This window comes from Rhizobium sp. KNZ2-6A, assembly GCF_056755475.1.
In genome coordinates this window covers 1-50,599 of the sequence record NZ_JBNDIC010000049.1, presented here as the reverse complement: position 1 = coordinate 50,599, position 50,599 = coordinate 1, and the positions used below count along the sequence as shown (strand labels likewise).

Here is a 50,599-nt window from a genome sequence, read left to right as displayed (position 1 = left end):
CGGTCAGAATGGTGAATCTGATTTGCTCACAAAAGGGAATCCCAATTCCGATTCCGCCTAAATTCATCCCGCTCTAAGCGCTGGATCAATGGCCTCCGCCGCCGCCACTGCCGCCTGTCGGGCTCGGCTTGCTCAACATGAGGACGCCGAGGATCATCGCCAGGAACAATATGGTCAGCATCAGGAAGATGTCCCCGAAGGACATGACGACCGCCTGCCGCGTCGCCATATTGACCATCTGCTTCAACGCGGCCTGCTCGCCATCGAGGCCAGCTGCGTTGAAATTGGCGGCCATATTGTTCAATTGGGTGACGGCGGCGTGGCTGCCCCAATGAATATGGTCGCGCAGGCTGAAATAATGCTGGTCCTGCCGGTTCGTCAGCAGGGTGTTGATAATGGCAAGACCCACGGCACCGCCCAGATTACGGGTCAGGTTGAACAGGCCGGATGCGCCGCGCATGCGCGCGGGCGGCATGGTTCCGAGCGCTATATTATTGATCGGCACCATGCAGAGCATCAAACCGAAGCCGCGCAGGATCTGTGGGATCATCAACTCCCAGAAATCCCAGTCCACGGTGAGGTGCATCATGATATAGGTACCGGCCGAGAAACTGGTGAAGCCGATGATCATCAGGATGCGAAGATCGACCTTGCCCGCAAGGAAGCCGGCCAGCGGCGCCGTGAAGAACATGGCAAGGCCGGACACGAACATCGTCTCGCCGATCTGCAGGGAGTCGTAGCCGCGGATACGCGCCAGGAAAACCGGATAGATATAGGTCAAGCCATAAAGCCCAATGCCCATCACGAAGGAGAACATCGAGCCGAACGCGAAATTCTTATTGGTAAAGGCTCTTAGATCGACAACCGGGAATTCGACTGTGAAGGCGCGGTAGAAGAAGATCACCGCTCCGATCGCCGAGGCTATTGCACCTGCGACGATGAGGTTGTCGTTGAACCAGTCGTTGGTATTGCCCTCTTCGAGAACATATTCCAGCGCGCCCAGAAAAACGCCCATGGAAAAAAGGCCCCACCAGTCGAATTTCTTCATCAGCGACAGTTCGGGCTTGTCGAAATCGATGAAATTCCAAGTCACGATGGTAACGATGATGCCCGGGGGGATGTTGACCAGGAACAGCCAGTGCCAGGAAAAGGCGTTGGAAAGATAGCCGCCGACGGTGGGGCCGATGGTGGGCGCAAGCGTCGCGATCAGACCGATGATCGGCGAGACGACATTGCGCTTGGATGGCGGGAAGATGGTGAACGCCGCTGCGAACACGGAAGGGATCATGCCGCCGCCAATGAATCCCTGCAGGGCGCGGTAGATGATCATCTGGTCGATATTCGTCGCGGTCGCGGCGAGCGCGCTCGCCGCTGTAAAGCCGGCCGCCGAGATCGCGAACAGATAGCGCGTCGAGATGATGCGCGCCAGCGTTCCCGACAGCGGGATCATGATGACTTCGGCGATCAGATAGGCCGTCTGCACCCAGCCGATCTCGTCCGAACCGGCGCTAAGGCCCGCCTGGATTTCGCTGAGCGAGGCGGAGACGATCTGAATATCGAGGATCGACATGAACATGCCGAGCACCATCGCCAGAAAGGCGATGAGTTTTTTCGTATCGATGTGATCCGCCGGTGGCGCGGCGGGTCCGGCCGCGCGCGGAGGCGACCCGGCTGTAGTGCTGGCGGACGACATGCTGCGTCTCTCCCGAGCTTGATCGCTTACTTGTCCGGTGCCGTGCGAGTGTCGACGTCGACGACGACGCTGAGGCCCGCGCGCAGACGGCCGGTATTGAGCGCATCCTGCGGCAATGCGATGCGGACAGGCATGCGCTGGATGATCTTGGTGAAATTACCAGTCGCATTCTCCGGCGGCAGCAGCGAGAAGACCGAGCCGGAAGCCGGCGAGATCGACTCGACGGTGCCGACGATCGGATGGTCGCTGTAGGCATCGACGTGAATATTGACCTTGGAACCGGGCACCAGGTGCTGGATCTGCGTTTCCTTGAAATTCGCGTCGATATAGAGCTGGCGGATCGGCACGATCGCCATCAGCTTCTGGCCGGGAGAGACAAGGTCGCCCTCCTGCACCGAGCGATTGCCGACGATGCCGTCATAGGGCGCCTTCAGCACGGTGAACGACAGGTCGCGGGAGGCCTTGTCACGCGCGGCCTCCAGCCCCTTGATCGTGCTCTCGGCCTGACGGCGTTGGGCCTGCAGCAGGTTGATGTTTGCCTGCGCCGAGGCAATCGCGGCATCGCCGCCGACCAGGTTGGCCTTGGCTTGGTCGAGCGCGATATTGGCGCTATCCAAGGCGGCCGTGGTGCCGACCGACTTCGACTGCAGTTCGGCAGCGCGCGTCTGGGTGATCTGCGCGCCACGGACTGTGGCTTGCAGAGCAACCTTCTGTGCCTGCGACTGCGCAAGAGCGGCCTGGCCGGCTGCGATCTGTGCATCGATGGTATGGAGCGAAAGCTGCTCGGTATCGAGCGAGGCCTGAGCCTGCTCCAGCGCCAGCTTGTAGTCGCCGTCATCGAGCGTGGCGAGCACGTCGCCAGCCTTGACCTGCTGGTTGGCAACGACGTTCACCTTGGCGACGTAGCCGGTAACCTTCGGCTGGATGGTCGCGATGTCGCCGCCGATATAGGCGTCGTCGGTCGAAACCATGAAGCGGCCGTTCGTCCACCAGTCGTAGCCGTACCAACCGCCGGCGGCGAGAGCGACGACGAGGATAATCGGAAAAGCCAGGCTGCGCCGCTTCTTCTCCGGCGGCGGTGGGGCCGCAGGGACCGGAGCAGTGGGCGCAGCCTGGGCGGGGGCAGGTTTGCTACGCGTTTCAGCCGCGGGAGCCTCAGCAGACACGCCGGCTTCGCGGGCTTCCACCTCAGCATCTGCAGGCTCGTCCACGATGCGTGCTACATTGTTTCCATGACTTGACGACATTGCCCTACCACCGAAATTCTGGCTAAATTAATCGAACCGAACGGTTCAGTTCAATTGACATAGAGCCTTTTTCATTCCATATCAAGAGATATCGAACTGAGCGGTTCGATTTATTTGGCGAATCTGTTTAAGATTCAGGAAAAATGATCGAGTATCGAGTAAAGGAGACAGTGAAAGAGCCGATGAAAGACGAATCCCAAAATGCCGCTGTGTTGAACACGCCTCCGCCGGGCTCCGGTGGACGCTGGGCAGCCGGCGAGGACCCTGCCAAGCGTCATCAGATTCTCGAAGGCGCCAAGCGTGTCTTTATGAAAATGGGCTTCGATGCGGCAAGCATGAACGATGTCACCCGCGAGGCGGGCGTTTCCAAGGGCACTCTCTACGTCTATTTCGCCAACAAGGAAGATTTGTTCGCGGCCATGATGGAGAGCGAGCGCACCCATTTCGTCAATCTCGTGCGCAACGCGCTTTCAGACGAAGCGGATGTTACGGCCTCGCTTTATGATTTCGGTATCGTCTTCGTCACGCACGTCACCTCGGATAAGACCATCAGCGCCATGCGTACGGTCATCGGCGTGCGCGAGCGCATGCCTTCGCTCTGTCAACGCTTCTTCACCGGCCCGGAAAATCTGCGCACAGTGCTGCGTGGCTTCCTCGAGCGGCAGGTTGCCGCCGGTCATCTCAAGATCGAGGACTTCGACATGGCTGCCCGGCACTTCCTCGAAATGGCCAGTGGCGGCTATTTCAAGCTGCGGCTCTTTGGCGACATGGAAGAGCCGCCCTCGAAGGAAGAGATCGATTATGTCGTGCGCGGCGCCGTGCGAGTTTTCCTGGCGGGCTACGGTCCGGACCGCAAGGATTAGGATAAACAGGCCCTCCCTATCGTCCGCGAGCGTGTAGTAATCCAACTCCGCAATGGCGATCAAGCATCGCTTCTGCCGGCAGCCTATGAGTGGTCCGGCAACCAGGGGAGTTGAAAATGAGCGCGATCGGCAGAGCGATATGGTTTATCGAAAGCCATTTTAAATCCGACATCTCGCTCGATGAGATCGCCGAGACAGCCGGGCTGTCGCGTTATCATCTCTCTCGCGTCTTCGGCATGATGACGGGCCACTCAATCAGCAGCTACATCAGGGGCCGCCGTCTCAGCGAGGCGGCTCTCGCCCTGACGGACGGCTCTTTCTCCATTCTCCAGGTTGCCCTCGATGCCGGCTACGGCTCGCACGAGGCCTTCACCCGTGCCTTCCGCGAGCAATTCGGCATGACGCCGGAAAGCCTGCGCAAGCAAGGGCACGTTCGCAACCTCGCTCTACAGGAGCCGATCAGAATGGACGACACCCGCCTTCCCAAGCTCGAAGCACCGCGCTTCGAAAGCCATCCCGCAATGCTGCTTGCCGGTCTTGCGGAAACCTACGCCTATGAGGCCACGCAGGCGATCCCCTCGCTCTGGCAGAAATTCAACCAGCATTTCGGCCATATTCCCGGCCAGATCGGTAATGTCGCCTATGGCGTCTGCACCCAGGCGGAAGAAGGCAGCGAAGGCTTTCGCTACATGTCAGCAGCCGAAGTTTCCGCCGCGGACGGCCTGCCCGAAGGTTTCGTAACAACGAAACTGCCGCAGCAGCGCTATGCGATCTTCAAGCATCGCGGCCACATCTCCGGCATTTCCGCCACCGTGCATCAGATCTTCGGAGACTGGCTGCCGCAATCGGGTGAGCAGCACGGCGATACCCCCGACATGATGGAACGCTACGACGAGCGCTTCGACCCGCGCACGGGCACAGGCGTGACGGAAATATGGATCCCCCTGAAAGCCTAGAGCCGGATGTCGCCCGAAAACCGCTCACACTTTTCGGCATCCCGCTCTAGAAACCAAGCCTGGACACAACGCCTGCAAACAAGGCCGCCGCCACGAAATTGGCGGTGGCGCTTGTACGGACGACGTCGCTCCTTACATTACGGCCATTCTGGAAAGGCCGGAGCTGGGGGTCAGCATCGGCGAATGCTGACAAAAGGGGAAATCGTTTATGGATATCGTTGGGCTGCTACAGGATCCCGCAGCGTGGGTCGCGCTTATCACGCTCGTGGTCATGGAGGTCGTCCTCGGCATCGACAACCTCATCTTCATCTCGATCCTGACCAACAAGCTGCCAGCCGAACATCGTGACCGCGCCCGCAAGATCGGTATCGGCCTTGCCCTTGTCATGCGCCTTGCCCTGCTTGGCACTGTCGCCTGGATCGTGCAGCTCACACAGCCCGTCTTCGAAATCTTCGGCCAGGGCTTCTCCTGGAAGGACATGATCCTGATCGGCGGCGGCCTTTTCCTCGTCTGGAAGGCGACGAAGGAGATCCATCACAATGTCGACCCTCAGGAACAGGGTGAGGATTTCATCGCCAAGTCGACGACCTCGACCTTCGCCTCGGCCATCGGCCAGATCCTGCTGCTCGATCTGGTCTTCTCGATCGACAGCATCATCACCGCCGTCGGCATGACGCCGCATCTGCCGATCATGTTCGTCGCCGTGATCGCCGCCGTCACCGTGATGCTGGTGGCCGCAAACCCGCTCGCCAACTTCATCGAGAAGAACCCGAGCATCGTCATGCTCGCGCTCGCCTTCCTGCTGATGATCGGCACGACGCTGATCGCCGAAGGCATGGGCGTACATGTGCCCAAGGGCTACATCTACGCCGCAATGGCCTTCTCCGCCCTGGTGGAAGTGCTCAACATGCTGGCGCGCAACCGCCGGAAAAAGGCATCCGGCAGCCATTGATCGCGAAAGCCGCACCTCGAAACGGGTGCGGCTTTCATGACACCTGATCAGTCCTGGACCGTGATGTCGACCCACTGGCCGATATCGCCGTGTCCGTAGATATCGACCTTGATCCAGACATTGCCGCGAACGATGAGGTTCCCGGCGTCGTTGGCGATATTGCCGTCTGCCAGCATGGCTTCCAGATTCTGGCGATTGGACGCCTGCGAAAAGAAACTGTCGCCCTGGTCGCCACGGTCGCGGCGGCGATAGGCATGATAGTTCGCGCGGTCCTGGCGGATGATTTGCCAGGGCGCCGTCAGGCGCTCCCCCTTGGAATTGTAGAGATCGTCGCTGCCGATATAGGCGCGGTAGGATTCGATCAGGCGCGCCGAACCGTCGCGCTTGATTGTCGATTGTGCCGCGGCTGCATCGAACATGGCGACCGTCAATAAAAAGCTCAAAATCAATTTCTTCATTGTATCCCCACGGTGAACGATTGAAGACCTATTTCGCTACTGCCGCGAAAATTGCAAATCAAATTGGGCAAGCGTAAGGCTTTTATCCCGAAGCCCTTACGAAGGGTAAAGACGCTTCGTGAATTCGCGAGGCCGGCTCTTTTCGATGCAGCATGACGTCCTTGGCATCTCGACCCGCTGTCGCGGCGCAGTTTCCCTTGACGTCACCCGTTGAATATGGCCTAAGGCCAACCATACGGAAAACGCTGACAGAAGCGGCAAGACGCCCTTTTCGCGCCGGTTTCCTGATCCAGATAGACATTTTCGGCTGGACGGCGCTTGTCCCAGGCGCGGCCCGGCCTTTTATGACGGGCAAACAAAATGACCACTTCAGGCGTTCGCGTCCGCATCGCACCCTCCCCCACCGGCGAGCCGCATGTCGGCACCGCCTACATCGCGCTGTTCAATTACCTCTTCGCCAAGAAACACGGCGGCGAGTTCATCCTGCGCATCGAGGATACCGACGCGACCCGCTCCACCCCGGAATTCGAGACCAAGGTACTCGACGCGCTGAAATGGTGCGGCCTGAAATGGTCCGAAGGTCCCGATATCGGCGGCCCCTATGGCCCTTATCGCCAGAGCGACCGCAAGGAACTCTACAAGCCCTATGTCGAGCAGATCGTCACGAACGGACACGGCTTCCGCTGCTTCTGCACGCCGGAGCGTCTGGAAAAGATGCGCGAGGCGCAGCGCGCCGCCGGCCTGCCGCCGAAGTATGACGGGCTCTGTTTGAATATCTCTGCCGAGGAAGTCTCGTCGCGCGTCGCTGCCGGCGAGCCGCATGTCGTGCGCATGAAGATCCCGACCGAAGGCTCCTGCAAGTTCCACGACGGCGTCTATGGCGACGTCGAAATCCCGTGGGATGCCGTCGACATGCAGGTCCTGCTCAAGGCTGACGGCATGCCGACCTATCACATGGCCAACGTCGTCGACGATCATCTGATGAAGATCACCCATGTGGCGCGCGGCGAAGAGTGGCTCGCATCGGTGCCGAAGCACATCCTGATCTATCAGTATCTCGGCTGGGAGCCGCCGGTGTTCATGCACCTGTCGCTGATGCGCAATGCCGACAAGTCGAAACTGTCGAAGCGCAAGAACCCGACCTCGATCTCCTATTATACGGCCCTCGGCTATATCCCCGAGGCGCTGATGAACTTCCTCGGCCTGTTCTTCATCCAGATCGCCGAAGGCGAAGAGCTTCTGAGCATGGACGAGCTTGCCGAAAAGTTCGACCCGGAAAACCTCTCCAAGGCCGGCGCGATCTTCGACATCCAGAAGCTCGACTGGCTGAACGGCCGCTGGATCCGCGAAAAGCTCTCGGAAGAAGAGTTCCAGCACCGCGTCCTGACCTGGGCGATGGAAAACGCCCGTCTGAAGGAAGGCCTGAAGCTGTCCCAGTCGCGCATCACCAAGCTTGGCGAACTGCCCGACCTCGCTGGCTTCCTGTTCAAGTCCGACCTCAACCTCGATCCCTCGGCTTTTGCCAGGATCAAGTCGACGCCGGAAGAGCTCTTGGAAATCCTGAACACGGTGCAGCCGGACCTTGAGAAGATCCTCGAATGGAATGTCGAGACGATCGAAGCCGAGCTGCGCGCCATCGCCGACCGCATGGGCAAGAAGCTGAAGGTCATCGTCGCCCCGCTTTTCGTCGCCGTATCGGGCTCCTCGCGTTCCCTGCCGCTTTTCGATAGCATGGCGATCCTCGGCCGTTCCGTCGTACGCCAGCGGCTGAAACTTGCCGCGCAGACCGTTGCGACCCTCGTCGGCCCGAAGAACTGAACCGGACTTAGAACCATGAACGACAAGACCGAAACCGCTACCCTGTCCTCCGACGCCACGGAAGTTCGCGCGCAGAAGCTGAAGCTGCTGCGCGAGCAGATCGGCGACGTCTATCCGGCGCATTTCCACCGGACGCTGACCAATGCCGAACTCGCCGCGAAATACGAGGGCCTGGAGCCGGATACGGAAACCGGCGATGTCGTCACAGTTGCCGGCCGCGTCTATTCCTCGCGCAACTCCGGCATGTTCATGGACATCCATGACGCCTCGGCCAAGATCCAGATCTTCAGCCACAAGGATGTGACCTCGGAAGAGGCCCGCAGCCTGCTGCCGATGATCGACATCGGCGACATTATCGGCGTCACCGGCGTCGTGCGCCGCACCAAGCGCGGCGAGCTGACGATCAACGCCCAGCAGATCACCATGCTGACCAAGTCGCTGCTGCCGATGCCGGAAAAGTGGCACGGCCTGTCCGATATCGAGCTGCGCTATCGCAAGCGTCACCTCGACATCATGACCAACGAGGAATCGAAGCTCCGCTTCCAGCAGCGCAGCCGCATCGTCTCGGGCATCCGCCGCTTCATGGAAAATGACGGCTTCATGGAAGTCGAAACGCCGATGCTGCATTCGGTCTATGGCGGCGCCACCGCCGAGCCGTTCAAGACGCATCACAACACGCTGAAGCTCGACATGTACCTGCGCATCGCGCCGGAACTGTTCCTGAAGCGCACGCTGGTGTCCGGTCTCACCGACAAGGTCTTCGAGATCAACCGCAACTTCCGCAACGAAGGCGTCTCCACCCGGCACAATCCCGAATTCACCATGATGGAGTGCTATTGGGCCTACGCCGACTACGAGGACATCATGGACCTCGTCGAGCGGCTGTTCTCGACGCTCGCCATGTCGATCCACGGCAGTACCGAATTTGCCTTCGGCGACAAGCAGATCTCCTTCAAGGGTCCGTTCCGCCGCGTGCCGATGCCTGACGCCGTCAAGGAAGCGACCGGCATCGACTTCCTGGCGATCAAGACGGACGAGGAAGCGCGCGATGCTTCCAAGGCTGCCGGCTTCGCCGTCGAGAAGGACGCGACCTGGGGCGAATGCCTTGCCTTCATCTTCGAAGAGAAGGTCGAGGGCACGTTGATCCAGCCGGCACACGTCACGCATTTCCCGAAGGACATCTCGCCCTTCGCCAAGGAAGTTCCCGGCGAACCGCGTCTCGTCGAGCGCTTTGAGACCTATTGCAACGCCTGGGAACTCGGCAACGCCTTCTCGGAACTCAACGATCCGGAAGAGCAGCGCGCCCGCATGGTCGAGCAGCTCGAGCAGGCGCATGCGCGCGGCGAAAAGGAAAAGCAGCTGGACGAGGAATTCCTCGATGCGATCGATCAGGGCATGCCGCCGGCAGGCGGTCTCGGCATCGGTGTCGATCGCCTCATCATGCTTTTGACCAATTCGCCGTCGATCCGCGACATCATCCTCTTCCCGGCACGCCGCAACAAGGCCGATTGATCAAGCCGGCAATTTCAGGCGCCAGGCAAGCGAAGGAAACGACGCTGCCTGGCGCTTTTCTTTTCGAGCAGATTCCAGGGAAGCGCGTGGCGCTTTTCCGTCCGGAATTGCGTAAGAATAAACAGATGGGGCGTTTCAGCGTTTCGCGGAACCGCCCCATCTGGAATAGCGGCGGTGGCGTCAATTCGTGATGGGCGACCGGCGGTCGGCGGCACCCGTCATGGTCGGGTCCAGTCGTGGTGACGGGGTCTTTTCCCTGTCGCGGGCATCGGCGCCGATGAATTCACCGTTCTTGTCATAGCCGGGCTGCACATTGCCAGTCGATTTCGGCTCCGGCAGCAATGGCTTGGCGTCGTGCCCTTCTTCTTTCGCCGCGGCCTTTTCTTCCGCGGCGATCGCCGCTTTCATCTTGTCCTTCTTCGCGGTCCCGGCAGCATTGTCAGCCGTCAGCGCATTGTCGCAATCGCTATAATCCTTCAATCCGGCAAGCGCGGCATTGATATCCTGCGGCAGCATGGTGATCTGCTCGCCGTAGAACAGGCCGGCATTGCTCGCGCCGCCATCGTAGTAGCGTGCCGTCACCGGCGCCTCGGAGCTGCCGTCGACAAGCTTGTCCGGGTGCGGCACATAGACCACGTCGGCCCCCAGCGCCCGGCCACGTATGTCGGAGCGCAATGTCGGCCCGTTCTTGTCGAGAACCACAACCTGAACGAGATCAGGTTTCTGCTCTTCATACACGGCCTTGGCGACCCTGAGCGCGGTCTTGACCCGTGTCAGGCCATCGGTCGGTTCGGTGCGGATATATTTACGCACCCAGAAGCGGTTTTCCTTGCGGATGGTGACGAGATTGACATCCAGACACTGAAGCCCGTTGGGGGAAACGGAGGCGAAGCCGAGCAATCTGTCCTTGCCCACACAAAGCGCCAAAACGCCGGAGGAGCCCACAAGAAGGGCCACTCCGCCGATCATGACGACAAACTTCCGGTGTGCCCGGAAAATATGCAGTAAGGCGCTCACGCCAACTGCTCCAGCATAGACCACTCCAAGCCGACAAAGATGATCAACCCTCACGTTAGGCAGAGGGCGTTTCGGAATACTTAAAACGGACGCGAAACTTGCAACTCTAACGGCATAGCTACCAAAAAAGGTCCAAACTTTCACAGCAATGACGGGCGCTTGCCTTTCACGCCGCGAACATGCTCTAACCAGAGCATGGCTTTCACCTTGAGACAGCTGCAATACTTCGTCGCCGTGGCGGAACAAGGCTCCGTGACGCGCGCCGCGCAGAACCTGTCCATCTCGCAATCGTCCGTCACGGAAGCCCTCAAGGAACTGGAAAGCGATCTCGGCGTCGAGTTGTTCGAGCGCCATCCGCGCGGTCTCTCCATCACCCATAACGGTCACCAGTTCCTGCGCCATGCGACAAAGATCCTGGCGACGGTTTCCGATGCCCGCACCAGCTTTTCCGGCAAGCAAAACGAGGCGGGCGGCACGTTGAATATCGGTGTGACATCGCTCGTCGCCGGCTATGTTCTGTCCGATCTTCTCGCCCGCTATCGCCGCGCCTGCCCCGGTGTCGAGGTCAGCGCCATCGAGGATAATGGCGGCTATCTGGAACATCTTCTGGTTGGTGGCGAGCTCGATGTCGCCGTCATGGTCATTTCCAACCTGCGGGACCGCATGGCGCTGCAGGCCGAGATCCTCGAGACCTCGCCCTATCGCCTCTGGCTGCCGATGGGCCATCCCCTCGTCTCGGCCGACATCATCAGCGTCGCCGATATCAGCCGCGAACCGCTGATCATGCTGACAATCGACGAAATCGAGGAAAATACCGGCAAGCTTTTGACCGCGCTCGGCGCCCGCCCCCATGTCGCCTTCCGTACTCGCTCGGTCGAAGCCGTGCGCAGCCTGGTCGCAACCGGCGCCGGCGTTGCCCTCCTGCCGGATCTCGTCTACCGCCCCTGGTCGCTGGAAGGCGACCGTATCGAAAGTCGCGACGTCTCCGGCTCTCTGCCGGTCGTGCAGGTCGGCATGGTCTGGCGCAAGGGATCGAGCCTGCCGCAAGCCGCCCGCGACTTCGTCGGCGTCGCCGAAAGCATGCGCTCTGGGCGGCAAAGGTAGCAGGGCTCTTCCTGGCGTATGCGCACGCGCTAGGAATCGGAAATTCCGATATCGACTTTCTGATAAATGAATTTGCGAATGCGGCGAAATCGCGTCACCTTCTCTCTCGGGAACAAAAACGCCAGCCACTGGCTCCAGCGCAAGACTTGGAAAAAACCGGGAGAGTCCGATGAAGCATCTGCTGAAATCATGCACGGCTGCATTTGCATGCCTTAGTTTCGCAACGCAGGTCATTGCCGCCGAGCCGTTGAAGACGCTTGGCAAGGGCGAAGGCGCCGTTAGCATCGTCGCATGGGCCGGCTATATCGAGCGCGGCGAAAGCGACAAGAATTACGATTGGGTCACCGGCTTCGAGAAGGAAACCGGCTGCAAGGTCAGCGTCAAAACGGCGGCGACATCGGACGAAATGGTCGCGCTGATGAACGAAGGCGGCTTCGACCTCGTCACCGCTTCCGGGGATGCATCGCTCAGGCTCGTTGCCGGCAAGCGCGTCCAGCCGATCAATACCGACTTGATCCCGAGCTGGAAGAGCCTCGACGATCGCCTGAAGAACGCTCCCTGGCATACGGTCAACGGCGTCCATTACGGCGTTCCCTATCTCTGGGGGCCGAACGTGCTGATGTACAATACCGTCGCCTTCAAAGACCAGGCGCCGAAGAGCTGGAACGTCGTCTTCGAAGAAATGAACCTGCCTGACGGCAAGTCCAACAAGGGCCGCGTACAGGCCTATGACGGCCCGATCTATATCGCTGACGCCGCCCTTTACCTGATGGCCCACAAGCCGGATCTCGGCATCAAAGACCCCTACGAGCTCAACGAAGACCAGTACAAGGCCGCCCTCGAACTGCTGCGCGGCCAGCGCAAGATCGTCAGCCGTTACTGGCATGACGCGATGATCCAGACCGACGACTTCAAGAACGAAGGCGTGGTCGCCTCCGGCTCCTGGCCGTTCCAGGTGAACCTGCTGCAGGCCGACAAGCAGAAGATCGGCTCCGCCTTCCCGGACGAGGGAACGACCGGCTGGGCCGACACCACCATGCTGCATGCCGACAGCGAGCATCCGAACTGCGCCTATATGTGGATGGAGCACTCGCTCCAGGCCAAGGTTCAAGGCGATGCGGCCGCCTGGTTCGGCGCCGTGCCCTCCGTGCCGGCAGCCTGCAAGGGCGACGAACTCCTGACCGACAGCGGCTGCGCCACCAACGGCTACGATCACTTCGACAAGATCAAGTTCTGGAAAACGCCCGTCGCAAAATGCGGCACGCAGAGCGAATGCGTGCCCTATCACCGCTGGGTTTCCGACTATATCGGCGTGATCGGCGGGCGGTGATGCTCGCAGAGGTCTTGCCTTCTCCCCTCGGGGAGAAGGTGGCCCGCCCTTCGACAAGCTCAGAGGTCGGATGAGGGGGATAGCACGGCATAGGAAGAATTGCCTTTCGCTTGCCGCTCAAAGCCCGCTTCGCGGCCCCCTCATCCGCCCTGTCGGGCACCTTCTCCCCGTTGGGGAGAAGGAAAAAACAACCTTTCCCTGGAGTACCCCAATGAACGCCGTTCGTTTTCAGCAGGTGTCGCGCCATTTCGGCCAGGTTCGCGCTGTGGACCGCGTCGATCTGGAAATCGCGCCCGGCGAATTCTTCGCCATGCTCGGCCCTTCCGGTTCCGGCAAGACCACTTGCCTGAGATTGATTGCCGGCTTCGAGCAACCCACCGGTGGCCACATCGAGATCTTCGGTGAAACCGCCGAAGGCGTGCCACCCTATCGGCGCAACGTCAACACTGTCTTCCAGGACTATGCCCTCTTCCCGCATCTCAACATTCTCGACAACGTCGCCTATGGGCTGATGGTCAAGGGTATCGGCAAGAGCGAACGGCTGCGCGCCGCCGAACAGGCGCTGGAGCTGGTGAAGCTGCCGGGCTACGGCGCTCGTCGCCCCGGCCAGCTCTCCGGCGGCCAGCGTCAGCGCGTGGCGCTCGCCCGCGCCCTCGTCAACAAGCCGAAAGTTCTTCTGCTCGACGAGCCGCTCGGCGCTCTCGACCTGAAGCTGCGCGAGCAGATGCAGGAGGAGCTGAAGAGCCTGCAGCGGGCGCTCGGCATCACCTTCGTCTTCGTCACCCACGACCAGGGCGAGGCATTGTCCATGGCCGACCGCGTCGCCGTCTTCAACGATGGCCGCATCGTGCAGCAGGGCACGCCACACGATATCTATCAGCGGCCAAAAAACCGTTTCGTCGCCGATTTCGTCGGCTCCTCCAATGTCATTGCCCCCGAAGTCATGTCGTCGCTCGGCGGCGAGCGCCGCTGGGCAAGCCTGCGCCCCGAAGCCATCCGGTTGACTGAGGAGAGCGGCGTGGCGGCCACCGTGACAGCGACGAGCTTTCTCGGTGCCGCTACCCGCCTCTCGGTCGAGACGAATGGCGCCCGCCTGCATGTGACCGTGCCCGCCGGCCAGTCGGCCCCGGATGCCGGCGCCGCCATCCGTCTCGCCTGGCTGCCGGCGGATGTGCATTACATGGACGACGCCGCATGAACGCCGCCGCTTTTCCCGCCTCAACGAGCCAGGCGCATGCCTCGATCCTGCCCAGCCGCGGCGGCGTCTTCGGCCGCCTCTCCGATCTCTTCTGGCGGCGCCCGAAGCTGCTGCTGTTCCTGATGCTGACGCCGCCGCTCCTCTGGCTCGGCATCATCTATATCGGCTCGCTGATTGCGCTCTTGCTGCAGAGCTTCTTCTCGATCGACGACTTCTCGGGAATGGTGAACTACGAGTTCACGCTGTCGACCTATGCGCAGCTCCTCAACACAGCCAATTTCGACATCATCGTGCGTACGGTCGTCATGGCGGCCCTCGTCACGCTCGCCTCCGCCTTCGTCGCCTTTCCCATCGCCTATTATGCGGCGCGCCATGCGCAGGGCAAATGGAAGGCGCTGTTTTATCTCGGCGTCATGCTGCCACTCTGGTCGAGCTATCTGGTCAAGGTCTATGCATGGAAGCTCATCCTCGCCAAGGAAGGCATCCTCACCTGGATCTTCGACAAACTGCATCTGAGCTGGCTGCTCGACGGCGTACTTGCCTTGCCCATCATCGGCGGCAATTCCCTATCGGTCAGCTATATCGGCACCTTCCTCGTCTTCGTCTATATCTGGCTGCCTTACATGATCCTGCCGACCCAGGCCGCGCTCGAGCGCGTGCCGGCCAATCTGCTGGAAGCCTCGTCCGATCTCGGCGCGACGCCAAACCAGACCTTTCGCACAGTGCTGCTACCGCTGGCATTGCCGGGTGTTGTCGCCGGCTCCATCTTCACCTTCTCACTGACCCTGGGCGATTACATCATCCCGCAGATCATCGGTTCTTCGCGCCTCTTCATCGGCCAGGCCGTCTATGCGCAGCAGGGAACCGCCGGCAACGTGCCGCTGGCCGCCGCCTTCTCGGTCGTCCCGATCGTCATCATGGCCATCTATCTCTGGATCGCCAAGAAACAGGGAGCTTTCGATGCGCTCTGATCGTGGCCAACGCGCCTCCTTGCCTCTGAAAATCGCAGCCGCAGGCGGCCTGCTCTTCCTGCACCTGCCGATCCTCTTGATCTTCGTCTATGCCTTCACGACGGAGGAAAAAAGCTATCAGTGGCCGCCGCCGGGGCTGACGCTGCAATGGTTCGGCATCGCTTGGAACAGGCCGGATGTCTGGTCGGCGCTGGGCTTGTCGGTGCAGGTCGCGACCATCGCAACTATCGTCGCATTGATCCTCGGCACGCTTTGCGCCGCCGCCGTCAGCCAGACGAAGTTCTTCGGCCGCGAGGCGATCTCACTGCTGGTCATCTTGCCGATCGCGCTGCCCGGTATCATCACCGGCATCGCACTGCGTTCCGCCTTCAGCCTGTTCGATATCCCCTTCTCGGTCTGGACGATCGTTCTCGGCCATGCCACTTTCTGTGTCGTCGTCGTTTATAACAATGCCGTCGCCCGTTTCCGCCGTACCTCCGGCTCGCTGATCGAAGCGTCGATGGATCTCGGCGCCGATGGCTTCCAGACTTTCCGCCATGTCGTCCTGCCGAATATCGGCACGGCGCTGCTTGCCGGCGGCATGCTTGCCTTCGCTCTGTCCTTCGACGAAGTCATCGTCACCACCTTCACCGGCGGCCAGCAGATGACCTTGCCGATCTGGATGCTGGAGGAGCTCATCCGCCCGCGCCAGCGACCCGTGACCAACGTCGTCGCCATGGTCGTGGTGCTCGTCACCTTCCTGCCGATCCTGGCAGCCTACTATCTTACCCGCGACGGCGACCAGATCGCCGGCGGCGGCAAATGAAAGGGAGATAAATATGGATACCCAGATGCTGATCGGCTCCCGCTTCGAAGCCGGCACGGAAACGGAAGAGCGCGTGCTGAACCCGAAGACGGGCGAGACCGTGCTCAACCTGCCTGAGGCGTCGCTCGGCCAGATCGATGCCGCCGTCGACGCCGCCGAAAAGGCCTTCGCGAGCTGGTCGCAGACGACGCCGAGCCAGCGCTCGGCCTATCTCCTCAAGATCGCCGACGCCATCGAGAGGGACGCCGAAGGTTTTGCAGCCCTTGAGGCGCTGAACTGCGGCAAGCCGATCAATGCCGTGCTCAACGACGAAATCCCGGCGATCGTCGACTGCTACCGCTTTTTCGCCGGCGCGGTGCGCAACCTGCATGGCCCGGTCGCCGGCGAATATCTGCCCGGCCATACCTCCATGATCCGCCGCGACCCGATCGGCATCGTTGGCTCGATCGCGCCATGGAACTATCCGCTGATGATGATGGCCTGGAAATTGGCACCCGCCATTGCCGGCGGCAACACCGTGGTCTTCAAGCCCTCCGAGCAGACGCCACTGACGGCACTGAAGATGGCGAAGCTGCTGGCGGATATTCTGCCCGAGGGCGTCGTCAACGTCATCCTCGGCCGCGGCGAGAGCGTCGGCAATGCGCTGATCAATCACGCCAAGATCAGCATGGTCTCCATCACCGGCGATGTCGCCACCGGCAAGAAAGTGCTGCAGGCGGCCGCCAAAACGGTGAAGCGCACGCACCTCGAACTCGGCGGCAAGGCCCCGGTCATCGTCTTCGACGATGCCGATATCGATGCCGTCATCGCCGGCATCCGCACCTTCGGCTACTACAATGCCGGCCAGGACTGCACCGCCGCCTGCCGCATTTACGCCGACGCCAAGGTCTACGACAATTTCGTCGCCGATCTGACCTCCGCAGTCTCCAGCATCAAGTTCAACCTCGAAGACGATACCGAGAACGAGATCGGCCCGCTGATCTCCAAGCGCCAGCGCGACCGCGTCGAGAGTTTTGTCACTCGCGCCGCCGAACACAAGCACATGGAGATCACGACAGGCGGCAGGATCTCCGGCGAACGCGGCTTCTTCTATGCGCCGACCATCGTCGCCGGCGCCACGCAGGATGACGAGATCGTCCGCCGCGAGGTCTTCGGCCCTGTCGTCTCCGTCACCCGCTTCACCAATGCCGACGATGCCGTGACCTGGGCCAATGACAGCGACTACGGCCTCGCCTCCTCGGTCTGGACGAAGGACATCAGCCGCGGCATGCAGACGGCCGCTCGCCTGCAATATGGCTGCACCTGGATCAACACCCATTTCATGCTGGTCAACGAAATGCCGCATGGCGGGCTCAAGCAATCCGGCTATGGCAAGGATATGTCAGTCTACGCTATCGAAGATTATACGGCCGTCCGGCATGTGATGATCAATCATGGGTGAGAGGGGGGTGGGGGGAAACCTGCCTTCCTGAGTTTGGGCACCGCTGTAACCCCCCTCTGTCCCTTTCGGGACATCTCCCCCACAAGGGGGGAGATCGTAGGGAGTACGCCGCCCACTCTGAAAAAAACAACAGGCCTGATTTCAGCAGATAAGATGCCAGCTTGGATACGAGAGGTCGCTGCGGGTTACCAATCTCCCCCCTTGTGGGGGAGATGTCACGAAGTGACAGAGGGGGGTATCCGCACCCTCCACAAACTCCACAACCCTCGTCAAAGCCGACAACGCGCGCTTAACCAAAACACCTTCGGAACAATTCACCCTCCTCCCGCGTCTTTAAGGAATACAACGCAGAGGAGACTGCTAATGCTGAAATGGGCTCTCATTTTCTTTGTGATTTCGCTGATCAGCGGCTTTTTCGGTTTTTCGGGAGTATCGGCGGCAACCGCAACCATTGCGCGCGTTCTCTTCGCCATCTTCCTGATCATCTTCCTGGTGTTCTTGGTCCTCGCCGTCATGGCCGGCAACGCCGTCGTCTGACGATATAAGCCACGACTGTCGAAGGGCCGGGCCTGGAGCCGGATGATTTTAGGTCTGTTCGACCTAAAATCTGGATCCGCTCTAGAATCAAAAAGGTAGAGCATGATGTCGTTCGAAAACCGATCACACTTTTCGGCATCATGCTCTAGATCAGGCTCGCCCCGACGTTTATCGCAAGCGCCAGGATGGTCGTGTTGAACAGGAACGACAGGATGGCATGCAACAGCACCAGCTTACGCATGCCGATCGTGGAAACGCCGACATCGGCCGTCTGCGCGGCAACGCCGATGGTGAAGGAGAAATAGAGGAAATCCCAATAGATCGGCTCCTCCACCGGCTCGGCAAATTTCAGCCCCTGTCCCTTGCCCGGATTGCTATAAAATTTATGCGCATAGTGGATGGTGAACAGGGTGTGCAGGAAAGTCCATGAAATCAGGATCGTCACGATCGCCGTCATCACGCGGAAGAAGGCGACTTCAGGCGATGCCTCCTTGATGCCGATGAGATCGAGCGCGATGCCGCCGATGCTGGCGATCGCCGCCGCGATCGACAGGAACAGCAGCAAACCATCCGAAAAATCGAGGTCAGCCGAGCGCTTGCGGATGCGAAGCGCATTGGCGGTCAGCATCCGGTAGAGGCTGTAGACGATAAAGACGACGGCGGTCGCGTCCCAGGCAAGCAGCAGGTTGCCGGCATTGAAATCACGCGATGTCAGAAGCAGGAAGACGGCAATACCGGCAAGCACGGAAATCAGGATGACGTGGTGCTTGCGCCACAGCACGAGACCTCTGGAACGATGCAAAAGTTCGTTCGCATCCATACCGCTCTCCTGATCGCAAATCGCCTGTTACAAATCGCTTCGCAAACGAGAGTGGCAAATAAAAGGAGGCCTCGCAACACGAAGCCTCCGATTGCGAAAATGAAGCGTCAGCCCGTCCAGCCGCCGTCGATGACGTGGGTCTGGCCTGTCGTGAAACCCGCTTCGTCACCGGCCAGATAGGTCACCAGAGCGGCGATCTCTTCGGCGGTCGCGATGCGGCCCATCGGCTGGCGGGCGATGAAATCCTTCATCGCCTTGTCGTAGTCGCCGGTCGCACGCAGCCGCTCATGCAGTGACGGGCTGTCAACCGTACCGGGGCAAATGGCATTGGCGCGGATGCCCTTGGAAACGAAATCGGCGGCAATCGATTTGGTGAGCCCGATCACGGCAGCCTTCGAGGCGCAATAGGCGAAGCGGTTGGGCACGCCCTTCACGCTGGAAGCGACCGAAGCCATGTTGACGATCGAGCCCTTGCCCTTTTCCAGCATGCCGGGGAGGAAGGTGCGGCAGGTCGTGTACATCGCCTTGGCATTGAGGTTAAAGGAGAAATCCCAATCCTTTTCCTCGCAGTCAAGGATCGTGCCGGCATGCACGAAACCGGCGCAGTTGAAGAGCACGTCGATCGCGCCGACCTCTTCCGAGAAAGCCTTGACGGCGCCGCCATCGAGCACGTTCAGAACATGCTTGCTGGCGCCCTCCAGCGTCGAGAGCGTCTGCTCGTTGATGTCGGTGGCGTAGACATGCGCACCGAGCGAGATGAAGCGCTCAGCCGTTGCCCGGCCGATGCCCTGCCCCGCCGCCGTGATGACGACCTTCTTGCCTTCCAACCCGTGACCCATAATCCTGATCCTTTCCTCGGGGACCATGATCCCATCCATTTCGACTGGCCGCGTAGCCGTCACTGCGGATAAGATCATGCAATAACAATCAGTTGGCGCAGCCTCTCGCTAAGCTTCGAAGGACTGCGCGAAGCGGTGGTTCAGCTTTTCGATGAGGACTGTATGTTGTTCACCAGTTCGCAGTCCATCGCTAATCACCTCGGATGCGTCGCCTATAGCCGTCAGGCAGCGGTCGAGTTCGAAATGGTTCTTCCTGGAGAGAAGATTACCTTGGCGCTTGCCTCCATTTTCGATCGGCAATGAGTCCGTAGAGCGGCTCATGACCAGCAATGCCAATCGCGACGATGGCAAGATCGGCGCCTGCAATTCCGCATCGAACCTCCTCCTCTAAGCTCGGACTTTTCGACCGATTGCGCTTAGGGCCCAAATATAGATCGATGATTTATAAGTAAACATCTTATTCATTGGCCGTCAAGCTGCGACCGCGCGCTTGTAAAATGCCTTCATTCATATATGAATGACGATTCATATTTCGCCGCATGGGGGATTTGTGGAATGAATGTAGAAGACGACAGCGACCGCTATCGCGCACCGGCCTTGGACAAAGGGCTCGATATTCTGGAATTGCTGGCGAGGATCGATGGTGGCCTGACGCAGGCGGAAATCGCCAAGGCGCTCAACAAGAGCCCCAACGAATTCTATCGCATGCTCGATCGCCTGGTGCGGCGCGGCTATGTGCAGCGCCAGGATGGCGATCGCTTCTATCTGACGCTGAAGCTTTTCGGGCTGGCGCATTACCATGCGCCGGTGCGCCGCCTCGTTTCCTTTGCCACGCCGCTGATGCGCGAATTCTCCAACCGCGCCGAGCAGGCCTGCCATCTGGCGATCTACGACCGCGGCTCGGTGATCGTCATTGCCCAGCAGGATTCCCCGACCTATTGGGGCATCTCCATCCGCGTCGGCGCGCAGATCAACCTTTATAATACCGGCTCCGGACATATTCTCCTGGCATTCCGCGATGAGAAACAGCGCCGGATGATGATCAACGAGCAGAGGCGCCAGCAGGATCAGGAGACCGAAAAGCCGCCGGCCGATCTCGAAGAGAAGCTGCGGGCCATCCGCGAAAAGGGCTATGAGACCATGGACAGCCTGCAGACGAGCGGCGTCCGCAATATTTCCGCGCCGATCCTGGCCATGGATGGCAATGGACTTGCCGCTCTCACCTGCCCCTATATCGAGCCCGTCAACACCAAGGCGCCGAGTTACGATCAAGTCATCGAATATGTGCGGGAAGCGGCAAAGGAGATCTCCGAAATCGTGGCCGGTACGGTCGGCAAGGCCGAGCCTTAATTTTTATTTGAATAAACTATTCTTATGTGAGCATATATTGGGCAAGCAGGTATGGGAGGACCGCCATGCTTTTCGACAGCCATTTGCACATCGTCGACCGAAAAAGGCTCGCCTATCCTTGGCTGGCCGAAGCGGGGGCGCTCAATCGCGACAGCCTCTATGAGGACTATGCGCGCGAGGCCAAGCGCCTCGGGATCACCGATACGCTTCACATGGAAGTCGATGTCGCCGAAGAGGATATCGAGCGGGAAACCGACTACGTCAAAAGCCTGAGCCGTGAGCCCGGCAGCCTGCTGCGCGGCGCCATCGCCGCCTGCCGCCCCGAAAGCGCTGACTTTCCCGCCTATCTCGAACGCGTGCTCGCCGATCCTTTCGTCAAAGGCTTCCGCCGCGTGCTGCATGTGGTGCCTGATAATGTCTCCGAGGGCGCGCTGTTTCGCGAAAACCTGAAGCGGCTCGGCGGCACGCGGCTTACCTTCGATCTTTGCGTCTTGCCGCATCAGATTTCGAAGGCGATTACGCTGATCGACCTCAACCCAAACGTACGCTTCATCCTCGACCATTGCGGCGTGCCCGCGGTGACAGATGGGTTGAGCGAAAGCTGGTCGGCGGGAATTATCGAAGTCGCGAAGCGCCCGAATGTCATCGTCAAGATCTCGGGCGTCGTCGCCTACGCCGATCCCGACAATTGGTCGCCGGAAACGCTGCGCCCCTTCGTCGAGCACTGCATTGCGAGCTTCGGCTGGGATCGCGTCATCTGGGGCAGCGACTGGCCGGTCTGCACGCTCGGCGGCAATCTCTCCACCTGGGTCGCCGCAACCCATGCGCTGATGCATGGCGTAAGCGCCGGCGAACGCAAAAGCCTCTACCGGCTCAATGCCAAGCGCCTCTGGTCGCTCTGAGGCCCGAGGTTCCATCGAAAGACAATGCCATGACCGCCACCGTCGGGCAACGCCCACGCCTATCTCGCCGCCCCCTACGGCGTCTATCGTTGCGCCGATGGCTGGCTGGCGATTGCGATGATGCCGCTGGCGAAACTCGCACCGCTGCTCGATCTGCCCGCGCTTGCCGGCAACACGCGGCGATGACACCTCCGTGCGCACAACGGCAAGCCCGATCCGGGTCAATGGCGTGAGGAGCAAGAACAGCGTGGCGGCGCCGACGATCGGTGAGGAGTCGGAGAAGGTCAGGGCGGAGTTTATTGGGTAATTTTTCCCTCGACGCAACGCCCGTGCTACCCCCCCTCTGTCCCTGTCGTGACATCTCCCCCAAGGGGGGATGTCACGACAGGGACAGAGGGGGGCTTGTGGGTGCAGCAAGCTAAAAGCTTCGGCTTGCCCTCCGAAACAAAAAAAGGCGCCGCATCGCTGCGGCACCCCTCTAAAGGAAAGAAACAACCTCGCCTTAAGCAGCGGCGAGCTGCAGTTCCTTGCTGACCATGGTGCGCAGCGCGATCAGGTCCTTGGCGAAGGCGCGGATGCCTTCGGAGAGCTTTTCGGTCGCCATTGCGTCTTCGTTCATCATCCAGCGGAAGGTCTTCTCGTCTACTGCGATCTTCCCGACGGAACCCTTGCTTTCCGGGGAAAGCTTGCGCTCAAGCTTGCCTTCGTCCTTGGCAAGTTCGTCGAGCAGGTTCGGGCTGATCGTCAGGCGGTCGCAACCGGCCAGCGCTTCGATTTCGCCGGTGTTGCGGAAGGAAGCGCCCATGACGATCGTCTTGATGTCGTTGGCCTTGTAGTAGTTGTAGATGTCGCGAACCGAGACGACGCCCGGATCTTCCTCGGCCGTGTAGTCCTTGCCGGTCGACTTCTTGTACCAGTCGAGGATGCGGCCGACGAAGGGCGAGATCAGGAATGCCTTGGCGTCGGCGCAGGCAATCGCCTGGGCCTTGCTGAAGAGCAACGTCAGATTGCAATCGATGCCTTCCTTCTGCAGCACTTCAGCGGCGCGGATGCCTTCCCAGGTGGAAGCAAGCTTGATCAGAATACGATCGCGCTCGATACCACGCTCCTTGTAGGCGGCGATGATGGCGCGGGCCTTGGTGAGCGAGGCTTCCGTGTTGAAGGACAGGTCGGCGTCGACTTCGGTCGAGACACGGCCCGGAACGAGACCGGAGAGCGCGGCACCCACGGAAATCGCCAGGCGGTCGGCAACGGCAGCGGCAACGGCTTCGGAGGCGCCGCCCTGCTTCTTGCCCCAAGCGACGGCTTCCTTGATCGCATCGGCGAACATCGGCGTGCCGAGCGCCTTCAGCACGATAGTCGGGTTGGTGGTGCAATCCACCGGCTTCAGGCGAGCGACTGCCTCGATATCGCCGGTATCGGCCACGACCGTCGTCATGGCGCGGAGTTGATCAAGCTTGGAAGTCATAACAGGTATCCTTGTTGAATGAGGCCCATTTGGATGGGAGATATCGGACAGCAGATCCGATCGTTTCGTCGGACGGACTTGAAGGCGTCAGGGATGCAGCCTTCCTACTCCTATGTTTCGATAACGGGATAAAAAGCGCTAGAGTTCCATTTCCGGTGAACGGCCGAACGATGAGGAGACAACCTTCCGAGAACGGGCTTTTCGCCGGCACCGGGCGCCCTATATGGCTTCCCGTCCGGCCAGGCACTTGCTCGAAGCAGCACTCGCACATTGTCCTCCTCGATTGGACAAGACCGAATTCCTCACCACCGACTATCAGCAATCTCGCACGGAAAAGTCAAGGACATTTGTGCAATTCGATTGACATAAGTTTCATGTCATAGAATATCGGCAGCAGAAGAGCCGATTTCGCCTGTTCCTGTCATCCGCCATAGGCATATCTCGCATCCCAGGCGGATCATGACGTTAAAAGGCGCATGCGACAATCCTGCCGGAGGACCTGTGGCCAAACTGAGACGCGGAACCCATACTGCCTATTCAGAGACCTCGTCCCTGAGGCTTCGCGCCGCCTGGCTCTATTACAATCAGGGCCTGACGCAGAAGGACGTTGCCGAACAGCTGGGCATCAGCCGCACCACCGTCATCCGTTTGCTGGACGAGGCGATGCGGCGCGCCGAGGTGCAGATCTGGATCACCGAAGGCATCGATGATTGCGTCGAGCTGGCAATCAAACTCGAGCGCATCTACGGGCTTGACGAGGCGATCGTGGTTCCCGAGCCTGCCGGCGGCAATGTGAACGCACAGGCAAAGAGCGTCGGCCTGGCGCTCGGCCAGTTCCTGACGGAGGCCATCCCGGACAATTATACGATCGGCGTCGGCTGGGGCCGGACAATGACCGCCTCGCTCGCGAGCTTCCGCCCCCCTCGCCGCGACAATTGCAAGGTGGTCTCCCTACTCGGCGGCATCGTCGCCGTGCACCAGACCAATCCGATCGATTATACATGGCGCCTGGCAAGCCAGCTCGGCGCCGAATGCTATATGTTCCTGGCGCCGCTACTTGTCGATTCCGTCGAGACCAAGCGCAACCTCATCGAAAAATGCGGGCTGGAAGCCATCTACCGGCTGGCGGAAAACCTCGATCTCGCCATTGTCAGCTGCGGTGACATCGGCCCGCACTCGACATCGCTGTCGGAAGGCTTCATTTCGAAGCGCGAACTGGAAGAGCTGATCGAGGCCGGCTGCGTCTGCGACACCATGTTCAATTTCCTCGACGCCGAGGGCAATTCCGTCGATCATCCGATCAACAAGCGCGTCATGTCCGTCGATCTTGATACGCTGAAAAAGGCAAAGCACATCGTGATCTCCTCCGGCGGCGCCCATCGCGCCCAGGCCATCAGCGCCACCATCAAGCGCATCGGCTGCAACACGCTGATCACGGACGAAAGTGCCGCCAAGGCGCTGTTGCACATGGCTATGGCGAAGGCGGCTTGAGCAACTCCGTTTGAGCTTGCGGAGGGCGCATACCCCCCTCTGTCACTTCGTGACATCTCCCCCACAAGGGGGGAGATTGGTAACCAGCATCGACCTCTCGCCTCAAAGCAGACATCGCATCTGCAGAAACCGCAGTCGCTGAACATTCGGTAGAACGGGCCACAAACTCCCAACGATCTCCCCCCTTGTGGGGGAGATGTCGCGAAAGCGACAGAGGGGGGTACCGCACCTTCGGCGTACTCGGGGCCTACGATCGAGCAACCCCTCAAGCATCCCCCGCTTCCCATCCCAATATCGCACGCTTACGCGTCAACCCCCAGTGATAACCCGTGAGCTGCCCGTTCTTGCCGAGCGCGCGGTGGCATGGCACGACGAAGGAGACCGGGTTGCGGCCGACAGCCGCGCCCACGGCCCGCATCGCCGTCGGCTGGCCGATATCCTTGGCGATGTCGGAATAGGTCACGGCGCGGCCCATCGGGATCTTCAACAGGCTTTCCCAGACGCGAAGCTGGAAATCCGAGCCGATCAGCACGACCCGCAGCGGCTCGTCGCTCGACCAGTTGGAGCGCTCGAAGATGCGCGCCGCGTAAGGCGCGGTCGCATGCGGATCCTCGATGAACTCGGCGTTCGGCCAGCGGCAGGTCATGTCTGCCAGGCAGGCCTTTTCATTGCCGGAATCGCTGAAGGCAAGGCCGGCGAGGCCGCGATCGGTGACCATGATCAAGGCGAGGCCGAAGGGAGAGATGTGGAACGCATAGCGCATCACCAGGCCGCTGCCCCTCGCCTTCCATTCGCCCGGGGACATCGCCTCATGCGTGACGAAAAGATCGTGCAGGCGGCTGGGGCCGGACAGGCCGACCTCGAAGGAGGCCTCCAAGAGCGGCAGATCCTCCTTGCGCAGAAGCCGCTTGGCGTGATCCAGCGTGACGGCCTGAAGGAATGCCTTCGGTGACAGCCCGGCCCAACGCGTGAACGTCTTCTGCAATTGGGTCGGCGACTGGCCGAGCCGCTCGGCGAGCATCTCGAGCGACGGCTGGTCGCGATATTCCTCGGTGATGAGCTCGATGACCTCCCGCACGGTGTCGTAATCCTGACCTTCCGGGGTGATGTCCTTCTTCAGCTGTGCAATCGCATTCATGATCTTTCTCCTTAAACAGGAGAAAACCACGGCAAGAGGGCTAAAACCACCCGTTTCTTGCGCAAATGGCCTCTCTGCGAAAATGTGATACGGCGGATCCCGAACTATCAGTTCATATCCTCTGCGTGACCGTTGCCAATGCCCGTTTGAAGGCCTTGGCAAAGCTCTCGCGATCCTCCGGATTGAGGAACGACCCGACATCCGTGTCGTGGCTTCTGTCGCGGACATGCATCGACACGACCCCGATCTCGCGATGGCGGCGAACGAGGAAACGCGTCCAGAACGGATTGAAATCGTGCTCCACCATCCGCCCCGTCGGCGAGAACTTGCGGACGGAAACATTGGTGCGCGACACGGTGACCTCTTCCCGCACGCGGCCCGAACGGTAATTCAGCCAGAAGGCGCCATAGAGCAGGACGAGATCGGCGCCGAAGAAGATGCCGATCGGCCATGCACCGCGGATAATGAACAGGACGCTATAGATGAGACAGAAGCCGCCCGCCAAGGCCAGCATGACCCTGAACCCCTTTCGCCCCAGCGAGCGATGAGGGAACAATTCGGCAGCGAAGACCGGCCTGTTACCGTCTGCCGCCCTATCGGCGTTGCGTTCCGTCATAGGAGTTGAGTATAGGTCGTTCATGGCAAATCCCAAGATCAAATCCAGCGCCCAAACCGCGAAAAAGTCAAATGCGACCGCAGGCCGCAAGCCGACCGGAAAGAGCCTCTATTCCAAGGCCGATCTGGAAGAGATCTTCCGCCGCTTCTCCGTCCAGCGGCCGGAGCCGAAGGGCGAGCTGGAGCATGTCAATCCCTTCACGCTCGTCGTCGCGGTGGCGCTGTCAGCGCAGGCGACCGATGTTGGCGTCAACAAGGCGACGCGCGCCCTCTTCGCCGTCGCCGATACCCCGCAGAAGATGCTCGATCTCGGCGAGGAGCGCATCCGCGAATACATCAAGACGATCGGCCTTTACCGCAACAAGGCGAAGAACGTTGTCGCCCTGTCTGAAAAGCTGATAACGGATTTCGGCGGCGAGGTGCCGCGGACGCGCGAAGAGCTGATGACCCTGCCGGGCGTCGGCCGCAAGACCGCGAATGTCGTGCTGTCCATGGCTTTCGGCCAGGCGACGCTCGCCGTCGACACCCACATCTTTCGCATCGCCAACCGGCTGCTGCTGGCGCCAGGCAAAACGCCTGACGAAGTCGAGCAGCGGCTGATGAAGATCATCCCCGATCAATATCTCTATCATGCGCATCATTGGCTGATCCTGCACGGCCGCTATGTCTGTAAGGCGCGCAAACCGGAATGCGAACGCTGTGTCATTGCCGACCTCTGTCGTTCGCCGGAAAAGACCTGGGATATCCCTGCCCCTCTGGTCGAACTGCCGGCTCAGGTCATCGGCGTGGAAGCGGCAGGCTGAACCTATCGAAGGCGCACGCTCGTCTCCTTATGCGAGATCAGCTTGTACAGATGCACCATCATGCCCGCGGCAAACAGCGGCGTCAGCAGGTTGAGAACCGGGATCGCCAGAAAGGCCGCGATCACCAGGCCGGCGAGGAAGACCGTGAACGCGTGCTTGACGCGGAATTCGCGCGCCTCGTTCGGCGAGCGGAAACGCATGGCCGCGAATTCGAAAAACTCCCGGCCGAGCAGATAGCCGTTCACCAGGAAGAACGCGACCAAGTTGACGCCTGGAATGAACAGCAGAAACAGCGCCACGATATTGCCAACAATGACGACGCCGAGAAACCGCACGGAGCTCTTCATTGCAGCTGCGACCGGCATCGCCGTTCCGGGCGCATCGCCCGGATAGTCGCGCCGCTCCACCACCTCGGCGACATCATCGAGAAAGAGGCCTGCGATCAACGCCGTCACCGGCGAGATCAGCAACGCCATCGCCAGTGCCAAAGCAATCCCCGCGAAAATGGCAAGGAAGAGCGTAAGCAAGCCCGTCCAGTCCGCCGTCGATGGTATGAAGCCCTGCAACCAGGGCAGGACGAAAGAATTGAACACGCCGCGCAGCGCAAACCAGAGTGCTACAAGCGCCAGTAAAGTCAGGCCCAGAACCTTCCAGAAAACCTTGCGCGTCTCCGGCGCGAAGAGATTGGTAAGGGAAAGACGTGCAGCAAGAACAATCATTCGGTGGACCTCTTTGATGACAGTGGACACCTAGGAAGTGGTTGCACCGATATCAATATCTCGCGTCGGTGTATGAAATGTGTTCAATTAAAAATTTGAATTATTGTAATATATTTTACCCTAATATATCCTGTTCGCCACATTAAGAACAACAATCGAAACAAGACCAGCCGCTCGATTAGATTTGAATGAGCGATTGAACCAGGAAATGGCGCAAGCGAACATCGGAAAGACCATCGACGAGGCATAAAAATTTGGAAGACCTTAGCCAGAAACTTAGACAATATATCAAGATCGGCACGCCGGCCGAGCGAAGAATTGCTAAGTATTTCTCAGAGCATCTGAATGAACTACCGTTCGAAACCGCTTCCTCGGTCGCCGACAGGCTGGAATTGAGCCCGATGACGGTAGGACGGTTCCTGCGGTCTCTCGGCTATCATGGCCTGGATGGGATCAAGGTTCATCTCAAGGAAAATGCGCCCGCGCCTTCGTCATCACTGCCTAACATTCTCGAGCAGCTTCAGAAGGATGCCAGCGAAGGTCGTCCGCTTGCGACCCAGATCGCCGAACAGGTAGAAATGCTGCGGCATATCTACAACCTCGCCCACCAGCCGCAATGGCAGGAGGCGACCACGGCCATCCTGTCCTCTAGCAACGTCTTCGTCGCCGCCCATCCCAGCCTTGCGGGGATTGGCCGCCATTTCTGTGACCGCCTGACCCTTGCCCGCGATCAGGTTCTGTTTCTCGACGGAGCCAATGGCAGCTATATCGAACTGTTGGGCGAGCGATCCGAAGACGGACTGCTCGTCATCATCGATTCGCCGCGCTTCGTTTCGTCTCGCCTGCTGGCCCGCTCCGCGCGCCGGTCCGGATGCAAGGTGCTGCTGGTAACGGGCCAATTTACCGAATGGGCGCATGAATTCGCAAACATCACGCTGTCCCTGCCGCCGCAACGGGCCAATAACCGCGAAAGCCTCGCAGCCATAATGTCGCTGCTGGAATATCTGGCCTCAGCCGTCATTCAAGCGGCCGGTGAGACTGCGGAAACCAGAATTCGCCGCATAGAAGAGCTTCAGGGCATGTTTGCCCACGCGCCGCTCCGGTAAGCCATCCTATTCCATAGCTTCCAGTTCCGCCCGGTGGCGGTACATGGCGAGGAAGCGTCGGTAATCGCGGTCGTAGAATGCCTTCTTTTCTGGGTTCGGAAGCCGTTCGTGGCCGCCCGGATACATGGCACCGCCGGCAGCGCCCAGGTTTTCATGCAGGCCGCAGGAGACGGAAGCGGCAATCGCCGTGCCCAGAAGCACGGTCTCGTTCATCTTCGGGATCACGACCTTGCAGCCGGTCACGTCGGAATAAAGCTCCATGAGCAGCGAATTCTTCACATGGCCGCCGGCCACATGCAACGTGTCGGGCACATAGCCGTAATCCCTCATTCGCTCCAGGATGTGACGGATGCCGAGCGCGATGCCGACGCTGGTGCGCCAGTAAAGCCGGCAGAGACCGTCAAAGGAAGCATCCAGCGTCATGCCGCTGATGACGCCCAATGCATGCGGATCGGCAAACGGCGAGCGATTGCCGTGAAAGTCGGGCAGCACGTGGATGCGCCCGCCGAGGGAATCGCCCTCGGCAAGCCGCAACTCGGCGATCCGCCGGACGATGCGGTCATGCGACGCCGCCGTCGGAGGCCCGCCGGCGGCATGCATGCTGACGATATGATCGAGCAGCGCACCCGTTGCCGATTGCCCGGCCTCGGCAAGCCACATGCCAGGAAAGACCGCCTCGTAATAAGGTCCCCACATGCCGGTGCTGCGCTTGCGTTCGCGCGCGAAGGAAACGACGCAGCTCGAGGTTCCGGCAATCAGCGCCAGTTGATGTTCCAGCATGCCGGCATCGCCGGCATGGGCGGCAAGCGCACCCAGCGCGCCGGCATAGGCATCGATCATACCAGCGCCGACATGGCAGGCGCGATCGAGCCCAAGCGCTTCCGCCGCCTCGGCCGTCAATGTGCCGATACTCCCGCCGACGGCGACACTCTCTTCGGGCAGGCTACCGCGCTCGCGCAGGTCGCCAAGCCCGATCACATTGAGAAAATCGGCTTGCCAGCCAGGCTCGCGATGCGCGAGATAGTTCCATTTCGCCACCAAGGTGGAGCGCGACCGGGCAAGCGAGCCGGTCGCCTTCCACGTCATGAAATCGGCAAGATCGAAGAAGTAGCCGGCCTCAGCCCAGCTTTCCGGCAGGTTCTCCTTCAGCCACATCAATTTGGGCATTTCCATTTCCGGCGACATGAACTCGCCGGAATAATCCAGAACCTCATGCTTCGTCGCGGTGCAATAATCCGCCTCGGCAAGCGCGCGGTGATCAAGCCAGACGATGGTGTCGAACCGGTTCTCGCCATCCGTGGAAACGGTGAGCTGCGCGCCATCGCGATCACGCACGACCAATGAGCAGGTCGCATCGAAACCGATCGCGCCGATCGCGGATGCATCGACGCCGGCAGCCTTCACCGCAGCGCGAACTGCGGTGCAGACGGCTGCCCATATATCTTCTGAATCATGCTCGGCGTGGTTTTCACGCGGGCGATTCATCAGGATCGGATGTTCGCTTTTCCCCAGCAGTGAGCCGCTCGCCGTGAAGACACCGGCGCGTGCGCTACTTGTGCCGATATCGACCGCAACCACGTGATCACGCATGCAAAAGAGGTCCCGACCACTTATGTCTTGTTGCGGATAAGTTGTATCAATTCCGGCATCGCGTCAAACACGACTTCCGGCGAAAGCTGCTCCAACTCAGCCCGATAACTCGGTGAATGCGCATGCGAACCGCCGGTGAAGGCAAAGACCGTCATGCCGGCCGCGCGCGCCGCCGTGATGCCCGCCGGGCTGTCCTCCACCACGATGCAATCCTTTGGCGGCACGTCCATCTTTTCAGCGGCATAAAGGAAGAGATCCGGCGCGGGCTTGCCGCGTTTGACCATGGTGGCGCTGAAGATATTCGGCTCCAGCCTGTCGAGAAGGCCGGTCACGCCGAGCGAAAGGCGGATGCGCTCGAGCTGGCTCGACGAGGCGACACAGCGTGGAAGCTTGAGCGCATCCAGCGTCGCTGCAATGCCGTCGATCGGCTTCAGCTCATGCTTGAAGCGCTCGTAGAGATCGTTGCGGATGCGATCAAGGAATGGCTGGTCGATGAAGACATCGAACTCCGTCTGCATCGTGTCGACGAGCGTCGCCAGGCTCTTGCCGAGGAAGCGGCTATAGACATCCTCCTCGCTCATCTCGACGCCGACATCACGCATCGCCTGGATGAGCACACCGACCGACAGCGGCTCGCTATCGACAAGCACGCCATCGCAATCGAAGATTACGAGCCCTGTTTCCGCACCCGTCATCACAGATCCAACCCGAATTCTGTTGTTGTCCCGCCCGCCTGATTTACCGGCAGGGCAATGGAAAACGGCCGGAACAGGAGAAGTCCGGCCGCTTGAAATTATTCCGCGAGTTTGTTGTCCAAGTATAGCTGCAGGGTGACGCGGGTACCCTTTTCCCACAGCGTTTTCAGTGCATGCGCGAAGCGCTTGCGGAAGAGATCGGATTTGGCGACATCGCCGAAAATATCATCGAAGACGAGGAAGGCATTGGGATCGTCCTTTGCCTTGAGGGCTGCTTCATGCAGCCGATCGGCACTGGCATCGTTGAAGACGATCTCCTTGCCGCTGTCGCTCTTGCCCGCAAAATAGCGGCACCAGAGGGCGGAGACGAGCGCGAGGCCGATGATATCCTCGCCGCGGCGGAGCCGATCGGCCGTGGACGGCAGGATGAACTTCGGCTGGCGGTTGGAGCCGTCCTGTGCGAGGCGCGGAATGGTATCGGCGATCTTCGGATTGGAGAAGCGCCGCTCGATCAGCTTGAAGTAATCCGCAAGCACCGTGTTCGGCACCGGCGGGATCACAGGGATGATCTCATCGTTTTCGAGCTTGGCGAGGAAGGCGCGGATCAGCGGCTCTTCCATGGCCTCATGCACGAAATGGATATCCATCAGCGCCGCCGGATAGGCAATCGCCGCATGGCCGCCATTGAGGATGCGGATCTTCATATGCTCATAAGGCGTCACGTCGGGCACGAAGGTGACGCCCACCTTTTCCAGCGCCGGGCGGCCTGCGGGGAAATTATCCTCCAACACCCACTGCTTGAACTCTTCGCAATAGACGGGCCAGTTGTCCTCGATATCGAAGACCTCTTTCAAGAGATCGATCTCGCGCGTGCCGGTTGCCGGCGTGATGCGGTCGACCATGCCGTTCGGGAAGGCGACGTTTGCCGCGATCCATTCGGCGAAGGCCGGGTCGGAAAGCTTCGCCGTACCGATGACGGCGGCTTTGGTGACGCCGCCATTGTGGGGGATGTTATCGCAGGACATGACGGTGAAGGGCGGCAGACCGGCGGCCCGGCGCGCCTTGAGGCCGGCAACGATCAGGCCGAACACCGTCTTCGGGGTATCCGGGTTCTGCCCATCGGCGGCGATCGCCGGATGAGAGGGGTTGAACTTGCCCGAGGCATCGATGAAGTAGCCACCCTCGGTGATCGTCATCGAAACGATGCGGATCGTCGGGTCGGCAAGCTTGGCGATGACGGCCTTGGCGTCGCCCACCGGCAGGATGTCGATCATCGGCGCGGTCACGCGCGCGGCCGTGCGATTATTGTCCTGCTCGACCACGGTCGTCAGAAAATCCTGTGCTGCAAGTTTTTCCCGCATGGCCGCATCGGACGGCAGCACGCCCGCGCCGATGATCGCCCAGTCATGGGCCTCTCCGGCATTGAAAAGATCGTCGAGATAAACCGCCTGATGGGCGCGATGGAAATTACCGACACCGAAATGCACGATGCCCGCCGAAAGCGATTTCGGATCGTAAGCAGCAATGGCCGCCTTTGCCGCCGCCTGCTGAAGAGTTGCGAGCGATAATTTGCACGTCATGTCTCTCGTCCTTCTGAAGGGTCTCTGGCGCCGGGCGGCTTGGGAAGAGCGCGCCGGCTAATATGCTTGCCGTCCGCAGAGATCAATGCGGACCGGCGGAAATGCGCTGGCCGTGCCCACCCAAGCGCGCACGGCCTCGGCTTTTGGCTCAGATCGACAACCCTTCGGCGTTGAACCGATGAATATGCGCCTTGTCGGGCGTCAGGTAGACGGTATCGCCGGCCCGGGCCGGGAAATCGCCCGAACCGCGTGCCGTCACCGTGCCGATCCCATCGACGTCGATGTGCAGGAAGGTGTCGGAGCCGAGATGCTCCGCCACAAGCACTTTGCCTTGCCAGTCGCCCGCAGTGGTCGACAGCAGGGTATGTTCCGGCCGCACGCCGATCGTGTCGCCGCCGAGGCTCTGGGCATAGGCGCCCTTGACGAAGTTCATTTTCGGCGAACCGATGAAACCGGCGACGAAGAGGTTGCGCGGAGAGCGATAGAGCTCCAGCGGCGAGCCCACCTGCTCGATATTGCCGCGGTTGAGCACGACGATCTTGTCGGCCATGGTCATGGCTTCCACCTGATCATGCGTCACATAGACCATCGTCGTCTTCAGCTGCTGATGCAACTCGCTGATCTCGAGGCGCATGTTGACGCGCAGTGCGGCATCGAGGTTCGACAAGGGCTCGTCGAAGAGGAAGGCCGCCGGCTGACGCACGATGGCGCGGCCGATGGCGACACGCTGGCGCTGGCCGCCGGAAAGCTGGCGCGGCTTGCGCTCCAGATAATCAGTCAGGTTGAGGACGCGCGCGGCGTCCGCCACCTTCTTGTCGATCTCCGCCTGCGGCATGTTCGCCATCTTCAGCGGAAAGGCGATGTTCTTGCGCACGCTCATATGCGGATAAAGCGCGTAGGACTGAAACACCATGGCCAGGCCGCGGTCGGAGGGCTTCAGATTGGTACCGTCCTTGCCGTCGATGAGGATCTGGCCGCCCGAGACGTCTTCGAGGCCGGCGATCAGCCGCAGCAGCGTCGACTTGCCGCAGCCGGACGGGCCGACGAAGACGACGAACTCGCCATTGTCGATCTCGAGGTCGATGGAAGGAATGACCTTGGCTTCGCCGAAGACCTTGGAAACTTGTCTGAGAACAATGCTACCCATGCTTGTCTTCCTTACTTAACCGCGCCGAAGGTGAGGCCGCGAACGAGTTGTTTCTGGCTGAACCAGCCGAGGATCAGGATCGGAGCGATCGCCATGGTCGATGCCGCCGAAAGCTTGGCATAGAACAGGCCCTCCGGACTGGAATAGGAGGCGATGAAGGTGCTCAGCGGCGCCGCGTCGACGGCGGAGAGATTGAGCGTCCAGAAGGCCTCGTTCCAGGCGAGGATGATGTTGAGCAGCATCGTCGAGGCAAGGCCGGGGATCGCCATCGGCGTCAGGACGTAGATGATCTCCTTTGCCAGCGTCGCACCGTCCATACGGGCCGCTTCGAGGATTTCACCGGGGATTTCCTTGAAGTAAGTATAGAGCATCCAGACGATGATCGGCAGGTTGATGAGCATCAGGACAATCACCATGCCCAGCCGGCTGGCGAACTGGTCGTTCAGGAGACCGAAGCTCTGGAACAGCAGATAGATCGGGATGAAGGCGCCGACAGGCGGCATCATCTTCGTCGACAGCATCCACATTAGGACGTCCTTGGTCCGCTTGGTCGGCGAGAAAGCCATGGCCCAGGCGGCCGGTACTGCAACGAGCAGGCCGAGAATGGTCGAACCGAAGGCGATGATGACCGAGTTGCCGAAGTGGAGGAAGTAATCCGAGCGTGACTGCACCTCGAAATAATTCTCCAGCGTCCAGTGGAAGAAGAGGAATTGCGGCGGCGAGGCGATGGCATCGCCCTCCGTCTTGAAGCTCGTCAGGATCGTCCACAGGATCGGGAAGAAGATGAGGAGCGCCACGACCCAGGCGGCGACCGATACGACGATCTTGCGTTGCGTAGTGACTTTGCGTGCCATCTCAAGCCTCCAGGTTCTTGCCGACCGCGCGCATCAGGAAGATCGCGACGATATTGGCGAGGATGACGGCGATGATACCGCCCGCCGATGCGCCGCCGACGTCCTGCGACAGAACGATCTGCGAATAGACGAGATAAGTGAGGTTCGTCGTCGCCGTCCCTGGCCCGCCATTGGTGGTGACGAGGATCTCGGCGAAGGCCGACAGCATGAAGATCGTCTCGATCAGGATCACCACGGTGATGGCGCGGGCCAGATGCGGCAGGATGATGTAGATGAACTTCGAAACCGGCCCGGCGCCATCCATCTCGGCGGCTTCCTTCTGCTCCTCATCCAGCGACTGCAAGGCGGTCAGCAGGATGAGCGTCGCAAAAGGCAGCCATTGCCAGGCGATGATGATGATGATCGACAGAAGCGGAACCGTCTCCAGCCAGGTCAGCGGATCAAGCCCGAAAAATTTGAAGAGATGCGCCAGAAGCCCGTTCACCGGGTTCATGAACATGTGCTTCCAGATGAGGGCGGCGACCGTCGGCATCACAAAAAAGGGTGCAAGCACCAGCATGCGCACGATGCCCTGGCCGAAGATCGGCTGATCGAGAAGGAGCGCCAGCGCAATGCCGCCGATGACGGTGATGAGCAGCGCACCGCCGACAAGCAGGAGCGTCACGATCAACGAGCTTATGAAGGCCGGGTCGGTGATGAAATATTCGTAGTTGAGCCAGCCGATGAAATCATGCGCGCCGGGGTTCAGCAGATTGTAGTTCAGCGTCGAGAAATAGATCGTCATCACGAGCGGGACGATCATCCACGCGAAAAGAAGCAGAACTGAAGGCGCCATCATGACGCGTGCGGTGGAACGGGTGTGCAACGTTGCCATGGCAAGTACCGACCTATCTTTTAAAAGGAGGGGATGGCCGCGGACCGGCTGAAACAAAAAGGGCCGCCAAGGGCAGTTCGGCGCTCGGCGGCCTAGGGGGAAGCGGTGCTCGAGAGGGTGCACCGCTTTCCTTAGCTTCGAAGGCCCTTACTTCGGATAGCCGGCCTTCTTCATTTCGCGTTCCGTCAGCTGCTGGGCAGCCTTGAGCGCTTGATCGACCGAGATCTGGCCGGCAAGAGCAGCCGAGAACTGCTGACCGACAGCCGTGCCGATGCCCTGGAACTCAGGGATGGCGACGAACTGGACGCCGACATAGGGAACCGGCTTGACGGTCGGATGCGTCGGATCAGCCGAGTTGATCGAGTCGAGCGTCATCTTCGCGAAAGGCGCTGCCTTCTGGTAGTCCGCACTCGCATAGAGCGACGTACGGGTGCCGGGAGGTGCGTTCAGCCAGCCTTCCTTCTGTGCGACAAGGTTGGTGTATTCCTTGCTGGTGGCCCAGGAAATGAACTTCTCCGCGGCTTCGGTCTTCTTCGACGAAGCCGGGATGGCGAGGTTCCATGCCCAGAGCCAGTTGCCGCGCTTGCCGAGGCCCTTGTCCGGCGCCAGAGCGAAGCCGACCTTGTCGGCGACCTTCGATTCCTTCGGATCGGAGACGAAGGAGGCTGCAACCGTCGCGTCGATCCACATGCCGCACTTGCCGGACTGGAACAGGGCCAGGTTTTCGTTGAAGCCGTTGGAGGAAGCGCCCGGAGGGCCGGCATCCTTCATCAGCTTGACGTAGAAACTCAGCGTGTCCTTCCATTCCGGCTGGTCGAACTGTGCCTTCCACTTCTCGTCGAACCAGCGCGCGCCGAACGAATTCGACATCGCCGTCAGGAATGCCATGTTCTCGCCCCAGCCTGCCTTGCCGCGAAGGCAGATGCCGTAGACTTCATGCTCCTTGTCGGTGATCTTGCGGGCTGCATCGGCGACGAAGTCCCAGGTCGGGGCGTCCGGCATCTTCAGACCGGCCTTCTCGAACAGGTCCTTGCGATACATCACCATCGAGCTTTCGCCGTAGAACGGTGCCGCATAAAGCTTGCCGTCGGTGGTCAGACCACTGCGAATGGCCGGAAGAAGGTCGTCCGCCGCATAATCCTTGTCGGCGGAAAGCTTGTCGAGCGACGCAAGCCAGCCGAGCTTGCTCCAGATCGGCACTTCATAAGTGCCGATGGTCAGCACGTCGTATTGGCCGGCCTTGGTGGCGATGTCGGTCGTAACCTTCTGGCGCAATACGTTTTCTTCAAGCGTAACCCATTGCAGGTCGATACCGGGGTTCTTGGCTTTGAAATCGTCCGTAAGCTTCTGCATACGAACCATGTCGCCGTTATTGACCGTCGCAATCGTGAGGGTTTCCGCGGACGCCAGGCCGGCAAACATCAGCGCCGAGCAGGCGCTCAGCAATAAAGTTTTCAATTTCATATCTTCCTCCCAGAAGACTAAAATGAGCATTCGCTTTGCTCGTGGGCAATTACTCACTTATTGCGACAAAATGTCAATGCGGATTCGTTGCTGCATTGCCGAGCAAGCAACTCATCTCTTTGTTTTTATGGAAAAATTTTTTGCTCAGTCCCTGAGCAAAAATTCAGCAACTGCCTCGTCGGTGATCAAACCGTTGATTTGCCGGCCGGCAACCGCAGCCTTGATCGCCTCGAACTTGCGTCTTCCCTTGGCGATTCCAATGACCGAACAGGTGTCCCGGGACGGTATCGGCGCACTGGCGACGCGATCGTTGACATCATCGGGCATCAGCTTGCCATCGCCATCGAAAAGCCAGCCGCAGATCTCGCCGGCGGCGCCGCGGTTCATCAGCGCCAGCATCTCCTCTCTCTCGAGGAAGCCGTCGAGGCAGAGCGGCGCTTCGATGCCCATTTCGCCGATACCGACGAAGGTCACGTCGGCCTGGGCGCTGATATCCAGTGTCGAGCGCACCAGCGCCTGCGCATGCAACAGTTCGCGTTCTTCAGCCGACGACACCAGCACCGGCAGCGGCATCGGAAAATGCCGCGCCTTGATGACATCGGCCATGCTGAAAATGACGTTGTAATAGGCGGCTGAACCGTCCGGCCCGATATTGCCGGTCAGCGACACCACCCGGTGCTGCAGACATTCGATGGCCGGCAGTTGATCGACCGCGGCCTTCAGCGTGCGGCCTGTGCCGATCGCCAATACGATCGGATCGCTGCGCCGCAGCCAGCGTTCGATTTCGGCGGCCCCGGCTTCGGCAATGCCGATGGTGGAGGAGGTGCTGTCCGGATCGCTCGGCACGACATCGACATGCCGGAGGCCGAATTTCGCTTTCAGCGCCACGGCATATTCCAGACAGGCGGCAATCGGGTGATCCAGCCGCACCTTGATCAGCCGTTCGGCAACGGCGAGCGACACCAGCCTCTGCGCCGACTGGCGGGAGATTCCCATTGCGACTGCAATCTCGTCCTGCGTCCGGCCGGCAACGTAATAGAGCCAGCCGGCCCGCGCCGCATCGTCAAGCCGCCCCTGGGAATCCAGCTTTCTCGCCATCGCATTCCTTTATCGAAACAGCGCTGTTATCCGAATATCGGATCACTCAGTTTCCGGCGGGATGACGCCCTTGGTCAAGGTGAAACAACCGTAGAAACGGAGTTCGCCGGTCTGGATGACGCAGTAGGCATTCTTGGCGCGCTCATAGAAAGCGTAGCGCTCGACCGAGATCAGCGGCCAATGCTTGCCCTCGGCCTTGTCGATCGCAGCCTGAACCTCACGCTGAACCTGCGGCACTTCGTCAGGCGCGCCGACCACTTCCATGCGCGTTGCGGCATCGTCGATGAATGTATCGAGCGGCATCAATGACAAGATCGCGGCAACTGCGTCGGCGGCCGGCACGTTGTCGATGCGCAGAAGCTCACCCAGAACCGTCTGGCTTGCGATGGCTTCCGCCGGGAAATTCGTATCGACCACGACGAGCATGTCGCCATGTCCCATCGATTTCAGCGCATAGAGCACATCCGCATTCAACAGCGGCGAAATTCCCTTCAACATGACCGAGCATCCTCCAATGGCCTATGGCGGCCATCCGGCGGCCGCTTCGTTCTCCGCGCAAACAAGTAACCATCGCGTTCCTGTCTGTCCATAGGCAGCGGGAACGTTTTCGGCGGACGGATATCTCAAGAACTGTGCATCCAGGCGTGGCTTATTTCGGCCGTTATTGACCCGATAGCTTCGTCGGCATTAACTGAGGCACGTTCAATAGTTGAGAGGTGCAGGTGCGCATTCTTCTGGTAGAGGACGACGACACGATCGGCAGCGCGGTTCGCGACCATATCGCGGCAGGCCCGCACGCTGTTGATTGGGTCAGGAATCTCACCGATGCCGATGAGGTTACCAGCGCCGTGCAGTATGGCCTTGTCCTTTTGGACCTGCAGCTTCCCGACGGCAGCGGCATCGATTTCCTGAAGCGGCTGCGCCGCAGGCCCGACGAAACACCCGTCATCATCCTCACGGCGCGCGACCAGATTTCCGATCGCATCGAGGGATTGAACAGCGGCGCCGACGACTATCTCGTCAAGCCGTTCAATCTCGGCGAGCTCACGGCCCGCATCCTGGCGGTAGCCCGCCGCTATACCGGCAGCCCACAGCCGACCATCCGCTTTGCAGACCTCGAAATCGACCAGCCGCAGCGGCGGGTTCGGCTGGAAGGCAAGGATGTGGTGCTGACCGGGCGCGAATGGGCCGTGCTCGACCTGCTGGTTGCAAGGCCCGGCGCCATCGTCTCGAAAGACAAGATAGAAGAAGCGCTCTATGCCTTCGGCTCCGAGATAGAGAGCAATACGGTGGAAGTCTATGTCAGCCGCCTGCGCAAGAAGATCGGCAGGGACCGGATCCGGACGGCACGTGGCGTCGGCTATTGCCTGGGTGAACGATGACGCAGCAGAAGGGCCCAAGCCGCGCCAGCATCACCCGTCGCCTGATCACTGCACTCACCGGGACCGTCGTCGTCTTCTGGCTGATTGCGGTCGGCATCGGCGTCTATGTGGTGAACAAGGAGCTCTCCGAGACCTTCGACGGCGCATTGCAGGAAACCGCCGAACGGCTGATGCCGCTGGTGCTTGACGATCTTGCCAATCGCGACCATTCGGGCGATCCGCAAAGCCTGGAAGAGCTCAACAAGGGGCTGAACCGCGAGTATCTGACCTATCAGGTGCTGGATGCGAACGGCAAGGTCATCCTGCACTCCCACGATGCCCCGGCTACAGCTTACGACGTGCCGCTGCAGATCGGCTTCCACAATACGCCGCGATACCGGATCTACACGGAATCATCGGCTGACGGCACGATCTTCCTGCATGTCGCGGATGCCTTCAAGAATCGCCGCGAAGCATCCCGCGAAAGCGGCGTTGCCTTGCTCTGGCCGCTGCTTGCCCTCATTCCCGCCAGCATCGTCGCCATCGGCTTCGTCGTCGGCCGGTCGCTCAGGCCCATCGACCGCCTGCGATCGCAGATAGCCACCAAGGACAGCGGCAATATGGCGCCATTGGACAGCGAGACGCTGCCGCGTGAGCTGCAGCCGATTGCGCGTTCCGTCAATCTCCTGCTCGACCGGCTGCGCCTGGCCCTCGAAGCCGAGCGGGAATTCACCGCCAACAGCGCCCATGAGCTGCGCACCCCGATCGCCGGCGCGCTCGCCCAGACCCAGCGCCTGATCGCCGAACTGCCGCAAGGGCCTCTGACAGACCGCGCCGGCCGCATCGAGACATCGCTTTCCAATCTGGGACGGCTGGCGGAAAAACTGCTGCAGCTCTCCCGCGCTCAAGCCGGCATCGGCGCCGGCGACAAACCGGCCGACCTGGTGGCCATCATCGAAACCGTCATCGGCGACTATGACCGCGACACCGCCACGGCCGGCCGCGTCCAGTTGGAAAATGACGCAAAGGCGAAACTGATCCGTAATGTCGATATCGACGCCTTTGCCATCGTCATGCGCAATCTTATCGAAAATGCGTTGATCCATGGCCCGGACGATGATGAAGTGACGGTCCAGGTCGATGACCGCGCCATCCGCGTCGTCAATGCTGGCACCGTGCTTTCCACAAATGACCTTGCCGGCCTGAAGAAGCGTTTTCGGCGCGGCAAGACGAAAGCGGCCGGCTCCGGCCTCGGCCTCTCGATCGTCGAGCGTATCGTCGAGCAGATCGGCGGGCATCTCGATCTGTTTTCGCCGGCCACCGGCAGGACCGATGGTTTCGAAGCCAGGATCACGCTGCCGGCCGATTGACGATGGCGCGTCCCGGCAAGGATTGATCTTGCAAAGATCGGCAAAGGGTGCAAGCAAGGCCGCATGTTTCCAGCGGGTCGATATTCATGATCGTTTCCTTCGACATCGGCGGCAGCGCCATCAAGGGCGGCATCGCCCGTTCCATGACGGATATCGTCCCGCTGGCACGGCGCCCCACGCCCAAGCATGATTTTGCCGAATTCGTCGCAGTCCTGCGCGATGTCATCGCGGAGGCGGGCGAAAAGCCGGATTGCCTCTCCTTCTCCATTGCCGGCGTGGTCGATTCCGATACGCAGGCGCTGACCTGCGCCAATATCCCTTGCATTCACGCCCGCCACCTTGCCGCCGATCTGGAAGCGGAACTCGGCTATCCCGTACTGATCGCCAATGATGCCGATTGCTTCGCCATGGCCGAAGCCATGTCCGGCGCCGGCCGCGGCCATCGCATCGTCTTCGGCGCCATTCTCGGCACCGGCGTCGGCGGCGGCCTGGTGGCCGACGGCCGGCTGGTCAACGCCGCCGGCGGTTTTGCCGGGGAATGGGGCCATGGTCCCATCATCGCATCCTTCGCCGGCAATCCGCCGATCGCCATCCCCGCCTATCCCTGCGGCTGCGGCCAGAAGGGCTGCGTCGATACGGTCGGCGGTGCCCGCGGCATCGAACGCCTGCACAAGACGCTTCATGGCCTGGACCTTTCCAGCGAGGAGATCATCGACCAATGGCTAAAGGGCGATGAGCGCGCGGAACGCACGATCGACGTCATGGTCGATCTGGTCGCCTCGCCGCTCGCTTTGACGGTCAACATAACAGGCGCGACCATCGTTCCGGTCGGCGGCGGTCTTTCCAACGTCGAACCGCTGCTGGCGCGCCTGGATGAAGCGGTACGCGCCCGCATCCTGCGCAAGTTCGGCCGGCCGCTCGTCGTCCCCAGTCAGTGCAAGCTGGAACCGGGCCTCATCGGCGCCGCCCTGCTGGGCCTGCAATATGCCGGAGAGCGCGATCATGCTGCTTGAGGTCTGCGTCGAAGATATTTCCGGCCTGAAGGCCGCCGTCGAGGGCGGCGGCGATCGTATCGAGCTTTGCAGCGCACTCGCCGTCGGCGGCTTGACGCCAAGCGCCGGGCTGATGGTAGAGGCCGCGAAGATGCCCATTCCCACCTACGCCATCATCCGCCCGCGCGCCGGCAGCTTCGTTTATTCGGCCGATGAGCTCGACGTCATGAAGCGCGACATCGATGCGGCCCGCAATACCGGGCTGCCGGGCGTCGTGCTCGGAGCCTCCCTGCCGGACGGCCGATTGGATTTTGATGCGCTTGCCATCCTCACCGCCCATGCAAAAGGTCTCGGCACGACGTTGCATCGCGCCTTCGATCTTGTCCCTGATGTCGCCGAGGCTGTGGAAATGGCCGTCAAGCTCGGTTTCGAACGCATCCTGACGTCGGGTGGCGCCAAGACCGCCGCGGAAGGCGTCGACATGCTTGAACAGGCGATTGCGGCAGCGGCCGGTCGGATCTCCATCATGCCCGGCTCCGGCGTCACGCTCGCAACCGTCGGTCAGCTATGGCCACGCCTGCAGATCAGCGAGATCCATGCCTCCTGCTCCGCAGCCTTTGCCGAGCCGGACGAGCGCGTCGTCGCCCTCGGCTTCTCGGCGCCATCAGCGCGCCGCACGGATGCCGCGACGGTCAAGGCGCTCAAAACCTATTTCGCCTGAAGCGGCGACGAGGTGCGAAAACCAAGGACCTGAAACGCAAAAAGTGAGCCCGAAGGGCCACGGCGCGCTGGGCAAGGTCATGAATTGACAAAGAAACATTAGAATGATCAATCGTTCATAAACGCATATGCTGTAGCCACGTATTGGCTGCGCAACATACAGTTACCGCGGCCAGCAGGTTTCCTCGGGAGTAGCTGAGATCTGAACCATGTCGGTGGCGCCACCTCGCAAGAAAAGTAGGGCTGTCTTCTGGGTTACAGCTGTTGTCATCGGTTCGATCATCCTGACGACCGCGCTCCTTGCCAACGACATGCGTAACCTCAAGGCGCTGGACAGCCGCTACCATCTCAACCTGTTTCCCCAACAGGAACAGCAGGCCGCACCTCTGCCGCCGATATCCGCCCAGGCGCAGCAGCCGGCGCGCGTCGCCACGGCAAACACGCCAGCCGAACATGCGCCGGCGACAGCAACCGGAGCGCCAAGGCACGATCGTATAAAGCCGACGGCCGATGCCGCCGCTCAAAAATCTTCGGCAAAAAGATCGCATCTGCTGGACGCTCCCGTCGACGCCTTGCTGAGCGCCTTCGTGCGCAGCTGGCGGATATCGGGTCAAACCCTTTGCGCCGATCTCGAAAAATTCGGCCTGCCCGTCGGCGAATGGCGGCAAAGCGAATTGGGCGGCGGCACATCGGAATGCAGCTATGCCGTCCAGAAGGGCGCCTACGGCAAGCCGAACGCGGCTTCTTTCTTCATTATCGCGCGCGGCAAGCCGACCGGCGAACTCGAGACCATCCGGATCAAGGTGATCATGCCCGACAATGACGATGGCAAGGCCATCGCCGGCACCTTCGTCGACACTGTCGTCCTGCTGCTGAACGAGACCCATTGGCTGGATTTCCAGGCGGCGCTGAATGCGATCGGCACGCTCCAGGATGTGACGCTGCAGGCCTTCGGCGCCAAGCTCGCCTTTTTCAAGGAATTCCAGAGCAACAACAATTTCAACCTTCAGCTGGAATTGCGCAGAACGGCACCGGAGCAGATCCGAACCGCGATCGTCTTCGACAAGGCGCGCTGGACCCTTCCCTCTCCCTCCAAGTAGGTGCGTCGTCTCTGGGTGCGATGGTGCATCATTGATCCTGAGGCGTCAGAAAGACGGCGCGCAAGTGAGCGGCCATCAGCGCCAACAGAAAAAACCATCGTAGTGATCGGGACTTTTACGCCGCCAGTGCCGAGGCGCGGGGATGGACGAGATGATCGCGAAGCACTGCGCCGGAGCGGTCGACTTCCTGCATCAGCACGTCGTAGCTCCATAGGTCCGCTAGGTGCTGCAATACACGCTTGGCATCCATATCGTCAAGCATCGCGCCGTTCAGCACCGTATGCTTGACCAGCAGCCGCCTGTCGCCGGCAAGATCGACATCGACGATCTCGATATGCGGATCGATCCAGCCGACATCATATTGCCGCGACAGCTCGCGGCGGATACGCCGATAGCCGCGCTCATCATGAATGGCTGCAACCCTCAGGCCCTCTTCCTCCTCGGGATCATCCGTCAACTGGAACATGCGCATCTTGCGCATCAGATGCGGGCTGAGGAACTGTGCAATAAAGCTCTCATCGCGATAATTCGCCCAGAGGTCCCGCAGCACTGCCATGGCATCGCCGGTGCCGGCGATATCGGGGAACCACTGACGATCCTCTTCCTTCGGCCGCGTCACGATGCGCTCGATATCCTGCATCATGGCAAAGCCGATCGCATAAGGGTTGAGGCCGGAATAGCGCTGATCGTTGAAGGTCGGCTGGAAAACCACATTGGTATGCGATTTCAGGAACTCGAGAAAATCGCCGTCGCTGATGCCGCCGAGCTCGTGCAGCCGCGTCATGATGCGATAGTGCACATAGGTCGCCGTGCCCTCGTTCATCACCTTGGTCTGGCTCTGCGGATAGAAGTATTGGGCGACATGCCGCACGATGCGGATGATCTCGCGCTGCCAGGGCTTCAGGCGCGGCGCCATCTTTTCCAGGAAATAGAGGATATTCTCCTGCGGCAGGCCCGCCAGCGAACGCCGCCGCTCCAGATCGAGATCGTGGGTCTTCTTGCCCGATCCGGCCGGAACCGTGCGCCAGAGATCGTTGAAAATCTTCTCGTCATATTCGCGCCGCTCGCGCTCGCGCTTTTCCTCGTCGCGCAGATCCGGTGTCTTCTTGCCGGCATAGCGATGGACGCCATGCGACATCAGCGCATGCGCGGCATCCAGCGTGCGCTCGACCGCGGCGTGGCCGTAGCGCTCCTCGCAGCGCGCGATATAGCTCTTGGCGAAATTGAGGTAGTCGAGAATGCCTTCGGCATCGGTCCAGAGCTTGAAGAGATAGTTGTTCTTGAAGAAGTGGTTGTGGCCGAAGGCGGCATGCGCGATGACGAGCGCCTGCATCGTCGCCGTGTTCTCCTCCATCAGATAGGAAATGCAGGGGGAGCTGTTGATGACGATCTCATAGGCAAGCCCGCGCAGGCCCTTACGATAGAAGGCCTCGTGGTGGGCGAAGTGCTTGCCGAAGGACCAGTGCTTGTAGAACAGCGGCATGCCGATCGAGGAATAGACGTCGAGCATCTGCTCTGCGGTGATGATCTCGATCTGATTGGGATAGACATCGAGACCGAGCTCGTTGACGGCGATCTTTTCGCAGGCATTGTGGATTCGCTGAATGGTGGCGAAATCCCAGTCCGCACCCTCGAAAAGCCGCTCCATCGATGCCTTTGCCATCAGCCGCTCCTTGTTTCCGCCGTCCGGCGCTGGAAGAGATCGTGGAAGACCGGGTAGATCTGGCTGCGATCGCTGACCCGCCGCATGGAAAGCACCGGCCATCCCGCCTGCATCCGCTCGTAGAGCGACCAGATCGCCGAACCGGAGGAGATCGCGACGCTGCGCGATTCACCCACTTCCAGATAAGCAAAATACTGGCAGACGGGCAGGATCTCGCTCGTCATCAGCGCCGCCGTCGTCGCATTGTCGGAATAGGCATTGTCGCCGTCCGAGGCCTGCGCTGCGTAGATGTTCCAGTCCGAGGCGGGGAAACGATCACGCACGATCCGCCGCATGGCTTCGAGAGCGCTCGAAACCTGTGTGCCGCCCGTCGCCGGGCTGCGGAAGAAGGTCTCCTCATCCACTTCCTCCGCAACGTCGGTATGGCGAATGAACACGATCTCGACACGGCGGTACTGCCGCGTCAGGAAGATGTAGAGCAGCATGTAGAACCGCTTGGCGAGATCCTTCATGTGCTCGGTCATCGAGCCCGATACGTCCATCAGGCAGAACATGACGGCCTGCGCCACCGGCTTCGGCTCATTCTCGAAACGGCGATAGCGGATGTCGATCGGATCGATATAGGGAATGCGCCGGACCTTCGATTCCAGCCTCTTGATTTCGGCTTCGAGCTGCGCGCGGCGCTTCTCGTCCTCACATTCCTCCGCCTCTTCGATGAGCTTTTCGACTGTTTCCGGCTTCGGGCGATGCAGCGCCACGCGGCGCATCATCGCAAGCCGCATGGTGCGGTTGATGGCTAAATTGGCGGGCGATCCCGTCACCGAATAGCCTGCGCGCACCGGGTTGATCTGATCCGCCGACATCAACCGCCGTTTGGCGAGATCCGGAAGTTCGAGATCGTCGAGAAAGAGATCGAGGAATTCATCCCGCGTCAGGATGAAGCGGAAGGCATCCTCACCGGTGCCGTCACCGCCGGCGCGCGGCCTGCCGTCGCCGCCCTCCGGCCGCGGCAGGATATCGCCTTCGATGAAGTCCTTGTTACCGGGAAGAATATGCTCCTTGAGGCCCTCCGGGCCGCGATGGAACCGAGGCTCCTCGGTTCCATCAAGGGGAATGCTGATTTCGCCACCTTTCAGAATGTCCTGAATGTCGCGACTTTGAGAGGCTTCATAGACCGCTCTTTGCACCAGCGCTTTTGCTCTACGCAAAAACCGTTGACGGTTCTCCAGACTTTTACCGCCTGGGTTCAGGCGTCTGTCAACAATGTGCATTCCTTCTTCCTTGGTGGCTCATCCCGCCTGTTTCACACGCATGTACCATTCCACAAGCCGCCGAACCTGGCGCTCCGTATAGCCCCGCGCAACCATGCGCTCGACGAATTCGCCATGTTTCTTCTCCGACTCGCCGTCCTTCTTGGACCCGAACGAGATAACAGGCAAAAGATCCTCGACCTGGGAGAACATCCGCTTTTCGATGACTTCCCGGATCTTCTCGTAGCTGGTCCAGGACGGGTTCTTGCCGCCGTGGCCTGCCCGTGCACGCAGGCAGAACTTGACGACCTCGTTGCGGAAATCCTTCGGGTTGGCGATACCCGCCGGCTTTTCGATCTTGGTCAGCTCCTGGTTCAGAAGCTCGCGGTCGAGAAGCTGGCCGGTATCGGGATCCTTGAAATCGACATCCTCGATCCAGGCGTCGGCATAGTCGACATAGCGATCGAAGAGGTTCTGGCCGTAATCCGAATAGGATTCCAGATAGGCTTTCTGGATTTCGTTGCCGATGAACTCCGCATAGCGTGGTCCGAGTTCGCTCTTGATGAACTCGATATAGAGCTTCTCGGTTTCAAGCGGCAGCTGTTCCCGGCGGATTGCCTGCTCCAGCATGTACATCAGATGCACCGGATCGGCGCCGACCTCGGTCGTGTCATAGTTGAAGGTCGCCGCCAGCACCTTGAAGGCAAAACGGGTGGAAGCCCCGTCCATGCCTTCGTCGACACCGGCCGTATCGCGATATTCCTGCACGCTGCGCGCTCTCGGATCGGTCTCCTTCAGGCTCTCGCCGTCATAGACCCGAAGCTTGGAGAAGGCTGTCGAGTTCTCATGCTTGGAAAGCCGCGTCAGAACCGTGAAGCGGGCGAGCGTCTCCAACGTCGACGGCGCGCAGGGCGCGTCGCTGAGTTCGGATTCCTCGATCAGCTTCTCGTAGATCTTCTGCTCCTCGGTGACCCGCAGGCAATAAGGCACTTTCACGACGCAGATACGGTCGATGAAGGCCTCATTGTTCTTGTTGGACTTGAAGGTCTGCCACTCCGACTCGTTGGAGTGGGCAAGAATGATGCCGGAGAAGGGTATCGCGCCGATGTTTTCGGTGCCGATATAGTTGCCTTCCTGGGTCGCCGTCAGCAGCGGATGCAGCATCTTGATCGGCGCCTTGAACATCTCGACAAATTCGAGAATGCCCTGGTTGGCGCGGTTCAATGCACCGGAATAGCTGTAGGCGTCGGGGTCGTTCTGCGCCAGGCTTTCGAGCTTGCGGATATCCACCTTGCCGACCAGCGAGGAAATATCCTGGTTGTTCTCGTCGCCCGGCTCCGTCTTGGCGACGGCGATCTGCCGCAGCCGCGAAGGCTGTATCCGAACCACCTTGAAGCGGGAAATATCGCCCTCGAATTCCTCGAGGCGCTTGAGGCACCAGGGGCTCATGAGCCCGGTCAGACGCCGGCGCGGAATGCCATAGCGTTCCTCGATCATCGCCCCCATGGTGACGGGGTCGAACAGGCTGAGCGGGCTTTCGAAGACCGGGCTCAGTTCACTACCGGCCTTCAGCACATAGACGGGATGCACCTCCATCAGCGACTTCAGCCGCTCGGCGAGCGAGGATTTGCCGCCGCCGACGGGCCCGAGCAGATAGAGGATCTGCTTGCGCTCCTCCAGGCCCTGAGCCGCGTGGCGGAAGAAGGCGACGATGCGTTCGATCGTCTCTTCCATGCCGAAAAAACCAGAGAAAGCCGGATAAGTCCGGATGGTCCGGTTCATGAAGATACGCCCAAGCCTTGTGTCCTTGGCCGTATCGATCAGCAGTGGTTCACCCATGGCTGCCAGCAGCCGCTCTGCCGCATTTGCGTACATGAGCGGATCATCCCGGCATGCTTCCAGGTATTCTGAGAATGACATCTCGACTTCGCGCCGTGCTTCGAAAGAACGGGCGAACGTGTTAAATAGCACATCGTTGTTTAACATGGCGCCTCGGTAGCTTGCTATTGCAATAAACGCCGGCTTTTACGAGATCACTTTATCCCGCTGTATCTAAGGTGCGGTATGACTCGCTTCGAATCAATAGGTGATCTGTCAATAATTCGTACGCTTGATTCCGAATGTCATCAATATCTTGATGGGATCATGCACCGAATTAATGAAACACAACCATAAGATTGTTGCGATCAAAACACTACACGCAAAAAGCTTCACTTCAATGACCAAGCATGCACAGCGGACACTCATCCGAAAACCCGATCTGAACGAAGAATTGGTCGAAGCCAGCGTCGCGCTTCATTGTCCGCATGATTTAGGAGAAAAGATGGTGCCCAGCGCCGGAATCGAACTATTCTACCATTCGTAGACATTCTAGCACGTCGCAATTGTGTCGATATCGCAGCCCGCGCAGTTCCGACGCAGGCAGCGTCTACCGATCACGCAATGAAGCACGTCAGGACGCGTTCGATTACATCGAGATGGTCTACAAGCCGAAACGCAAATACGTCAGGAACGGGATGCTGTCACCCGTCGAGTTCGAGAAGCAGCAGAAAATCTGACCCGAGGTCTCTCCGAAACTCGGGGCTATTCAATCTCTCCCAATGACAGAGCCAAAACAGTAAGTTACCGCTAAAATTAATAATTAAAAATATTATGAAAGTTTTCTAAAAAACGTGATAATATGCCTAAATCCTAGAAAATAATTATAACAAGGAGCCGAAATGCAAAACGTTCTTATTGCCAACGCAGTACGACGCTCGATGCGCATGCTGATAGAGACCTCTGTTTTGATCGCTGGTACGGCGGCTATTCTCAGCCTCAGCCTTCCGTCAGTTCATCTTTGGTTGTGATCATGTCAAAACGTTCAAAGCGGTTCCAATGCCCCATTAGAGAGAAAACCGACACGGTCTTCCGTCCTATTACAACGGGTGACGTTGCCGCCCGGACCGAGAAGGCTGCAATGCTTAAGGCCCTACGGATCGAGCGCGATCGGCCAATGCGTCCTCAAACTGTACATTAGCCACCCCCTGAATCCGGAAGCATTCAATAGTTCCTTTTGGCGCTTCCAGCGCTAGATTGGTTGAAAGGATACCATGGAGCGTTTGCAACGCCTCTCCAACGGCACTTTGATGCCGAACGATTTGGACAAAGTTCGAATAGTGTTTAATGAGGTGGTAAAGCAGACATGGTTCGATCCAAACGACTATAGTAAGGAAGGTTTTGCGTCAAAGCTGATCGTTTTGTTTCAATGCGGCATAGTCCGCCCTGATCAACTGACCAAGGTCGCCTTTCTTTTGGCGCTGAACGATTTCTGTCATGACATGCCGAACGTTCAGCGAGCGAAGCTGAAAGCTGCTTACAAACACTCTCCCTCCATCGGACGAGCGCCGTTGGCTATTCGGCTTTGAGCTGCGAGCCATGATCCTGATGATCGCGGAGGAGTTGGCCTCCGCCGCGCCCTTCGAACCGCCGAAGGACCTGACCCCGAAGAGAGCATCGTTGAGAATTCTTCCGACTTGATGTGGTCGTAGGGCCGCAAAAGCGTACTCCACCTCGTTCTGATATCACCAAAACCGACCAGGCATCCGACAGAAGTGGAAAATTTCGAAAGTTGTCCTTCCCGAGAGAGGGGTGACAGTTCATACCGGAGACATGGGTTACACTTTTTGCCTTTGCGAGGAGAGCGAAG

47 protein-coding genes and 2 pseudogenes are annotated in these 50,599 nt (G+C 60.0%); 26 read left to right on the top strand and 23 right to left on the bottom strand.

The window, feature by feature from the left end:
* Positions 1-85: 85 nt before the first annotated feature.
* Positions 86-1,693, bottom strand: coding sequence for a DHA2 family efflux MFS transporter permease subunit (locus ACPYOP_RS26510; RefSeq protein ID WP_481413242.1), 1,608 nt, complete (start codon positions 1,691-1,693; stop codon positions 86-88).
* Between the two features lie 26 nt (positions 1,694-1,719).
* On the bottom strand, positions 1,720-2,940 hold the full coding sequence (locus tag ACPYOP_RS26505; protein WP_481413241.1) for an HlyD family secretion protein: 1,221 nt from the start codon (positions 2,938-2,940) through the stop codon (positions 1,720-1,722).
* A gap of 182 nt (positions 2,941-3,122) precedes the next feature.
* On the opposite strand from ACPYOP_RS26505, the gene ACPYOP_RS26500 reads away from it, so the two are divergent.
* The 3 genes from ACPYOP_RS26500 to ACPYOP_RS26490 all read left to right on the top strand — a co-directional run bounded on the left by ACPYOP_RS26500 (position 3,123) and on the right by ACPYOP_RS26490 (position 5,711).
* Positions 3,123-3,803, top strand: coding sequence for a TetR/AcrR family transcriptional regulator (locus ACPYOP_RS26500; RefSeq protein ID WP_481413240.1), 681 nt, complete (start codon positions 3,123-3,125; stop codon positions 3,801-3,803).
* A gap of 116 nt (positions 3,804-3,919) precedes the next feature.
* Entirely contained in the window at positions 3,920-4,759 is an 840-nt protein-coding gene (locus tag ACPYOP_RS26495) for a GyrI-like domain-containing protein (protein ID WP_481413239.1), read from the top strand.
* A gap of 208 nt (positions 4,760-4,967) precedes the next feature.
* Entirely contained in the window at positions 4,968-5,711 is a 744-nt protein-coding gene (locus tag ACPYOP_RS26490) for a TerC family protein (protein ID WP_481413238.1), read from the top strand.
* Between the two features lie 47 nt (positions 5,712-5,758).
* Here the strand turns inward: ACPYOP_RS26490 and ACPYOP_RS26485 are convergent, their stop codons facing one another.
* Entirely contained in the window at positions 5,759-6,169 is a 411-nt protein-coding gene (locus ACPYOP_RS26485) for a hypothetical protein (RefSeq protein ID WP_481413237.1), read from the bottom strand.
* Between the two features lie 360 nt (positions 6,170-6,529).
* Between ACPYOP_RS26485 and gltX the strand changes: the two genes are divergently transcribed.
* The 3 genes from gltX to ACPYOP_RS26470 are packed head-to-tail and all read left to right on the top strand — an operon-like array spanning position 6,530 to position 9,690.
* A complete protein-coding gene (gltX, locus tag ACPYOP_RS26480; RefSeq protein ID WP_481413236.1) occupies positions 6,530-7,987 on the top strand; it encodes a glutamate--tRNA ligase in 1,458 nt (485 codons plus the stop codon).
* 15 nt (positions 7,988-8,002) lie between these two features.
* A complete protein-coding gene (lysS, locus tag ACPYOP_RS26475) occupies positions 8,003-9,499 on the top strand; it encodes a lysine--tRNA ligase (RefSeq protein ID WP_481413235.1) in 1,497 nt (498 codons plus the stop codon).
* On the top strand, positions 9,496-9,690 hold the full coding sequence (locus ACPYOP_RS26470; RefSeq protein ID WP_481413234.1) for a hypothetical protein: 195 nt from the start codon (positions 9,496-9,498) through the stop codon (positions 9,688-9,690). The genes lysS and ACPYOP_RS26470 overlap by 4 nt, the downstream gene beginning before the upstream one ends.
* Here ACPYOP_RS26470 and ACPYOP_RS26465 read toward each other — a convergent pair.
* Complete coding sequence (locus tag ACPYOP_RS26465; protein ID WP_481413233.1) at positions 9,680-10,516, bottom strand: hypothetical protein; 837 nt, start codon at positions 10,514-10,516, stop codon at positions 9,680-9,682. The two genes, ACPYOP_RS26470 and ACPYOP_RS26465, sit on opposite strands and share 11 nt — an antisense overlap.
* A gap of 195 nt (positions 10,517-10,711) precedes the next feature.
* Between ACPYOP_RS26465 and ACPYOP_RS26460 the strand changes: the two genes are divergently transcribed.
* The 7 genes from ACPYOP_RS26460 to ACPYOP_RS26430 all read left to right on the top strand — a co-directional run bounded on the left by ACPYOP_RS26460 (position 10,712) and on the right by ACPYOP_RS26430 (position 17,902).
* A complete protein-coding gene (locus ACPYOP_RS26460; RefSeq protein WP_069615994.1) occupies positions 10,712-11,620 on the top strand; it encodes a LysR family transcriptional regulator in 909 nt (302 codons plus the stop codon).
* A gap of 169 nt (positions 11,621-11,789) precedes the next feature.
* On the top strand, positions 11,790-12,950 hold the full coding sequence (locus ACPYOP_RS26455) for an ABC transporter substrate-binding protein (protein ID WP_481413232.1): 1,161 nt from the start codon (positions 11,790-11,792) through the stop codon (positions 12,948-12,950).
* 211 nt (positions 12,951-13,161) lie between these two features.
* Positions 13,162-14,148, top strand: coding sequence for an ABC transporter ATP-binding protein (locus ACPYOP_RS26450; protein ID WP_481413231.1), 987 nt, complete (start codon positions 13,162-13,164; stop codon positions 14,146-14,148).
* Positions 14,145-15,119 carry an ABC transporter permease gene (locus tag ACPYOP_RS26445; protein WP_481413230.1) on the top strand — a complete coding sequence of 325 codons (975 nt, stop codon included), beginning with the start codon at positions 14,145-14,147 and terminating at the stop codon, positions 15,117-15,119. The genes ACPYOP_RS26450 and ACPYOP_RS26445 overlap by 4 nt, the downstream gene beginning before the upstream one ends.
* Positions 15,109-15,924 (top strand): ABC transporter permease, encoded by an 816-nt coding sequence (locus ACPYOP_RS26440; RefSeq protein WP_481413229.1) that lies wholly within the window; start codon positions 15,109-15,111, stop codon positions 15,922-15,924. The genes ACPYOP_RS26445 and ACPYOP_RS26440 overlap by 11 nt, the downstream gene beginning before the upstream one ends.
* 13 nt (positions 15,925-15,937) lie before the next feature.
* Entirely contained in the window at positions 15,938-17,365 is a 1,428-nt protein-coding gene (locus ACPYOP_RS26435) for a gamma-aminobutyraldehyde dehydrogenase (protein WP_481413228.1), read from the top strand.
* Between the two features lie 363 nt (positions 17,366-17,728).
* Complete coding sequence (locus ACPYOP_RS26430) at positions 17,729-17,902, top strand: DUF1328 domain-containing protein (RefSeq protein WP_037196276.1); 174 nt, start codon at positions 17,729-17,731, stop codon at positions 17,900-17,902.
* A gap of 145 nt (positions 17,903-18,047) precedes the next feature.
* On the opposite strand, the gene ACPYOP_RS26425 is transcribed toward ACPYOP_RS26430, so the two are convergent.
* The 3 genes from ACPYOP_RS26425 to ACPYOP_RS26415 all read right to left on the bottom strand — a co-directional run bounded on the left by ACPYOP_RS26425 (position 18,048) and on the right by ACPYOP_RS26415 (position 19,927).
* Positions 18,048-18,722 carry a DUF1345 domain-containing protein gene (locus tag ACPYOP_RS26425; RefSeq protein WP_481413227.1) on the bottom strand — a complete coding sequence of 225 codons (675 nt, stop codon included), beginning with the start codon at positions 18,720-18,722 and terminating at the stop codon, positions 18,048-18,050.
* A gap of 107 nt (positions 18,723-18,829) precedes the next feature.
* Positions 18,830-19,561, bottom strand: a complete 732-nt coding sequence (locus ACPYOP_RS26420; protein ID WP_481413244.1) for an SDR family oxidoreductase — start codon at positions 19,559-19,561, stop codon at positions 18,830-18,832.
* A gap of 108 nt (positions 19,562-19,669) precedes the next feature.
* The gene (locus ACPYOP_RS26415) at positions 19,670-19,927 is read right to left on the bottom strand and encodes a hypothetical protein (RefSeq protein ID WP_481413226.1); all 258 of its coding nucleotides are present in this window, start codon (positions 19,925-19,927) and stop codon (positions 19,670-19,672) included.
* A 189-nt stretch (positions 19,928-20,116) separates the two neighbouring features.
* On the opposite strand from ACPYOP_RS26415, the gene ACPYOP_RS26410 reads away from it, so the two are divergent.
* From ACPYOP_RS26410 to ACPYOP_RS26400, 3 genes and pseudogenes are all read left to right on the top strand, one after another.
* The gene (locus ACPYOP_RS26410; RefSeq protein ID WP_481413225.1) at positions 20,117-20,911 is read left to right on the top strand and encodes an IclR family transcriptional regulator; all 795 of its coding nucleotides are present in this window, start codon (positions 20,117-20,119) and stop codon (positions 20,909-20,911) included.
* Positions 20,912-20,976: 65 nt separating this feature from the next.
* Positions 20,977-21,813 carry an amidohydrolase family protein gene (locus ACPYOP_RS26405; protein ID WP_481413224.1) on the top strand — a complete coding sequence of 279 codons (837 nt, stop codon included), beginning with the start codon at positions 20,977-20,979 and terminating at the stop codon, positions 21,811-21,813.
* A 48-nt stretch (positions 21,814-21,861) separates the two neighbouring features.
* Positions 21,862-22,120: pseudogene (locus ACPYOP_RS26400) on the top strand (hypothetical protein); the annotation flags it as partial.
* 195 nt (positions 22,121-22,315) lie between these two features.
* Here ACPYOP_RS26400 and tal read toward each other — a convergent pair.
* Positions 22,316-23,281: a transaldolase gene (gene tal / locus ACPYOP_RS26395; RefSeq protein WP_481413223.1), complete on the bottom strand. Its 966-nt coding sequence runs from the start codon at positions 23,279-23,281 to the stop codon at positions 22,316-22,318.
* A 501-nt stretch (positions 23,282-23,782) separates the two neighbouring features.
* Here tal and ACPYOP_RS26390 point away from each other — a divergent pair.
* Complete coding sequence (locus ACPYOP_RS26390; protein WP_481413222.1) at positions 23,783-24,772, top strand: sugar-binding transcriptional regulator; 990 nt, start codon at positions 23,783-23,785, stop codon at positions 24,770-24,772.
* Between the two features lie 265 nt (positions 24,773-25,037).
* Here ACPYOP_RS26390 and ACPYOP_RS26385 read toward each other — a convergent pair whose 3' ends face one another.
* Positions 25,038-25,910, bottom strand: coding sequence for a methylated-DNA--[protein]-cysteine S-methyltransferase (locus ACPYOP_RS26385; RefSeq protein ID WP_481413221.1), 873 nt, complete (start codon positions 25,908-25,910; stop codon positions 25,038-25,040).
* Between the two features lie 112 nt (positions 25,911-26,022).
* Positions 26,023-26,526, bottom strand: a complete 504-nt coding sequence (locus ACPYOP_RS26380; RefSeq protein WP_481413243.1) for a DUF2244 domain-containing protein — start codon at positions 26,524-26,526, stop codon at positions 26,023-26,025.
* 22 nt (positions 26,527-26,548) lie between these two features.
* Between ACPYOP_RS26380 and nth the strand changes: the two genes are divergently transcribed.
* Positions 26,549-27,328, top strand: coding sequence for an endonuclease III (nth, locus tag ACPYOP_RS26375; protein WP_481413220.1), 780 nt, complete (start codon positions 26,549-26,551; stop codon positions 27,326-27,328).
* A 2-nt stretch (positions 27,329-27,330) separates the two neighbouring features.
* On the opposite strand, the gene ACPYOP_RS26370 is transcribed toward nth, so the two are convergent.
* Positions 27,331-28,047, bottom strand: coding sequence for a sulfate transporter family protein (locus ACPYOP_RS26370; RefSeq protein ID WP_481413219.1), 717 nt, complete (start codon positions 28,045-28,047; stop codon positions 27,331-27,333).
* Between the two features lie 254 nt (positions 28,048-28,301).
* Between ACPYOP_RS26370 and ACPYOP_RS26365 the strand changes: the two genes are divergently transcribed.
* Positions 28,302-29,153, top strand: coding sequence for a MurR/RpiR family transcriptional regulator (locus tag ACPYOP_RS26365; protein ID WP_481413218.1), 852 nt, complete (start codon positions 28,302-28,304; stop codon positions 29,151-29,153).
* Positions 29,154-29,159: 6 nt separating this feature from the next.
* Here ACPYOP_RS26365 and ACPYOP_RS26360 read toward each other — a convergent pair whose 3' ends face one another.
* The 9 genes from ACPYOP_RS26360 to ACPYOP_RS26320 form a co-directional block, all read right to left on the bottom strand.
* Complete coding sequence (locus ACPYOP_RS26360) at positions 29,160-30,743, bottom strand: FGGY-family carbohydrate kinase (RefSeq protein ID WP_481413217.1); 1,584 nt, start codon at positions 30,741-30,743, stop codon at positions 29,160-29,162.
* A gap of 20 nt (positions 30,744-30,763) precedes the next feature.
* Entirely contained in the window at positions 30,764-31,438 is a 675-nt protein-coding gene (locus ACPYOP_RS26355; protein ID WP_481413216.1) for an HAD family hydrolase, read from the bottom strand.
* A gap of 98 nt (positions 31,439-31,536) precedes the next feature.
* The gene (locus ACPYOP_RS26350; protein WP_481413215.1) at positions 31,537-33,018 is read right to left on the bottom strand and encodes a mannitol dehydrogenase family protein; all 1,482 of its coding nucleotides are present in this window, start codon (positions 33,016-33,018) and stop codon (positions 31,537-31,539) included.
* 148 nt (positions 33,019-33,166) lie between these two features.
* A complete protein-coding gene (locus tag ACPYOP_RS26345; protein ID WP_481413214.1) occupies positions 33,167-34,165 on the bottom strand; it encodes an ABC transporter ATP-binding protein in 999 nt (332 codons plus the stop codon).
* 11 nt (positions 34,166-34,176) lie between these two features.
* Positions 34,177-35,019 carry a carbohydrate ABC transporter permease gene (locus ACPYOP_RS26340; protein WP_481413213.1) on the bottom strand — a complete coding sequence of 281 codons (843 nt, stop codon included), beginning with the start codon at positions 35,017-35,019 and terminating at the stop codon, positions 34,177-34,179.
* A gap of 1 nt (position 35,020) precedes the next feature.
* Positions 35,021-35,893 carry a carbohydrate ABC transporter permease gene (locus ACPYOP_RS26335; protein WP_481413212.1) on the bottom strand — a complete coding sequence of 291 codons (873 nt, stop codon included), beginning with the start codon at positions 35,891-35,893 and terminating at the stop codon, positions 35,021-35,023.
* 147 nt (positions 35,894-36,040) lie between these two features.
* A complete protein-coding gene (locus ACPYOP_RS26330; RefSeq protein ID WP_481413211.1) occupies positions 36,041-37,357 on the bottom strand; it encodes an ABC transporter substrate-binding protein in 1,317 nt (438 codons plus the stop codon).
* A gap of 144 nt (positions 37,358-37,501) precedes the next feature.
* The gene (locus ACPYOP_RS26325; RefSeq protein ID WP_481413210.1) at positions 37,502-38,455 is read right to left on the bottom strand and encodes a sugar-binding transcriptional regulator; all 954 of its coding nucleotides are present in this window, start codon (positions 38,453-38,455) and stop codon (positions 37,502-37,504) included.
* 42 nt (positions 38,456-38,497) lie between these two features.
* Positions 38,498-38,953 carry an RbsD/FucU family protein gene (locus ACPYOP_RS26320; protein WP_481413209.1) on the bottom strand — a complete coding sequence of 152 codons (456 nt, stop codon included), beginning with the start codon at positions 38,951-38,953 and terminating at the stop codon, positions 38,498-38,500.
* A gap of 224 nt (positions 38,954-39,177) precedes the next feature.
* Between ACPYOP_RS26320 and ACPYOP_RS26315 the strand changes: the two genes are divergently transcribed.
* The 5 genes from ACPYOP_RS26315 to ACPYOP_RS26295 all read left to right on the top strand — a co-directional run bounded on the left by ACPYOP_RS26315 (position 39,178) and on the right by ACPYOP_RS26295 (position 43,998).
* Positions 39,178-39,837 (top strand): response regulator transcription factor, encoded by a 660-nt coding sequence (locus ACPYOP_RS26315; protein ID WP_481413208.1) that lies wholly within the window; start codon positions 39,178-39,180, stop codon positions 39,835-39,837.
* The gene (locus ACPYOP_RS26310; protein ID WP_481413207.1) at positions 39,834-41,186 is read left to right on the top strand and encodes an ATP-binding protein; all 1,353 of its coding nucleotides are present in this window, start codon (positions 39,834-39,836) and stop codon (positions 41,184-41,186) included. Before ACPYOP_RS26315 ends, ACPYOP_RS26310 begins: the two co-directional genes overlap by 4 nt.
* Positions 41,187-41,272: 86 nt before the next feature.
* Positions 41,273-42,199 carry an ROK family protein gene (locus ACPYOP_RS26305; protein ID WP_481413206.1) on the top strand — a complete coding sequence of 309 codons (927 nt, stop codon included), beginning with the start codon at positions 41,273-41,275 and terminating at the stop codon, positions 42,197-42,199.
* A complete protein-coding gene (locus ACPYOP_RS26300) occupies positions 42,189-42,899 on the top strand; it encodes a copper homeostasis protein CutC (RefSeq protein ID WP_481413205.1) in 711 nt (236 codons plus the stop codon). Before ACPYOP_RS26305 ends, ACPYOP_RS26300 begins: the two co-directional genes overlap by 11 nt.
* Positions 42,900-43,107: 208 nt before the next feature.
* Positions 43,108-43,998: a DUF6030 family protein gene (locus ACPYOP_RS26295; protein WP_481413204.1), complete on the top strand. Its 891-nt coding sequence runs from the start codon at positions 43,108-43,110 to the stop codon at positions 43,996-43,998.
* 115 nt (positions 43,999-44,113) lie between these two features.
* On the opposite strand, the gene ACPYOP_RS26290 is transcribed toward ACPYOP_RS26295, so the two are convergent.
* From ACPYOP_RS26290 to ACPYOP_RS26280, 3 genes are read right to left on the bottom strand one after another with little or no spacing between them, the layout of a single operon-like run.
* Positions 44,114-45,661 carry a SpoVR family protein gene (locus ACPYOP_RS26290; protein ID WP_481413203.1) on the bottom strand — a complete coding sequence of 516 codons (1,548 nt, stop codon included), beginning with the start codon at positions 45,659-45,661 and terminating at the stop codon, positions 44,114-44,116.
* The gene (locus ACPYOP_RS26285; protein ID WP_481413202.1) at positions 45,661-46,932 is read right to left on the bottom strand and encodes a YeaH/YhbH family protein; all 1,272 of its coding nucleotides are present in this window, start codon (positions 46,930-46,932) and stop codon (positions 45,661-45,663) included. Before ACPYOP_RS26285 ends, ACPYOP_RS26290 begins: the two co-directional genes overlap by 1 nt.
* Before the next feature lie 18 nt (positions 46,933-46,950).
* The gene (locus ACPYOP_RS26280; protein WP_481413201.1) at positions 46,951-48,897 is read right to left on the bottom strand and encodes a PrkA family serine protein kinase; all 1,947 of its coding nucleotides are present in this window, start codon (positions 48,895-48,897) and stop codon (positions 46,951-46,953) included.
* Between the two features lie 440 nt (positions 48,898-49,337).
* Here ACPYOP_RS26280 and ACPYOP_RS26275 point away from each other — a divergent pair.
* Together ACPYOP_RS26275 and ACPYOP_RS26270 are read left to right on the top strand one after the other, a co-directional pair.
* Positions 49,338-49,469: pseudogene (locus ACPYOP_RS26275) on the top strand (IS3 family transposase); the annotation flags it as partial.
* 534 nt (positions 49,470-50,003) lie between these two features.
* A complete protein-coding gene (locus tag ACPYOP_RS26270) occupies positions 50,004-50,318 on the top strand; it encodes a hypothetical protein (RefSeq protein WP_481413200.1) in 315 nt (104 codons plus the stop codon).
* Positions 50,319-50,599 lie beyond the last annotated feature (281 nt).

Coding starts and splice junctions, on each gene's coding strand:
- ACPYOP_RS26510 (WP_481413242.1), bottom strand. CDS start 1,693: ATGTCGTCCGCCAGCACTACAGCCGGGTCGCCTCCGCGCGCGGCCGGA.
- ACPYOP_RS26505 (WP_481413241.1), bottom strand. CDS start 2,940: ATGTCGTCAAGTCATGGAAACAATGTAGCACGCATCGTGGACGAGCCT.
- ACPYOP_RS26500 (WP_481413240.1), top strand. CDS start 3,123: ATGAAAGACGAATCCCAAAATGCCGCTGTGTTGAACACGCCTCCGCCG.
- ACPYOP_RS26495 (WP_481413239.1), top strand. CDS start 3,920: ATGAGCGCGATCGGCAGAGCGATATGGTTTATCGAAAGCCATTTTAAA.
- ACPYOP_RS26490 (WP_481413238.1), top strand. CDS start 4,968: ATGGATATCGTTGGGCTGCTACAGGATCCCGCAGCGTGGGTCGCGCTT.
- ACPYOP_RS26485 (WP_481413237.1), bottom strand. CDS start 6,169: ATGAAGAAATTGATTTTGAGCTTTTTATTGACGGTCGCCATGTTCGAT.
- gltX (WP_481413236.1), top strand. CDS start 6,530: ATGACCACTTCAGGCGTTCGCGTCCGCATCGCACCCTCCCCCACCGGC.
- lysS (WP_481413235.1), top strand. CDS start 8,003: ATGAACGACAAGACCGAAACCGCTACCCTGTCCTCCGACGCCACGGAA.
- ACPYOP_RS26460 (WP_069615994.1), top strand. CDS start 10,712: ATGGCTTTCACCTTGAGACAGCTGCAATACTTCGTCGCCGTGGCGGAA.
- ACPYOP_RS26455 (WP_481413232.1), top strand. CDS start 11,790: ATGAAGCATCTGCTGAAATCATGCACGGCTGCATTTGCATGCCTTAGT.
- ACPYOP_RS26450 (WP_481413231.1), top strand. CDS start 13,162: ATGAACGCCGTTCGTTTTCAGCAGGTGTCGCGCCATTTCGGCCAGGTT.
- ACPYOP_RS26445 (WP_481413230.1), top strand. CDS start 14,145: ATGAACGCCGCCGCTTTTCCCGCCTCAACGAGCCAGGCGCATGCCTCG.
- ACPYOP_RS26440 (WP_481413229.1), top strand. CDS start 15,109: ATGCGCTCTGATCGTGGCCAACGCGCCTCCTTGCCTCTGAAAATCGCA.
- ACPYOP_RS26435 (WP_481413228.1), top strand. CDS start 15,938: ATGGATACCCAGATGCTGATCGGCTCCCGCTTCGAAGCCGGCACGGAA.
- ACPYOP_RS26430 (WP_037196276.1), top strand. CDS start 17,729: ATGCTGAAATGGGCTCTCATTTTCTTTGTGATTTCGCTGATCAGCGGC.
- ACPYOP_RS26425 (WP_481413227.1), bottom strand. CDS start 18,722: ATGGATGCGAACGAACTTTTGCATCGTTCCAGAGGTCTCGTGCTGTGG.
- ACPYOP_RS26420 (WP_481413244.1), bottom strand. CDS start 19,561: ATGGGTCACGGGTTGGAAGGCAAGAAGGTCGTCATCACGGCGGCGGGG.
- ACPYOP_RS26410 (WP_481413225.1), top strand. CDS start 20,117: ATGAATGTAGAAGACGACAGCGACCGCTATCGCGCACCGGCCTTGGAC.
- ACPYOP_RS26405 (WP_481413224.1), top strand. CDS start 20,977: ATGCTTTTCGACAGCCATTTGCACATCGTCGACCGAAAAAGGCTCGCC.
- tal (WP_481413223.1), bottom strand. CDS start 23,281: ATGACTTCCAAGCTTGATCAACTCCGCGCCATGACGACGGTCGTGGCC.
- ACPYOP_RS26385 (WP_481413221.1), bottom strand. CDS start 25,910: ATGAATGCGATTGCACAGCTGAAGAAGGACATCACCCCGGAAGGTCAG.
- ACPYOP_RS26380 (WP_481413243.1), bottom strand. CDS start 26,526: ATGACGGAACGCAACGCCGATAGGGCGGCAGACGGTAACAGGCCGGTC.
- nth (WP_481413220.1), top strand. CDS start 26,549: ATGGCAAATCCCAAGATCAAATCCAGCGCCCAAACCGCGAAAAAGTCA.
- ACPYOP_RS26370 (WP_481413219.1), bottom strand. CDS start 28,047: ATGATTGTTCTTGCTGCACGTCTTTCCCTTACCAATCTCTTCGCGCCG.
- ACPYOP_RS26360 (WP_481413217.1), bottom strand. CDS start 30,743: ATGCGTGATCACGTGGTTGCGGTCGATATCGGCACAAGTAGCGCACGC.
- ACPYOP_RS26355 (WP_481413216.1), bottom strand. CDS start 31,438: ATGACGGGTGCGGAAACAGGGCTCGTAATCTTCGATTGCGATGGCGTG.
- ACPYOP_RS26350 (WP_481413215.1), bottom strand. CDS start 33,018: ATGACGTGCAAATTATCGCTCGCAACTCTTCAGCAGGCGGCGGCAAAG.
- ACPYOP_RS26345 (WP_481413214.1), bottom strand. CDS start 34,165: ATGGGTAGCATTGTTCTCAGACAAGTTTCCAAGGTCTTCGGCGAAGCC.
- ACPYOP_RS26340 (WP_481413213.1), bottom strand. CDS start 35,019: ATGGCACGCAAAGTCACTACGCAACGCAAGATCGTCGTATCGGTCGCC.
- ACPYOP_RS26335 (WP_481413212.1), bottom strand. CDS start 35,893: ATGGCAACGTTGCACACCCGTTCCACCGCACGCGTCATGATGGCGCCT.
- ACPYOP_RS26330 (WP_481413211.1), bottom strand. CDS start 37,357: ATGAAATTGAAAACTTTATTGCTGAGCGCCTGCTCGGCGCTGATGTTT.
- ACPYOP_RS26325 (WP_481413210.1), bottom strand. CDS start 38,455: ATGGCGAGAAAGCTGGATTCCCAGGGGCGGCTTGACGATGCGGCGCGG.
- ACPYOP_RS26320 (WP_481413209.1), bottom strand. CDS start 38,953: ATGTTGAAGGGAATTTCGCCGCTGTTGAATGCGGATGTGCTCTATGCG.
- ACPYOP_RS26310 (WP_481413207.1), top strand. CDS start 39,834: ATGACGCAGCAGAAGGGCCCAAGCCGCGCCAGCATCACCCGTCGCCTG.
- ACPYOP_RS26305 (WP_481413206.1), top strand. CDS start 41,273: ATGATCGTTTCCTTCGACATCGGCGGCAGCGCCATCAAGGGCGGCATC.
- ACPYOP_RS26300 (WP_481413205.1), top strand. CDS start 42,189: ATGCTGCTTGAGGTCTGCGTCGAAGATATTTCCGGCCTGAAGGCCGCC.
- ACPYOP_RS26295 (WP_481413204.1), top strand. CDS start 43,108: ATGTCGGTGGCGCCACCTCGCAAGAAAAGTAGGGCTGTCTTCTGGGTT.
- ACPYOP_RS26290 (WP_481413203.1), bottom strand. CDS start 45,661: ATGGCAAAGGCATCGATGGAGCGGCTTTTCGAGGGTGCGGACTGGGAT.
- ACPYOP_RS26285 (WP_481413202.1), bottom strand. CDS start 46,932: ATGCACATTGTTGACAGACGCCTGAACCCAGGCGGTAAAAGTCTGGAG.
- ACPYOP_RS26280 (WP_481413201.1), bottom strand. CDS start 48,897: ATGTTAAACAACGATGTGCTATTTAACACGTTCGCCCGTTCTTTCGAA.
- ACPYOP_RS26270 (WP_481413200.1), top strand. CDS start 50,004: ATGGAGCGTTTGCAACGCCTCTCCAACGGCACTTTGATGCCGAACGAT.